This window comes from Citrobacter sp. Cf125 (genome assembly GCF_030333935.1).
Taxonomy (GTDB): Bacteria; Pseudomonadota; Gammaproteobacteria; order Enterobacterales; family Enterobacteriaceae; genus Citrobacter; species Citrobacter freundii.
The window spans coordinates 293,110-350,780 of the sequence record NZ_JAOWEY010000024.1; the positions used below are offsets into that span (position 1 = coordinate 293,110).

Consider the following 57,671-nt stretch of genomic DNA (forward strand, 5'->3'; position numbering starts at 1 on the left):
TGGCGGAATTGGTAGACGCGCTAGCTTCAGGTGTTAGTGTCCTTAGGATGTGGGGGTTCGAGTCCCCCCCCTCGCACCAATTATCTTATTTCCCTCTCGATTTCCTTCTCTAGTTTTGTTCATCCCTGATTCCAGTTCATTATTACCAGAACAATGCCACCAATCAGCGCCGCGCATGAAGGTAACAAAACAAAGTGCCGTAAACGCTTGTGGTACAACATGAGCGAAGTCAGTAGTAATCCTAATACAATCATCACCTTCCATACGTAGACCGACAGGTCGCTATATGCCATCCCGGCAATCAGCATTCCCGGCAGCAGAACACCCCATCCACTGCCCAGCGTACGTTGCAACATGATTCCACCTATGACACTGATAATGATAACCAATATCATATGATAAAATTTCTCATTTGTCAGCCGTGAAGCACTATCAATTATATGAGTTTTACTTAACGATTGATGACATGAATAACCCAAGGTGATAAATTGCTCACCGGTTAGCTCTTCAACTAAAAACAATAAAAACCTCTGCGAATGATACCCCGTTCGTTATTTGTTTTATTTACCAACACACCTTCGTACATTGCAGATAACTAACAATATTTACCTATGACAGTACAATCCTGGCGAACTCTGCGCACCAAAAAATACCAACTCTCTTTACGACTGTTTCTGCTGCTCAACGCAGTCTCCGCGCTGTTTACGCTTTTTTTCCCACTGTTTGCGGTCAAAGCCTTATCAGTATCGGCGTTGCTGATACTGGTGATGAGTACACTGCTGCTGGTATGGCATGGGAAATACGCAGATAAAAGAATTAATCTCCCTTTTATTTCAATCGTTTTTGGCTTGTTATGGGCGTTACACATATTATTGAAATATAATGCTTTAGGTCAGAATGATTATTATTTCCTGTTAATAGCGCTTCTCAGCGTACTGTTTATTGGCTCTATCGCTTTTGCCAATAATATCATCGCGTTTACGCTCCACTCACTCCCCTCCGTCGCCGTTTGTTTATGGCTTAACGGCAGCGAGCATGGTTTGCGGATTTTCTATTTTATGGCGCTGCCTATGGCCGGTATCGCCATCCAGCATGTGATACAAAAGCGCTACGATGGGTTCGCTCAGCAACTGATGTACAAACTGCTGGAAGAACGAGAAACCCTGAACGGGCTCAGCATGCTCGACCCGCTAACCGGTTTGTATAATCGTCGAGGGCTGCAACACCGGCTCGATACGCTGTTGGCCCTAAGTAATTCGAGACACTTCGTTCTGCTGCTGGATATCGACCATTTCAAATCCTATAACGATCATTACGGACATATGATGGGCGACCAGGCGTTGATCCGTGTTTCTGCCGCCATCCGAGACTCCGTCCGCTCCAGGGATGTGGTGGCGCGTTTTGGCGGTGAAGAGTTTATGATTTTGCTGACCGCAGTCGATCCACAGCAGGCCCAGGCTGCCGCCGAACGTATCCGCCAGAAAGTGTACGACCTTAAAATCCCTCACATGTTTAATGAGAGCGTGGCAACCAACGTAACCGTCAGTATCGGCATTGCACCTCTGGTCGAACAGGATATTGATGCTGCTATTGCCAAAGCGGATAAAGCCCTTTACGAGGCGAAGAATCTTGGGCGTAACAATACTCTGGTCAGCGATGAGCTACGGGTAAACTGCCCTTCTATCTGAGCTTTCTGTGCGGTGCCACCCGAGATGGCGACAAAGATCTTGCTATCGCTTAACACCAATTATAGGATTAGCAATCATTATCATTAAGATTAACATCCTTATATCGACATGGCTTATCGTTCCGCACCGATCGTTGAAGATGTCATCTGGCGTAGCCATCTCCCCTCAGAGATGCCCTCGCTGGCTGCTGCCGTACGCGCAACGATAGCCAAAACTCGCGAGCACTTGCTGGACTTCATTCGTCTTGACGAAACACCTGTGCCAGGTGCAATGACGCTGCATGAATGGACGCAACCGACGACGCTAAGTTCATTGCTCGCTGTTTATTCAGACCATATCTATCGCAACCAGCCCACGCTGCCCCGCGAAAATAAGCCCCTGATATCTCTTTGGGCGCAATGGTATATCGGCCTGATGATGCCTCCGTTAATGGTGGCCCTGCTGACGCAAAAAGAGGCTATAGACGTCTCTCCTGAACACATGCACGTAGAATTCCACGAAACGGGCCGAGCAGCCTGCTTCTGGATCGATGTCCATCAGGATCATCTGGCTACAGCCCTGTCTCCTCAACAACGCATGGAAACGCTGATTCTCTCAGCGCTAACGCCGGTTGTGCAGGCGCTGGAAGCAACGGGTGAGATCAACGCAAAGCTTATCTGGAGCAACACCGGATACTTAATTCACTGGTATTTAACGGAAATGAAGCCGTTGTTAGGTGAAGAACTGCTGACCACGCTGCGCCAGACCTGCTTTTTTGAGAAACAACTTTCCTGCGGTCAGGATAATCCTCTATGGCGTACCGTTGTTCCGCGTGAAGGGCTGTTAGTGCGCAGAACCTGCTGCCAACGCTATCGCCTGCCTGACGTTCAGCAATGCGGAGACTGCACGCTGAAGTAAGCGAGGAGCCGTAGCCCCTCGCCAGATATTTATGCAACCTGCTGGTTTTCCTCTTCCATACGCTGCGCTTCTTCTTTTTCCTGCGCTAATAACTGCTTTTCGTAGACCTTAAAGAACGGGAAGTAGATAACGGCCGATACCAGCGCCAACAGCACCACCAGGATAGCCGCACGATAATCCCAACCTAACGCCCATGCGGCGCCAACCGGTGCCGGGGCCGTCCATGGAACCACTGAAATTACCCGCCCAATTAAATCCAGTTTCATCGCCGCCCACGCCAGTACCGCATTCACCATCGGAGCCAGCAGGAAGGGGATAAAAAACACCGGGTTCATGACAATCGGCGTACCAAATATCACCGGTTCGTTAATATTAAAAATGCTGGGGACCACGCTCAGACGCCCAATCGAGCGTAGATGAGCTGAACGACTCCGCAGATAGCAAATCACCAACCCCATCGTCGCGCCGGAACCACCAACCACAATGAAGAACGTCCAGAACGCTTCCATAAAGATATGCGGTAACGGCGCACCCTGCGCCAGCGCCGACTGGTTCATCCCGAGATTGGTGAGCCAGAACATTTGCAGCATTCCCGACACAATAGCCGCGCCGTGAATACCGGCAAACCACAGCAGATGGCCGATCAATACCGCCAGCAGGATCGCCGGGAGAGAATCTGCAGCCGACACCAGTGGTTTGAAAATGGCCATAATGGCCTGCGGGATCAGCATGTCAAACTGCGACTGTATCACCAGGCTTAGCGGGTACAGCGTTAGCACCACCACCAGCACCGGGATCAGCAGATCGAAAGAGTTTTTGATCATCGGCGGCACCTGATCGGGTAAACGGATGCCAATGTTGTGCGCCTTCAGGAAGCGCATCATTTCAACGCAGTAAATGGCTACCAGGATGGCGGTGAAAATCCCCGTTCCTCCCAGACTATCAACCGGCATCGTGCCTTTGGTTTTTGGCGCGGCAATCAGCAAAAAAGCCATGATTGATAGCATCGCACACATAAACGGATCTAACTGATACGACTTCACATAGTGCTTGCCCAGGTTATAAGCAATAGCCGCACATATGTAGACCGACATGATCCCCATCGTCATATCAAACGGTGTGAGGATTTGGCCTTCAAACTGTTTTGCCAAATCCAGCCACGCACGGGCGAATCCCCAGGTGGTATCCGGAGAAAACGGCGGATAGGCAAAAACCAGCAGAAAAGAGCCTACAATCATAAAAGGCATCGCCGAAATAAAACCGTCACGAATAGCCATGACATGACGTTGTGAAGAGATGCGCCCGGCAACAGGGCTAACATAGTTTTCAACAAAGCGGAAAATCACGTTAAACACAGCATGGTTAGTAGACATAGCCGTTCTCCCGTTGTGCAAAATCCTGCAACCGTGTTGGCATCAACACCACCACGTAAAGCCCATTACCACTTTCCGCAACCGTGCCGGGGGGAACACCAGCACTACCGCTATTCGAGTTAAGTTTCATAGATGGCTCTTATTATGTGATACAGAGGAAGTGACAGCTTCAGTATTAATCGTCATTTCAGCATTCTGCAACCGGTTACTGTAACCGGTTTCTTTGATTGTGAAGACGATCGAAAAACTGCTAATGTTGCTATATTGTTACAATAAAATATTTACAGTGCGGTTGCCCCTATGACAAATTACATCCTGCATGTTTTCTGCTGTGCAGGGTTATCTGTAAGCGATAGGGAGAGAAGAATGAGTTTGCAATCAGTACGTCAATTCCTGGCGCAACATGCACCAGATATTGAGATTATCGAATTAGATCAGAGCACAGCAACCGTTGATCTGGCAGCAAAAGCCCATAACGTTGAACCTGGCCAGATAGCGAAAACACTTTCGCTAAAGGTGAAGAACGACATCATCCTGGTCGTGGCAAAAGGTGATGCCCGACTGGATAATAAAAAGCTAAAGAGTACGTTCGGTGCCAAAGCCCGTATGTTGAGTAGCGATGAGGTCGTGAGCGCGACGGGGCATCCCGTTGGCGGCGTTTGCCCCTTCGGATTAGAAACACCGATTTCAGTGTACTGTGATGTTTCTCTGAAGCACTACGCTGAAGTGTTGCCTGCCGCAGGTGCCATCCACAGCGCGGTTCGCATCACGCCTGAGAGGATGGCTGAACTGACTTCTGCCACCTGGGTTGACGTGTGTCAGTAATGCTTCACGCGCCAAATCGGCGACCAAACCCGGCACAAAGCACGTCAACGTTGCCTGTCACGAAGCCGCCTGCATAAAAGGCGCTGGCTCGCCAGCACGCAGGTACAGCAGGATATCGGCAGCATCCAGTAACCCGGCATCTGAGCTTACTCCCAGTTTGGACATCACATTAAATTTGTGTGCCCGAATGGTTTTAATGTTCCGTTCAAGCTGAGCGGCAATCTGCGGCATCGAATAGCCATTTGACATAAAGCGCAGTATTTCTCGTTCTGTCGGACTGAGCATGCGGCTTTGATTAATATACCAATGGTTTTTCGTGCTTTCGGTTCCTCGGCTTGGGCAGCTTAACGCCGTAAATAAAGCGTCCTGTAGCACCGTTAACGAAGAAGCTTTACTCACAACGCCATCCAGCGGCAAGGGGGACAAGGAGCCAATTAAACGCGCTTCAGCGTCATCATCGGCAATCACCACGCGGCGAATCCGTGGAAAATTTATCGCCAGTTCCGTTAAATAGGCCAACCCAGCTCTGCGATCGCTTCTGATTGCAGAGAGAGAAAAAATAACTGCCGAAAACGACATCTTTAACATTGCCTGACTAAAAGTGGGCTGGCTAGAAAAGAGATGAAGTTTATATTGGTCATCTGGCATGGTATTAAATAAACTATTAATACCTACACTGCTCATTGTACACTTTTCTACCAGTGCAACGTTTCTTTTGATGATTCTGCTTTCCATTCCGTGGTTTCTCCATAAACTGAAGGTAAATTAAGTTCTCGCGATCCTTGAGAACTATTTATCCAGGCATACATTTCTGCATTGCTATTTATCGACAAGCGACGCATAGCGCTATTCTTTTGGGCACTGATTGTTTTATTGCTTTTCTTCAGCAACATCGCAATCTGATTAATTCCCCAGCCTTTCCCAAGGAGGCGCAGCACTTTCCTTTCAGAGAGAGTGAGGACTATTGAGCGCGCGCTATGATCTAACAATTGCGGCATGGCAGGTGGAGAAAGTAGTGTCTTACTTATTCTTTCTGCTCGCGCATTTCCTGCGTGAATGACGCTCACTAAACTTTCTATCGGCTCTGCATCAGAGAGCAGCGAACTGACAGGACACATCAGTAGCTCAATAGCCAAAGGATAAAAAATACGAGAGACGAGAAAGACCCAGTGAATATCACGGTATTGAGATAATAAAGAATAATATTGTTCGCAGACTGAACGAGGATAATTGCAGTCTCCAGTTAAATCAGCAATCACCAAATCAGCGTACCGTAGTTGTAATAATGTTAGTTCTTCAACAGAACAACAGTATGTAAGTTCGTAATCGGCAAACTGCGCCTGTATTATACCTTTAAGCCCGGTCTGTATAATCGGTGATTTACTAATAATAATTGCGTTTTTGCAGCGTCCTTGCAACATATCCCCTCCACACTCACCAGTCCGTAATCGTACTTAATTCAGTTCTCCCGAATAAATTAATAGCCATTAATTCACGGGAAAATACTCCGAACAATAAACGGGGTGAATTGCTTATCCTTGGCGTTTATTAAAATAAAAGTATTGGCACTACAATCCAGATAAAGCCAAACTGTCAAGCTATTATTACATGATTACGCATAAATACGTTATTTGTAAAATTAAAATAACTACAATAGATCGTTAGCATGGCTTATGTATTTGCCATCCGGGTAAATAACGCTACATTACAGTCATGCGCCCTCTCATACCTCGGCGAGTGGGGAGTGTTAATATGCCATAACCGTATCGTCGGTGTCTTTTTTCGACACAAAGATTGATCTTAGCCAGAGCCAGCGGGCTCATGCTTCATGATAAAAGTAAACATTCGTCACTCAAAGAGATCCTTTTCAGTCAGAGCGAACCATGCAAACAGAGCAGTCGTCACAGCGAACGGTTACACGGTTATGTATTCAATGCGGTCTTTTTTTACTTCAGCATGGGGCAGAAAGCGCGCTGGTTGACGAGCTATCCACCCGCCTCGGGCTGGCACTTGGCATGGATAGTGTAGAAAGCGCTATCTCCTCTAACGCTATCGTCCTGACCACCATTAAAGACGGGCAATGCCTGACATCAACGCGAAAAAATCAGGATCGCGGCATTAATATGCACGTCGTGACGGAAGTGCAGCACATTGTCATTTTGGCGGAACATAAACTGCTGGATGTTAAAGGCGTAGAGAAACGCTTTAGCCAGATTAAACCACTGCGCTATCCAAGATGGCTGGTCGCCCTGATGGTCGGTTTATCCTGCGCCTGTTTTTGTAAACTCAATAACGGCGGATGGGATGGTGCGGTGATCACCTTTTTTGCCAGCATGGTGGCGATGTATATCCGCCAGATACTGGCATCCCGGCATTTGCATCCGCAAATCAATTTTTGCATCACCGCCTTTGTGGCGACCACCATTTCAGGTTTGCTACTGACGTTGCCGACCTTTAGCAATACTCCGACTATCGCTATGGCCGCCAGCGTGCTACTGCTGGTTCCGGGCTTTCCGTTGATCAACTCCGTCGCGGATATGTTTAAGGGACACATTAATACCGGACTCGCTCGCTGGGCTATTGCCAGTCTGCTTACATTGGCGACCTGTATTGGCGTGATCGTGTCGATGACCTTATGGGGGCTGCGCGGATGGGCGTGATCGATTTCATACTGGCGCTGATGCAGGATATGATCCTGTCGGCGATCCCGGCGCTTGGCTTTGCCATGGTATTCAATGTCCCCCATCGGGCGCTCCCATGGTGCGCATTACTCGGCGCACTCGGTCACGGCTCACGAATGGTGATGATGACCGCAGGGTTTAATATTGAATGGTCAACATTTATGGCGTCGCTGCTGGTCGGCTGCATTGGGATCCAGTGGTCGCGCTGGTATCTGGCGCATCCGAAAGTCTTCACCGTCGCGGCAGTGATCCCCATGTTTCCAGGGATCTCCGCCTACACCGCCATGATCTCAGCAGTAAAAATCGGCCATTTCGGTTACAGCGAAGTGCTGATGATTACCCTGCTGACCAACTTCCTGAAAGCCTCATCGATTGTCGGTGCGCTCTCCATCGGTCTGTCCGTGCCAGGATTATGGCTGTATCGCAAACGTCCACGCGTTTAACGGTGCACTTTCTTTAATACCGTGCAGAGAGGGGAATCTCCCCTCACCTGCTGCTCTCCTTCTTCTCTGTGTTACTATAAAGCAGTCCCCTTCTCGGTTGTTGTTCAGTATTGAGAAACATTATGCCCTGCAAAATTTTGACGCCAGACGTCACGAGCATTGACGCCTTATTACACGATCACCACGCTGTGCTGGCCAAGTCTGCGGGTGGCGCCGTAGCCGTATTCGCTAACAATGCACCAGCGTTTTACGCGGTGACGCCTGCGAGACTGGCTGAGCTGTTGGCGCTTGAGGAGAAACTGTCACGCCCGGGAAGCGATGTGACATTGGATGATCAATTTTATGAAGAGCCGCAAACCGCTCCCGTTGCCGTGCCAATGGGGAAATTTGCGATGTACGCTGCCTGGCAGCCTGATGCCGACTTTCAGCGTCAGGCCGCTTTATGGGGTGTAGCGTTGCGAGAGCCGGTTACTGCTGAAGAACTGGCCTCATTTGTTGCCTACTGGCAGGCTGAAGGCAAAGTCTTTCACCATATTCAGTGGCAGCAAAAACTGGCGCGCAGCATTCAGATTGGACGGGCCAGCAATGGCGGAATGCCAAAGCGCGATGTGAACAGCGTCAGTGAACCTGACAGCCACATTCCACCGGGTTTTAGAGGATAACGATGAAAAACGTTGGCGACCTGATGAAACGTCTGCAAAAAATGATGCCACCTAATGTCGAGCCCGCCTTTAAAACGGGCGAGGAGCTGCTGGCATGGCAAAAAGAGCAAGGTGAAATTCGTGCCGCAGCGCTGGCCCGCGAAAACCGGGCCATGAAAATGCAGCGCACATTCAACCGATCCGGTATCCGTCCGCTGCATCAGAACTGTTCGTTCGAAAACTATCGGGTAGAGTGCGAAGGTCAGATGAACGCCCTGAGCAAAGCCCGCCAATACGTTGAAGAGTTTGACGGCAACATCGCCAGCTTTATCTTCTCCGGCAAACCCGGCACCGGCAAAAACCATCTGGCCGCCGCTATCTGCAACGAACTGCTATTGCGCGGCAAGTCGGTACTGATCATTACCGTGGCCGATATCATGTCGGCGATGAAAGAAACGTTCAGCAATCGTGAAACCAGCGAAGAACAGCTGCTCAACGATCTGAGCAATGTGGATCTGCTGGTGATCGACGAGATCGGCATGCAGACCGAATCCCGCTATGAAAAAGTGATTATTAATCAAATTGTCGATCGCCGTTCATCCTCAAAACGTCCGACCGGCATGTTAACTAACAGCAATATGGATGAAATGAACAAGCTGCTGGGCGAGCGCGTGATGGATCGTATGCGCCTTGGCAACAGCCTGTGGGTCATTTTTAACTGGGAAAGCTACCGTAGTCGGGTCACCGGTAAAGAGTATTAACGTATTAGGACCACTCCTAAGACTGCCAGCGCTATACTGCGCTGAAAAGGCATAACACGAGTTGCATATAATGATGAAAACTACCAAACGTCTGCTGTGCTGTGCGCTTGCCGCCAGCACGCTCATCTCCACCAGCGTTTTTGCCGCCTCCTGGCAGGATTCGCTCTCCAGCGCGGCCAGTGAGCTAAGCAAACAAAGCTCCGGCTCGCAAAGCAGCTCGTCGCTCTCTTCCCTGACCAGCCTGCTGAATGGCAGCAATCAGTCGTTGACCTCCAGCAGCATGAATAACGCCGCCGGGATCCTGGAATATTGCGCGAAACAGAAGCTGGCCTCGGTCACCGACACGCAAAACGTCAAAAACCAGGTGCTGGATAAACTGGGGCTCAGTGCTCCTGAGCAGAAGCAAGACACCAACTATATGGACGGGATTCAGGGTCTGCTCAACGCCAAAGATGGTCAACAGCTGGACCTGAACACGATTGGCAACAGCTCGCTGGCGAAACAGGTTAAAACCAAGGCCTGCGATCTGGTGTTAAAACAGGGCATGAACTTCATTTCCTGACGCACGACACGCCGCGTATAACCTGCGCGGCATCTATTTATTTCCGCCAATGCATTCACATTTCAAATAAATAGTAATTCCCCACAAAAACGCGCATATCTAAACCAATTCTGAATAACAACGTAATTTAATGTCACTACAATTGCAGCAATGTAACAACGCTATTACATTGTGCTTTCCCCCTAATGATTAGCCTGCCAGGCATGTGCCCGGTTTACTGAGGATCGACCGTTGTCAGAATTAATCTCCATCACTCTGTTTCTCGCTTCAGTGCTGATTTACGCCTGGAAAGCGGGTCGCAACACCTGGTGGTTTGCCGCCACGTTATCGGTGCTGGGGATTTTTATTGTTCTGAATATCACGCTGTACGCCAGTGACTATTTCACCGGCGACGGGATCAATGACGCGGTACTCTACACGCTGACCAACAGTCTGACCGGCGCGGGGATTGGAAAATATATTTTGCCGGGGGTCGGCATCGCGCTGGCGCTGACGACCATTTTTGTCGCGCTCGGCTGGATCCTGCGCCGCCGTCGCCATCACCCGCATCATGTGGGTTACAGTCTGCTGGCCCTGCTGCTGGCGCTGGCCTCCGTTGACGCAAGCCCGGCGTTTCACCAGATAACCGAACTGGTGAAGTCGCAGTCGCGCGATGGCGATCCGGATTTCCCGACGTATTATAAAGAGCCATCGAAAACCATTCCCAACCCGAAGCTGAACCTGGTGTATATCTACGGCGAGAGCCTCGAGCGCACCTATTTTAATAATGACGCGTTCCCGGAGCTGACCCCGGAACTCGGCGCGTTAAAAAATGAAGGTCTGGATTTCAGCAATACCATGCAACTACCGGGTACTGATTACACCATCGCTGGCATGGTCGCCTCCCAGTGCGGTATTCCGCTGTTTGCGCCATTTGAAGGCAACGCCTCGGCGTCGGTCTCAAGTTTCTTCCCTAACAATATCTGTCTGGGCGATATCCTGAAAAACTCCGGCTATCAGAACTACTTTGTGCAGGGTGCCAACCTGCGCTTTGCCGGCAAAGACGTGTTCCTGAAATCTCACGGCTTTGACCATCTGTACGGTGCGGAAGAGTTAAAAAGCGTGGTGGCGGACCCGGCCTATCGTAACGACTGGGGCTTCTACGACGATACCGTGCTGGACGAAGCATGGAAAAAATTCGAAGAGCTTTCGCGCTCGGGCCAGCGTTTTTCACTGTTTACCCTGACCGTGGACACCCATCATCCGGATGGATTTATCTCACGTAGCTGCAACCGTAAACGTTATGACATCGACGGGAAGGCCAACCAGTCGTTCAGCGCGGTCAGCTGCAGCCAGGAAAACATTGCCGAATTTATCAATAAAATCAAAGCATCACCGTGGTTTAAAGATACCGTTATCGTGGTTTCTTCCGATCATCTGGCGATGAACAACACCGCATGGAAGTATCTGAACAAGCAGGATCGTAACAACCTGTTCTTCGTGCTGCGCGGCGACCAACCGCAACAGGACACGCTGGCGGTAAAACGTAATACGATGGATAACGGCGCAACGGTACTGGATATTCTCGGCGGCGATAACTTTATCGGTCTTGGCCGTAGCAGCTTGTCTAGCGAATCCGTGTCGGAAGTATTCCTGAACATTAAAGAAAAAATGCTGGCGTGGAAGCCCGATATCATTCGCCTGTGGAATTTCCCGAAAGAGATGAAAGAGTTCACCGTCGACCAGGACAAAAATATGATCTCCTTCTCCGGCAGCCATTTCCGCTTGCCGTTGCTTTTACGGGTATCGGACAAACGCGTCGAGCCGCTGCCGGAAAGCGAATACTCGGCCCCGCTGCGCTTCCAGCTGGCGGATTTCGCCCCGCGCGATAACTTTGTCTGGGTCGATCGCTGCTACAAAATGGCGCAACTGTGGGCGCCGGAGCTGGCGCTTTCTACCGACTGGTGCGTTTCACAGGGTCAGTTAGGCGGGCAGCAAATTGTGCAGCACGTCGACAAAGCCAAATGGAAAAGTAAAACCGTATTTAAAGATACGGTGATCGACATGGAGCGCTACAAAGGTAACGTCGATACGCTGAAAATTGTCGATAACGACATTCGCTACAAAGCAGATAGCTTCGTTTTCAACGTGGCGGGCGCGCCGGAAGAGGTGAAACAATTTAGCGGTATTTCACGCCCCGAATCCTGGGGACGCTGGTCCAATGCGCAGCTCAGCGAAGAAGTAACGATTGAGTACAAAGCCCCGCTACCGAAGAAATTCGATCTGGTCATTACCGCGAAAGCCTTCGGTGACAATGCCAATCGTCCGATCCCCGTGCGCGTTGGCAACGAGGAACAGACGCTGGTGTTAGGCCATGATGTCAGCACCACCACCTTGCATTTTGATAATCCGTCGGACGCCGATACGCTGGTGATTGTCCCGCCCGATCCGGTTGCCACCAACGAGGGCAATATTCTCGGTCACTCACCGCGTAAGCTGGGGATCGGGATGGTTGAAATCAAAATAGTGGCTGCTCAGGGATAAAAAAACAGCGCCCAACACCACACCGGGCGCTGCATGGCAACCTTATTCCAGACTGTTCACCGCCTGGCGCATACCCTGCACCAGAATCATCTCCAGGTTGGCCGTCACCTGCCCGGCAAGCCCAGGTAACAACGTCAAATCCTCTCCCCAGTGCGCCGCATCGCCAAGCACTGAATCCACCAGTTCACGCAGCGTTAAATCATTGCCAACTCGCGGCCACAGGCTGGCATAGAGGCTTACCCACTGCTCATCATCCTGTATCGGATAGCGTTCCCCGTTACGCTCTGCGCGATAAAACGACAGCAGCGCAGCGAGGGCAAACGTTAACCGCACTGGCCAGCGCCCATTTTGCTCACCCGCCAGCAGTTGCGGCAAAATTCGGGTGCGGAATTTAGTCATCCCGTTAAGCGCAATGGAAAGCAACTGGTGGCGAATGTAGGGGTTCTGAAAACGCCCGCTCACCGCGTCGGCAAATTCTCGCAGTTCGTCCGCCGGGAGATCCAACACCGGAATAATCTCCTCACTAATCGCCCGCTCGACAAAGCGGCGGATATCAGCATCCTGCATCGCCTCGCCAACGGTCTCCAACCCGCACAGCCACGCCACCGGCACCAGCGCCGTATGCGCGCCATTGAGAATAGCGACTTTGCGCTCTTTGTACGGTTTGATATCGCTCACTACACGGATATTCAGCGGACACTGCGCCAGCTTCAGCTCCTCTGCCAGCCACTGCGGCCCCTGGATCACAAACAGGTAAAAATGCTCCGCGGTATCGAGAAACGCATCGTGATAGCCAAGTGTAGCCTCCAGCGCAGCGGCTTCTTCGCGCGGGTAGCCGGTGACAATACGGTCAACCAGCGTGGAACAGAACGTGTTTGCCGTCTCCACCCAGTCGGCAAATGCCGGAGGAAGCTGCCACTCCTGCGCATACCGCAGCACCAGGGTTTTGAGCGCCTCACCGTTATAGTCGATAAGCTCGCACGGGATAATTACCCAGCCCTTATCCACCGCGCCCTCAAAGTGGTTAAAGCGCTCCAGCAGCAGGCGCGTCAGTTTGGCCGGAAAGCTCACCGGCGGCGCATCATCCACACAGTCTGCCGCGTGATAGCTAATTCCGGCTTCGGTAGTATTTGAAAACACAAAACGGATATCTGCATTGTGCGCCAGCGCCAGATACGCCGCGAAATCCTGGTACGGGTTGATTTCGTTATTCACCGACCGGATAAGCCGCGCCTCACTCACCGCCTCACCCTGCTCGTTTAGCCCGCGAATCAGCGTGGTATACAGCCCGTCCTGGGTATTCAGCGACGGCGGGAAATTGGTATTAATTGGCCGAACGATGGTCACGCCAGCGTTCAGATCGGTATGCTCGTTAAGGATATCCAGTTGCCAGTCGACAAACGCCCGCAGAAAGTTACCTTCTCCAAACTGGATCACACGCGTTGGGTAGCTGGCTCCCGGAAAATCACGTCGATTCAATGTTTTCATCCTGTTTTCCCTCTCAGAACGTGATCACGCCTTTAATCAGTTCACGGTTATTGATTACATCCCGCTCGTAGATTTCAGCCAGTGTGGCAAACGCGTAACGGTGCGTAAGCATCATGTCGGCGGTCAATTTGCCTTCCGACATCAGGCGGCCCACTTTGGCGAAATCTTCCGGCGTGGCGTTGCGACTGCCCATCATGGTGGTCTCTTTCTTGTGGAACTCAGGGTCAGAGAACTGCAAATCGCCTTTAAACAACCCAACGAAAACGATGCTGCCACCATGACGAATCAAATTCACCGTGTTATTCATCGCATGCTGATTCCCCGTGGCATCAATCACCTTTTGCGCCAGCGAACCGCCAAACTGAGCGCGCAGCTGCGCATCAAAATCTTCAGCGGATGGGTCGATAACCGGGAGTCCCAGGCGGGAAACCACATGGTCTCGGCGCGCCGGACTGGTATCGGCGACCACCACCTGTGCGCCATCGGCTTTGGCAATCGCTGCTGCCCCCAGGCCAATCGGACCAGCGCCGACCACCAACACCTGCTCACCCGACGCCACCGCCGCCCGGCGTACCGCATGCGCGCTGATGGCATAAGGCTCAATCAGCGCCGCCGCCTGCGGGTCAATCCCCTGCGCATCCAGCAGGTTGGTCACCGGAACGGACAAATATTCACTGAAACCGCCATCCTGGTGCACGCCAATTACTGAAATCTTCTCGCAGCAGTTGGTGCGCCCGCTCAGGCATGCCGGACACTGCTGGCAGGCCACGTAAGGAATAACCGCCACCTGCTGACCATTTTTCAGATTCTGTATATTCTTACCCAGCCCGACAATTTCCCCACATATTTCATGCCCTAATACACGTGGGTAGCTGAAAAAAGGTTGATTGCCACCCCAGGCATGAATATCGGTACCACAAATCCCTACCGATTTAATTTTTATTAATGCTTCGCTCTCACCCGGAATAGGTATTTCGCGTTCTTTCCAGACTAATTTTTTAGGTTCCTGGCAAATCAACGTATTCATCGTAGACATGATTCTGCTCTCCTGTTTTTTGTTGCCTCAGATATCAACGAAAATAAAAAAGACGGAGAAAGCAGAAACACAATCTGTGAATCCCAGCGCATAAAAATGTTTTAAATCGGGTTTTAATAGGTAAAAAGGAGAAGCCATGAGCCGTTCGCAGAACTTACGCCACAATGTGATTAACCAGATTATCGATGATATGGCGCGTGGTCATATCCCTTCCCCTCTCCCGTCGCAAAGCGCATTAGCGGAGATGTACAACATCAGCCGCACCACCGTGCGTCATATGCTGAGCCACTTAGGCAAGTGCGGCGTTCTGACCCAGGTCGGCAGCCACTATGTTATCGTGCGTAAACCCGACCATGACGACGGTTTTGCCTGCACCACCGCCTCCATGACCGAGCAAAACCGGATTTTTGAGCAGGCTTTTTTCACTATGATCAACCAGCGCCAGCTGCGTGCAGGCGAGAGCTTCTCCGAACTGCAGCTTGCCAGAGCCGCGGGCGTCAGTCCGGTAGTCGTACGGGAATATCTTTTAAAATTCGAACGTTACAACCTGATCAAAAACGAAAAACGCGGTCAGTGGAGCATGAAGCAGTTCGATCAGGCCTATGCGGAGCAGCTGTTTGAACTCAGAGAAATGCTGGAAACCCATTCCCTGCAGCATTTTCTCAATCTGCCCGACGATGACCCACGCTGGCTGCAAGCGAAAACGCTGCTGGAACGCCACCGGATCCTGCGCGACAGCATCGGCAGCAGCTTTCGTATGTTCTCGCAGTTAGACCGTGAGTTTCATGCCTTGCTGCTCTCTGCTGCCGATAATATATTTTTCAATCAATCACTTGAAATCATCTCCGTGATTTTCCACTTCCACTATCAGTGGGATGAGAGCGACCTCAAACAACGCAACATCATTGCCATCGATGAGCATATGACCATCCTCAGCGCGCTGATCTGCCGCAGCGACCTGGATGCCACCCTGGCGCTTTGTAACCATTTGAATTCAGCCAAACAATCAATGATTCGTTCCATCAACCAGAGTCATAGCGCCGCCCATTAAGTACCGATAAAAAACAGCAAATCATTACCGGGAGCACGATTTTATAAAAATAAAAACGCCTGAAAAATACCTCTTGCCTATGCTCACGCTAAGTCGACTGCATTAAAACTTTTGTGAGCGGTGATGAGCAAATTGATTCATCACCGGTATTTTTTCAATACTGCACAGTCCTGCTGTGTGAAAAATAAATTATTGAGGTTCAGGAGTCCGGCGTGGAAAAAAATAATATTACCCTCGACCCGAGTTCTTCGTTTGGCACGTCATCATCTGCGGATATTAATGTTCCGCCTGAGGGCATGGTGCAACGCAGTAGCCGAATAAAACGTATTCAGACCACGGCAATGATTTTATTATTTTTTGCTGCGGTTATTAATTACCTCGACCGCAGTTCTCTGTCGGTCGCCAACTTAACGATTCGTGAAGAACTGGGGCTAAGCGCCACGCAAATCGGCGTGCTACTGTCGGTATTCTCTCTCGCTTACGGTATTGCGCAATTGCCCTGCGGCCCGCTACTGGATCGCAAAGGTCCGCGCATTATGCTGGGGCTGGGGATGTTCTTCTGGTCGCTGTTTCAGGCAATGTCTGGCATGGTACACAGCTTCACCCAGTTTGTGTTGGTGCGTATCGGGATGGGGATCGGCGAAGCGCCAATGAACCCGTGCGGCGTAAAGGTCATCAACGACTGGTTTAACATCAAAGAGCGCGGCCGCCCGATGGGATTATTCAACGCCGCCTCCACCATCGGGGTTGCCATTAGCCCGCCGATTCTGGCTGCCATGATGCTGGTAATGGGCTGGCGCTGGATGTTCATCACCATTGGCGTGCTGGGTATTTTCCTCGCCATCGGCTGGTACATGCTGTATCGCAACCGCGAGCAAATTGAGCTGAGCGCCACGGAACAAGCGTACCTGAACGCTGGTAGCGTCAATGCCCGCCGCGATCCGCTGAGCTTTGCCGAATGGCGCAGTCTGTTTCGCAACCGCACTATGTGGGGCATGATGCTGGGCTTTAGCGGCATCAACTATACCGCATGGTTATACCTGGCCTGGCTGCCGGGCTACCTGCAAACCTCCTACAACCTGGATTTAAAAAGCACCGGATTAATGGCGGCGATCCCGTTCCTGTTTGGCGCAGCCGGCATGTTGATTAACGGTTTTGTCACCGACTGGCTGGTGAAGGGCGGTATGGCGCCGATTAAGAGCCGTAAGATTTGTATAATCGCCGGGATGTTCTGCTCTGCAGCCTTCACCTTCGTTGTGCCGCAGGCCACAACGTCAATGGCCGCCGTGTTACTGATCGGTATGGCGTTGTTCTGTATCCACTTCGCCGGTACCTCGTGCTGGGGCCTGATCCACGTCGCCGTCGCCTCACGCATGACCGCTTCCGTGGGCAGTATCCAGAACTTTGCCAGCTTTATCTGCGCGTCGTTTGCGCCGATCGTCACCGGATTTATTGTTGATACCACCAACTCTTTCCGCCTGGCGCTGATCATCTGCGGCTGTGTCACCATGGTGGGGGCACTTGCCTACATCTTCCTGGTTCGCCAGCCCATTAGCGATCCACGTAAAGATTAATCCTCCAGATGCCCGATAACACCGTGCTTATCGGGCATGTTATGCTCCTCGTATGAACATCACCTTACGCGCTACTACTCTGGCAGACGCAGCCGCTCTTCCCGCCATCGAACGATCTGCGGGGCAACGTTTTTTACAGATCCCAGAACTGGCGTGGATTGCTGATGAGCAGATTATATCGGCTGCTCAGCATCAGGCATTTGCCGCCACTGGCTTGAGCTGGCTGGCGCAGGCCGATGAGCATCCGGTCGGCTTTTTAGTCGCCGAAACGCTGGATTCATCGCTGTTTATTGCGGAACTGTCGCTGCATCAGGAGTGGCAGGGAAAGGGAATTGGCCGCCGATTAATTTGCTATGTTGCCGAACAGGCGGGCGAGAAAGGTTACACATCGCTCACGCTGACCACCTTCCGCGATGTGCCGTGGAATGCGCCATGGTACGCGCGACTGGGATTTGAAATGTTGGCTGAAGAGACGCTGCCTGCAAAGTTGCTCCAGAAAAGAGAAGAGGAAGCAGCGCATGGACTGGCATATGAATCGCGCTGCGCCATGCGCCTGATGTTGCGCTAATTGCCCGATGGCGGCTACGCCTTATCGGGCCTACGTAACATTCCCGTAGGCCGGATAAGCGATAGCGCCATCCGGCATCACAGTCTTAGAACGTTTCCCAGTTATCCCCGGCATCCGCTACCGCGGCTTTACGCGGCTGGACTGTTGAAACCGGTTTAGCGGCCGCAACGTCACGCGCGCGCTGTTGGTCATGCTGAATACGGAACACGGCAACGGCCTGAGTCAGGCGGCTGGCCTGCTCTTCCAGCGCGGCAGCGGCAGCGGCGGATTCTTCCACCAGCGAGGCGTTCTGCTGCGTCACACGATCCATCTCGGCAACGGCCAGACCAACCTGATCAATACCGCGGCTCTGTTCATCAGAAGCAGAGGCGATTTCACCCATGATATCGGTCACGCGGGTTACCGCATTGACGATCTCATCCATGGTTTCACCGGCGCTTTCAACCAGCGTTGAACCAACATCCACACGGCTGACCGAGTCTTCAATCAGGCTCTTAATCTCGCGTGCGGCCTGCGCACTACGCTGGGCCAGGTTACGCACTTCACCCGCAACCACCGCAAATCCACGGCCCTGCTCGCCCGCACGTGCGGCTTCTACCGCGGCGTTGAGTGCCAGAATATTGGTCTGGAAGGCAATGCCGTCGATGACGCTAATAATGTCGGCGATCTTCTGCGAACTGGAAGCGATATCACGCATGGTTTGCACCACGTTGTCCACCACTTTGCCGCCTTTCTGCGCGGTTTCCGACGCACTCAGCGCCAGATGGCTGGCCTGACGCGCGTTTTCGGCGTTCTGCTTCACGGTTGCCGTCAGCTGTTCCATGCTGGCTGCGGTTTCTTCCAGAGAGGCCGCCTGCTGTTCGGTACGGGAGGAGAGATCGTTATTGCCCATCGCAATCTCGCTGGCCCCGCTGTAAATTGCGTTGGCGCCGTTACGCACGTCACCCACGGTATTCATCAGCTCACCCTGCATGTGACGCAGGCTTTCCGCCAGTTGCCCAATCTCGTTGGAACCTTCCACCTCAATACGCTTCACCAAATCGCCGCTGGCGATATGACGAATGCTGTCAATCAGACGGTTCATTGGGGAGATAAGGGTCAGTTTGATACCAAACCACACCGCAATAATCGCCGCCAGTACGGTAATCAGCACGCAGATCAGCACCCACATCGCCTGGCTGTAAGAACTGTTGTTATCTTCCACCGCGATGTCATACAGGCGATCGTTCTGCTGCATGTAACTCATATACTGCTTCTCAAAACCATCCTGATAGCTCTGCGTCGGTTGATCAAAGAACGCGTTGATCTTCCCGTCACCCAGTAACTGGATCAGCTCCGCCAGCGCACCGTGATAGATGTCATAGGTGCGGTTGATCTCCTGGAAAGCGGCTTCGCTTTGGCGCGGATCGCGCGGGAGCGACTCGTAAATCGCCCAGTTTTTTTCCGTCAGCTTCAGCGCCGTACTCGCCACCTGCATCAGCTCGGCAACGGTCGCGCCGCTGCCGATATTGCTCTGATCCATCATGTAGCGAATGCCCGCCCGGTTCAGGGTGTTACGCGTTTGCAGCAGCTCAACCCAGGTAGCGTTCAGCGCAGACTGTTGCTGGCGAATGGTTTGCAGAACGGTAAAGTTCTCTTTGTCATTCTTAAGTGAGTTAAAAAACAAGCCGCCCGAGGCGAGCTGTAAAAGGCCAAACAGCGCCAATACCAGCAGTAAGCTGGTAACAATCTTCATACGTTTTAACATGTTTTCTCTTTCCGCTAGACAGATGTCAGAATTTTCGGCCTGGAAAGGGAAAACTTTATGGATATCGTTCGAAAAGCCGGTGTTCTGGCAATATCTCTCGCTGAAAAAAGCAGCAAACACACTCGGCACATACCACGCAAAAGTTGCCGTAGTGGCTTCCCCACCTTTTCAGAGGGCTTTTCATTTATACGAACTTCGATTACCAATGGAAGTCCTGTCACCCGCCTCTAAAACAAGGAAGTCCCTTTGTGAAAAAGAAATTTTTCGATTTATTATCTAATGCTGCTCCCTTCTTACTGCTGGGAGGCATTTTAGGATTAATGACCCCCATAGTGCCAAAGCTCCTTATCCCGGAGATTTCAGGCATCTTAATGGAGAGCATCGCACCTAAAAGCATCATGTTTCTGCTCATTATAGATGCGTTATTTACTGTAATTTTACTCAGGCTATGTGGTGTATTCGATTCAAAAAAAGAAAAATCTGCTTTTATCTATGAAAGATTTTTATTTAAATTCAATGAATTGGGAAAATCCATTACCGCAGCCACGTTTGGTACACTTTTCGGGCTTACGCTGGCAATGCTTCCCTATAGCGAATTTCGCATGGCGGGAGTCGGCCTATATTTTTCTGCGATGTTGATCGTGATATGGGCCCTATTTGACTTCCTGAGCCACATGAGTAAAAACGCGGTTGGCAAAACTGAACGATGTACCTTTTATACCGTGGTTATCGCCATTTTCGCCTACTACCTCTACCTTATAGCCACTCAAATACAGGCGTCCACTCCAGTCGCGTGAACCTCATACCGGTAATTATGTGATTTTAATCACATAATTACCGGTCTACCCCCCATATTAAAACCGCTCGCTGACACTTGGGACCGCTTAAGCTGACATACAACCGCTCACTTATTTACCTTACTTTACGCGCGTAATTCTCTGGCAAGATCCCCCCAACATAGCAGTCAAATAACCTCCTCAAACACAAGATCAAACCCACGCGGCTTCGGCCAATTATTAATTAGATACCAGGTTTTACTATGGATACGAAAAAGATATTCAAGCACATACCCTGGGTGATTCTCGGAATCATCGGTGCATTCTGCCTCTCGGTAGTGGCATTACGTCGGGGTGAGCACATCAGTGCCCTGTGGATCGTGGTCGCCTCAGTTTCTGTTTATCTGGTGGCTTATCGTTACTACAGTTTGTACATCGCCCAAAAGGTGATGAAACTTGACCCGACGCGCGCCACGCCGGCGGTCATCAATAATGATGGTCTGAACTACGTTCCAACCAACCGTAACGTGTTGTTTGGTCACCACTTTGCTGCTATCGCAGGTGCAGGTCCGCTGGTTGGGCCGGTACTGGCCGCGCAGATGGGCTACCTGCCTGGTACGCTGTGGCTGCTGGCGGGCGTAGTGTTGGCCGGTGCGGTACAGGACTTCATGGTGCTGTTTATCTCTTCTCGCCGTAACGGCGCATCTCTGGGTGAGATGATCAAAGAAGAGATGGGCCCGGTGCCGGGAACCATTGCGCTGTTCGGCTGCTTCTTAATCATGATCATCATCCTCGCGGTACTGGCGTTGATCGTGGTGAAAGCACTGGCTGAAAGCCCGTGGGGTGTGTTCACCGTCTGCTCAACCGTACCTATCGCGCTGTTCATGGGGATCTACATGCGATTCCTGCGCCCAGGACGCGTGGGCGAAGTGTCGGTGATTGGTATTGTGTTGCTGGTTGCCTCCATCTACTTCGGCGGCGTGATTGCGCACGACCCGTACTGGGGCCCGGCGCTGACCTTTAAAGACACCACCATTACCTTCACCCTGATCGGTTACGCGTTTATCTCTGCGCTGCTGCCGGTATGGCTGATCCTTGCCCCGCGCGACTATCTGGCTACCTTCCTGAAAATCGGCGTTATCGTCGGTCTGGCGGTGGGGATTGTTATTCTCAACCCGGAACTGAAAATGCCGGCGATGACCCAGTACGTTGATGGTACTGGCCCGCTGTGGAAAGGCGCTCTGTTCCCGTTCCTGTTCATCACCATCGCGTGTGGTGCGGTATCTGGCTTCCACGCGCTGATCGCTTCCGGTACTACACCGAAGCTGCTGGCCTGTGAAACCGACGCGCGTTTCATTGGTTACGGCGCGATGCTGATGGAATCCTTCGTGGCGATTATGGCGCTGGTTGCTGCGTCCATCATCGAACCGGGTCTGTACTTCGCAATGAACACCCCGCCTGCGGGCCTTGGCATCACCATGCCGAACCTGCATGAAATGAGCGGTGAGAACGCCCCGCTGATTATGGCGCAGTTGAAAGACGTTACCGCACACGCAGCGGCAACCGTCAGCTCCTGGGGTTTTGTGATTTCGCCTGAGCAGATCCTGCAAACCGCGAAAGACATCGGCGAGCCGTCTGTTCTGAACCGCGCAGGTGGCGCACCGACGCTGGCCGTTGGTATCGCCCACGTGTTCCATAAAGTGCTGCCGATGGCTGACATGGGCTTCTGGTACCACTTCGGTATCCTGTTCGAAGCGCTGTTCATCCTGACCGCACTGGACGCCGGTACCCGTTCTGGCCGCTTTATGCTGCAAGATTTACTGGGTAACTTCGTTCCGTTCCTGAAGAAAACCGACTCTCTGGTTGCGGGTATCATTGGTACTGCGGGCTGCGTAGGCCTGTGGGGTTACCTGCTGTATCAAGGTGTTGTTGACCCGCTGGGCGGCGTTAAGAGCCTGTGGCCGCTGTTCGGTATCTCTAACCAGATGCTGGCTGCCGTGGCGCTGGTTCTCGGCACCGTGGTGCTGGTTAAAATGCAACGCACCAAATACATCTGGGTTACCGTGGTTCCGGCAGTATGGCTGCTTATCTGCACCACCTGGGCGCTGGGTCTGAAACTGTTCAGCACCAACCCGCAGATGGAAGGCTTCTTCTTCATGGCGAATCAGTACAAAGAGAAGATTGCTAACGGCGGCGAACTGACCGCTCAGCAGATTGCCAACATGAATCATATCGTCATCAACAACTACACCAACGCAGGCCTGAGTATTCTGTTCCTGGTGGTGGTGTACAGCATCATTTTCTACGGGTTCCGTACCTGGCAGAAAGCCCGTACCATCAACGGTCGCTCTGATAAAGAGACACCGTATGTACCGGTGCCGGAAGGCGGTGTGAAAACCTCTTCACATCATTAAGCCGTAATTGCCGGATGGCGCTGCGCTTATCCGGCCTACAAAATGTGCAGTATGTAGGCCGGATAAGGCGCAAGCCGCCATCCGGCTTTATTCATTAACAGGACGGCAGAATGTTTGGTACTTTAGGTCAGGCAAAAAAATATCTCGGTCAGGCGGCAAAGATGCTGATTGGCATTCCGGACTACGACAACTACGTCGAGCACATGAAGACCAACCATCCCGATAAGCCGTACATGACCTACGAAGAATTCTTCCGCGAGCGCCAGGAAGCCCGCTACGGTAGCGGCGGAAGCAGTTGCTGTTAGAAGGAGAAGTGAATGACCCCGATTGCAGTTACCCTACTCACCGGTTTTCTTGGCGCGGGTAAAACCACCCTGCTGCGCCATATTCTCAACGAGCAGCACGGTTACAAGATTGCCGTTATCGAAAACGAATTCGGCGAAGTCTCGGTGGACGATCAGCTGATTGGCGATCGCGCAACACAGATCAAAACCCTGACCAACGGCTGCATCTGCTGCACCCGTTCGAGCGAACTGGAAGACGCGTTGCTCGATCTGCTCGACAACCTCGACAAAGGCACCATAAATTTCGACCGTCTGGTGATCGAATGCACCGGCATGGCCGATCCCGGCCCGATTATTCAGACCTTTTTCTCCCATGAAGTAATTTGCGAACGCTACCTGCTGGACGGCGTGATTGCGCTGGTTGACGCGGTGCATGCCGACGAGCAGATGAACCAGTTCACCATTGCCCAGTCTCAGGTGGGCTACGCCGACCGCATCCTGCTGACCAAAACCGACGTAGCAGGTGAAAGCGAAAAACTGCGTGAGCGCCTGGCGCGCATCAACGCCCGCGCCCCGGTGTATACCGTCACGCATGGCGATATCGACCTCTCTCTGCTGTTCGACACCAACGGTTTCATGCTGGAAGAAAACGTGGTCAGCGCCAAACCGCGCTTCCACTTTATCGCCGACAAGCAAAACGATATCTCCTCGATCGTCGTCGAGCTGGATTACCCGGTGAACATCAGCGACGTGTCCCGAGTGATGGAAAATCTGCTGCTGGAATCCGCTGAGAAGCTGCTGCGCTACAAAGGTATGCTGTGGATTGAAGGCGAGCCAAATCGCCTACTGTTCCAGGGCGTCCAGCGCCTGTACAGCGCCGACTGGGACCGCCCGTGGGGCGACGAACAACCGTACAGCCAACTGGTGTTTATCGGTATTAATCTGCCGGAAGACGAGATCAGAGCCGCGTTTGCGGGGTTGAAGAAGTAGATTTTTCGTAGGCCGGATAAGGCGCAGCCGCCATCCGGCACTCACTGCCCCAGTATATTCTGACTATTTCTTATTTTGCTCGCGCAGCATCGCTTCGCGCAAAATGGCATTAAGGCGCGTCTGATATCCTTTTCCTGGACGTTTCAGCCACTCCATCACATCGGCATCAATACGCACCGAGGCCTGTGTTTTTAAGGGACGGAAAAACTTACCGCGTGTGGCCTCTGACCACTGCTTATCTTCGGTCACGAGAATGTCACTGTAATCGATATCATCATCCAATTTATTTGCCAGCGCTTTCAGTTCAGCCTCATGCTGAGCACTCAGCGCGGATACACTGCCGCGTTTATGCTTAACCATGTTCATAATGATTCCTCAGGTTACTTTGTGCCTTGTTTGCATCCCATTCAAACTCTATTGGCATGTATTTCATCCCTAATTGTATATACAAAAATGTATCTACAATTATCTTATGATTATAGCGAAATTGTTAGAAATAACATCACATTTGCTGTTGATAGGATGAACTTTAGTAGGCCGGATAAGGCGCAGCCGCCATCCGGCAGAGGATGGTTAACCGTAAAGGCATGAGCTATCGCATCACCGATGCCGGACAAACCAGGCCAGGAAAAGCGCCACCGGCACGAAAAAGCGATCCGTGTTAAGCGTTGCAGAATGTGGATTTACCGCTGTTTGATGAGCTGGAGATTGAGTGAGGGGGGCGAATTTCGCCGCTTTTATCGCTACAATAGCCCCCAAATTTTTCCTGATTGAGTTCATCATGGCCAAAGCACCAACGAAAAAAGCCAAAGCAAAGAAAGGCTTTGAAGACACATTATGGGATACCGCGAACCAGCTTCGCGGCAGCGTTGAATCCTCCGAGTACAAACACGTGGTGTTGAGCCTCGTGTTCCTCAAATTTATCAGCGATAAGTTTGAAGCCCGCCGTCAGAAGATGAAAGACGAGGGCCAGGGTGATTTCCTCGAAATGGAAGTCTTCTATCAGCAGGACAACATCTTCTATCTGCCGGAAGAGGCGCGCTGGTCGTTCATCAAGCAGCACGCCAAGCAGGATGATATTGCCGTGCGCATTGATACCGCCCTCTCGACCATTGAGAAGCGCAACCCGACGCTGAAAGGCGCGCTGCCGGACAACTATTTCAGCCGTCAGAATCTGGAAACCAAAAAGCTGGCGTCGCTGATCGATACCATCGACAACATCGAAACGCTGGCCCATGAAACCGACGTGGAAGCGCTGTCGAAAGAAGACCTGGTCGGTCGCGTATACGAATACTTCCTCGGCAAGTTTGCGGCTACCGAAGGCAAAGGCGGCGGTGAATTCTATACGCCAAAATGCGTGGTCACGCTGCTGACCGAAATGCTCGAACCGTTCCAGGGAAAAATTTATGACCCCTGCTGCGGCTCGGCGGGGATGTTTGTCCAGTCGGTGAAGTTTGTTGAAAGCCATCAGGGGAAAAGCCGCGATATCGCGCTGTACGGCCAGGAGCTGACGGCCACCACCTACAAGCTGGCGAAGATGAACCTCGCCATTCGCGGCCTCTCCGCCAACCTCGGCGAGCGCCCGGCGGATACCTTCTTCAGCGACCAGCATCCGGATCTGAAAGCCGACTATATTCTGGCCAACCCGCCGTTTAACCTGAAAGACTGGCGTAACGACGCCGAGCTGACCAAAGACCCGCGCTTTGCTGGCTACCGCACGCCGCCGACCGGTAACGCCAACTACGGCTGGATTTTGCATATGCTCTCCAAGCTGTCGGCCAGCGGCACCGCCGGTTTTGTGCTGGCGAACGGCTCGATGAGTTCCAACACCAGCGGCGAAGGCGAGATCCGCGCGCAGATGATCGAAAACGATCTGATCGACTGCATGATCGCCCTGCCCGGCCAGCTGTTCTACACCACCCAGATCCCGGTGTGTCTGTGGTTTATGACCAAATCGAAGGCAGCCGATCCGGCCAAAGGCTACCGCAACCGTCAGGGCGAAACGCTGTTTATCGACGCACGTAACCTCGGCACCATGATGAACCGCACCACCAAAGAGCTGACGGCTGACGATATCGCCACCATCGCCGATACCTACCATGCATGGCGCAGCACGCCGAAAGAGCTGGCCGAGCGCGTGAAGCGCGGTGACAGCAAGCTGGCGCAATACGAAGATCAGGCCGGGTTCTGCAAAGTCGCGACCATTGAAGAGATGAAGGCTAACGACTACGTGCTGACCCCGGGCCGCTACGTGGAGGCCGCTGATGCGGAGGATGATGGTATCGCCTTTGAAACCAAGATGTATGCATTGACTCAAACCCTTTATAAACAACTGGATGAAGCGACTGCACTGGATCAAGCGATTCGTTCCAATATGGAGGTATTGGGATATGGTGAGTAATTGGACACTGACGCGACTGGCCGACGTAATTGAGCAAGTAATTGATAATCGTGGTCGAAATCCGGAAAACTATACTGAAGTTGGAATACCTGTAATAGATAATGTATTAATCAAAAGCCAAGGAGTAATTGACTTATCCATGGCTAGACGTTTTATTAACCAAAACACCTACGACAATTTTTTGAGAAAGTACCTAGAACCTGATGATGTACTGCTAACCCTTGTTGGAAACGGCTACGGGCAAGTAGCAATTACGCCAAATGATACTTGTGCCATTATTCAAAATACGATTGGACTTCGTTGTAAAGAAGGCTTTTCTAATAAATATCTTTATTATTTACTGAAGTTTAATCTTGGCACTTTACGTAACCTCGATCGTGGTGCAGCCCAACCCAGCATTAAAGTTGGTGATATTTTAGATCTTGAATTTTATTTCCCAGATTTTTCTAACCAAACTTCTATTAGTAAAATACTTTATATTTTAGATAAAAAAATAAACCTCAATAACCAAATCAATCAGACCCTGGAAAAAATATCCCAAGCCCTGTTCAAATCCTGGTTTGTGGATTTCGACCCGGTGATTGATAACGCGCTGGATGCGGGAAGCCCAATCCCGGAAGCGCTGCAATCTCGCGCCGAACTGCGTCAAAAAGTACGCAATAGTGCAGATTTCACACCACTTCCGGCGGATATTCGTGCACTGTTCCCGGCTGAATTTGAAGAAACAGAGCTGGGCTGGGTACCGAAAGGCTGGCAAACTAAGTCAATGCATGATCTCGTCGAAAGTGTCTCAATTACATTCCCATTGAGCAAAACAGATAAGGTCATATTCCTTAATACTGGTGACATTGAAAAAGGATCTTTCCTACACCAAAACTACTCCAAGACAGAAGGATTACCAGGTCAAGCTAAAAAATCGATAAAAAAAGGTGATATACTCTTTAGTGAAATTAGGCCAGAAAATAAAAGATACGCCTTTATTCATTTTGAATCAGATGATTATGTCGTATCAACAAAGCTAATGGTATTACGTGCAAAAAATGAAATAAATCCTTTGCTTCCATATTTTATTATAACACTTGAAGATAATACTAAAAAATTACAACGAATTGCTGAGTTAAGATCTGGTACTTTCCCACAAATAACTTTTAAAGAACTAGAATTTATTAGTTTCATAATGCCAAATAACGATAAGATCATGGATTTATTTATTAATAGTTATCTAGCACCAGCTTATAATAAAATAATTGAAACGAAAAAAGCGAATATAAACTTAATTAACCTCCGAGACACCCTGCTCCCCAAACTCATCTCCGGCGAGCTGTCCCTGGAGGATCTACCAAACTTAGCCAACCAAACCGAACCCGCATAACGCATTTTGCCCCTGAAAAATCAGGGGCTTTCTGTTAAGGTTTTCTCTGTTACAGGAACCCTTACCAGAAAACCAGCCAGGGCCGGAGCGGGATATGCATCTCTCATTCAGTGAAGCGAAGTTAGAACAGGCGATAATTGAACTGTTACAGGATCAGGGCTATCAGCACCTGATCGGCGACAATATGCCGCGTTCCAGCCTCGATCAGGTGATTATCGAAGACGATCTTCGCCACTACCTCGCCGCACGTTATCAGGCCGACGGTATCACCGAAGAGGAGATCCAGCGGCTGATCAAACAGTTCACCACCCTGCCCGCTTCCGATCTCTATGAAAGTAATAAAACCTTCTGCGCCTGGCTGGCCAACGGTTTCCTGTTTAAACGCGACGATCGCCAGCAAAAAGATCTCTATATCGAATTGCTCGACACCCGGCACCTGCCCGCCGCGCTGCGTGAACTGTTCGATACCGAAGAGTTTCCGCTGCAACAGGCCGCGGAAACACCGGCAAGTTATCATCTTACCCAGTCGCTGAACCGGGTGAAAATCGTCAATCAGCTGACCATCACCGGCAAAGAAAACCAGTCGCGCATACCGGACGCGATCCTGTATATCAACGGCCTGCCGTTAGTGGTGTTTGAATTTAAAAGCGCGGTGCGCGAGCAGGAAGCCAATATTGGCGATGCGTATAAACAGCTCTGCACCCGCTATCGTCGCGATATTCCACAGCTGTTTGTTTATAACGCGCTGTGCATTATCAGCGACGGCGTCAATAACCGCATGGGTAACCTGTTTGCGCCGTATGAGTATTTCTACTCCTGGCGCAAAGTCACCGGCAATGAAAACCGCGAGCAGGACGGCATCCCGTCCCTGCACTCGATGATTCAGGGGTTGTTTCATCCGGTCCGCCTGCTGGACGTGATCAAAAACTTTATCTGCTTCCCGGATAAAGCCAAACATGAAGTGAAAATTTGCTGCCGCTACCCGCAGTATTACGCGGCGCGCAAGCTGTACTACAGCATTGAACGGGCGCGTAAACCTTTCGGCGACGGCAAGGGCGGCACCTACTTTGGCGCAACCGGCTGCGGCAAGAGCTACACCATGCAGTTCTTAACCCGTCTGCTGATGAAAAGCGTCGAGTTCGCCAGCCCGACGATCGTGCTGATCACCGACCGCACCGATCTGGACGATCAGCTCTCGGCGCAGATGTGCAATGCCAAAAACTATATTGGCGACGACACCGTAGTGCCCGTCACCAGCCGCGAGGATCTGCGGGAGAAACTGGCCGGTCGCAACAGCGGCGGCGTCTTCCTGACCACCATCCATAAGTTTACCGAAGACACCGAACTGCTCTCCGGGCGCAGCAATATCATCTGTATTTCCGACGAAGCGCACCGCAGCCAGGTCAACCTCGATCAGAAAGTGATCGTCGATAAAGAGAGCGGCAAGGTGCGCAAAACCTACGGTTTCGCCAAATATCTGCACGATTCGCTGCCGCAGGCCACCTACGTTGGTTTTACCGGCACCCCTATCGACGCCACGATGGAGGTCTTTGGCCACATCGTCGACAGCTACACCATGACCGAATCCGTGCAGGATGAGATCACGGTACGCATCGTCTACGAAGGCCGGGCGGCAAAGGTCATCCTCGATGCCCGCAAGCTGGAAGAGGTGGAAAAGTACTACGCAGAGTGCGCTGACGCGGGCACCAACGAGTGGCAAATCGACGAGAGCAAAAAAGCCAGCGCCACCATGAACGCCATCCTCGGCGATGAAGACCGCCTGAAAGCGCTGGCGGAAGACTTCGCGAAACACTATGAAAAACGTGTCACCGAAGGCTCAACGGTGAAAGGCAAGGCGATGTTTGTCTGTGCCAGCCGCGAAATTGCCTGGGATTTCTATCGTCAGTTGAAAGACTTTCGTCCGGCGTGGTTTGAGGTTAAGCAGGCCCCGGATGGGGTTGAGCTGACGGAGCAAGAGGAAAAAGAGCTGCCGCCTTCTGAGATGGTGAAGATGGTGATGACGCGCGGCAAAGATGACGACGGCAAACTGTACGATCTGCTGGGCAGTAAAGAGTACCGTAAAGAGCTGGATAAACAGTTCAAAAACGCGAAGTCGAATTTCAAAATCGCCATCGTGGTGGACATGTGGCTGACCGGGTTCGACGTACCGGAGCTGGACACCATTTATATCGATAAGCCGCTGCAAAAGCATAACCTGATCCAGACCATCTCCCGCGTTAACCGCAAGCTGGAAGGCAAAAGCAAAGGGCTGGTCGTCGACTATATCGGCATTAAGCGCCAGATGAACCAGGCGCTGGCGATGTATTCCCGCATCGATGCCACTAACTTTGAAGATATCCAACAGTCAGTGATTGAGGTGAAAAATCATCTCGATCTGCTCACACAGGTGTTCCACGATTTCGACAGCCGGGCTTACTTCACAGGAGAACCGCAGGCGCAGTTAGCCTGCCTGAACAACGCAGCAGAATTTGTGATGCGTACCCAGAAGCTTGAACGCCGCTTTATGGGGCTGGTGAAGCGTCTGAAAGCGGCCTATGACGTTTGCTGCGGCAGCGAGGCGCTGTCGCAGGCCGAGCGCGACCATATCCATTTCTATATTGCCGTGCGCTCCATTGTCTTCAAACTGACCAAAGGCGATGCGCCGGACGTCACGCAAATGAATGCCCGCGTACGCGAGATGATCGCCGAGGCGCTGAAAGCCGACGGCGTGGAAGAGCTGTTTTTCCTTGGCGACAAGAAAGCGGAATCGATCGATATTTTCGACGACGATTATCTGGCGCGCATTAATAAGATCAAACTGCCGGCCACCAAAATCCAGCTGCTGCAAAAGCTGCTGGAAAAAGCCATCAGCGACTTTAAAAAGGTTAACCAGTTACAGGGGATCAATTTCACTCGTCGTTTCCAGTCCATCATGGATAAATATAACGAGCGCCGGGAAGATGACGTCCTCAACGGTGAAGAGTTCGATCATTTCAGCCAGGAGATGACCGATATTATCTACGATATTAAAACCGAAATGGGCACTTACGCCGAGATGGGGATTGATATCGAAGAGAAAGCCTTTTACGACATTCTGGCGCATATGCGCGATAAGTATCAGTTCACCTACGAAGAAGACAAGATGCTGGCGCTGGCGAAAGAGATGAAGGCAGTAGTCGATAACACGTCAAAGTACCCCGACTGGAGCAAGCGTGATGATATTAAAGCGAAACTGAAGGTGGAGCTGATCCTGCTGCTGCATAAACACAAGTTCCCGCCAGTGGCGAATGACGATGTGTATATGGGCGTGCTGTCGCAGGCGGAGAATTTTAAGCAGCACCACATTAATACAGTGTATTAATTTTTATGGCCGGATGGCGCTCTATTTATCCGGCCTGTTTTATATTTCCCATCAAATTAATTACCCCATCAATATTTCCAGTAACGTTTTTATTTTTGTCTATTTTCAGCTGGCTTTATTTTTATTTACTGGGTAAATTTACAGGTGTTATTTAACGCAAGACGCCCGTGCTGCAACACGAGCGCCTCGCTCATCACAATCCCTATTGAAAAGGAATAGAGACCATGACTACCCCGCATTCTATTGCAGAATTCACCGATCCAGAAGTCTCCCCGGCAAATAATCGTCTGGGTACCGTCAGCTATGCGAGTCGTTATCCGGATTACACGCATGTTCCGGCAATTATTATGAAAGGCCAGTGGCTGGAAGCCGCCGGTTTTACCACCGGAACCCCATTCGATGTCAGAGTAATGCCAGGCTGCATCGTGCTGACGGCAAAACTGCCGGAGCCGGAAGAACCGGCGTTATTGCAGTCGCTGCGTCGGGTGTGCAAGCTGTCCGCGCGTAAGCAACAGCAGGTACAGGAGTTTATCGACGTGATTTCGGCGAAGTCGCTCAGGCAGAAATAACCGCCCTGATGCCCGGTGGCGCTGCGCTTACCGGGCCTGGAAATTCCGCTTCCCGTAGGCCGGATAAGGCGCAGCCGCCATCCGGCATTCCAGCCACTCACTCGGTGATCACAAATCGTGTCGCCGCAAAGCAGTTCAAAACGCGGTGCACCAGAAATACCATCGTTAACGTGGCCAGCAGCGCGACGGTAACGGAAGTGATGCGATAGAGATCGCTGAACACCAGATCGCTGTCCGGATGCAGGTTCTGGCCGAACATAATGCCGATGGTGGTGATACTGGCAAAACCCACGCCCGCACCGACTTTTTCCATCACGTGCAGGCGGGCGCTGAACGCCAGTCCAAGGCCAATCAGCGGCATCATCAGCACCATGTGGTTGCTGAAATCATACACCAGCAGTTGCACCAGCAGAATGTACAGACAAGCCAGAACCACGCCGACCACGCGCCAGAGAGAGCTCAACACCGCGCCGCGATAATGCATCGGAAACAGGATCAAAATGCCCGCCATCAGCGCCGACAGCGAATCACTCAAATCGCAGATCTGGAAGACCACAAAAGTCATTGTCGCCACCGAACCGGAAAGCAGCGACTCGTGGCGCACCCGGGCGTCATCTTTCTCAATGCGCGGCGGCGGCTGGCGGGGTTCCACGTCCGGGATCAGATAATGCAGCAACGCGCTTAGCGCCACCGCCATGACGCAGGCTTCCATATTGGAGAACATCAGCGTATGCCAGTTGGTGGTGGGATAGCTCATAAAGTTGAGCATCGTGCTCTGGCACACCACGCCCATTGAGCCGAACAGAAACAGCGGTCCTTTGCTCATCAAACGAAAACGCATCACGTACAGGCCAAATACCACCAGCGTCATAATCAGCGGCCATTGTGAGAGATAGCCGACAATCAGTACCATTTCAACGCAGTTCACCGCCGCACTGAACACAAATTGCTTGGCCACATGGCGGTTGAACACCGGCACCAGCGACAACAGCATCAGCGGATAAACCACAAAAAACACGCCGTACTGCACGTTATAAAAGGTCGAGATACTCAGCGCGATTGTCCCGGCAACCGAGATACGCAGGGTCTGGCGAAAATCATTGGCGGTGTAGACAATATTCCCGTGCGGCGTAAAGACGTGAGCCAGGGTGTTAATAGACATAATGCAGCCAGCTAACGAGATGGATCTGCGCTCCGGCAAAGGTGCGGGCGAACATCCCCTCGCTGTTGTACAGCTGTACCGTGGCGCGTGCCCCGGTCGGCAACGGCGTGTCGAGCGGTTCGTTCAGCGCGACGTGAATACGCATACGCTGGGCGTCGCGCACCCAGCGGGTAGACTGTTCTGGTTGCGACAGTTGGCCGTTAACCTGCTCCTGACCCGCCAGAATACCGGCATCGCTGCTGGTGACGCGGGCAGAGAAAACCTTGCCCGGCATGGCGTCGAACACTACGGCGGCATCGGTATCCACCCGGGTGTGGCGCAGGCTTTTCTCGCGAAAGTCGGCCACGATATCGGTCTGGTGGCTGACCAGCGCCAGTAGCGGCGTGGCGGCAGTGGCGTAAAGTCCGGGGCTAAGCTGGAGGTTGCTCACCGTGCCGTCGGTCTGTGCATATACTTTGCTCCAGCCGAGGTTCAGTTGCGCCTCTTCCAGCGCGTTACGGTATTTTTGCAGCGTCACGTTGCGGTTTTCATCGCGCTCGCCACGTTGGATCAGCAGGTTCTGAATACTGGCATTGAGCGCCGACACCGACTGCTCGCTGGTTTGCCAGGCGGTGCGCACCTTGTCGAGATCGGCTTGCGACACGTTCTGCATGGCGCTCAGGCGCTGATAGCGGTCAAAGGTGGTCTTGTCGTTCCGGGCGTTGAATTGCGCGGTGCGCAGGTTGGCACGCACAGAGGCGATCTGCGCATCCAGCTGTTGGTTGCTCAGCTTTGCCTGCTCAAGGGCGATTTGCGCAGCCTCGACCTTATTGATAAATGGCGTCGGATCCAGTTCGTACAGCAAATCGCCCTTTTTCACCTGGCTATTGTTATGTACATGCACCTGCGAGACGTAGCCGGATACGCGTGAGGAAACAGGCGTTACCACACGCATCACCGTGGAGTCCGGTGTTAGCGGGATCCAGATATCGGCAACGATAAACCAGGCGAATATAACCAGGAAAGCGGCAATACTCACCCTTACCCAACGGGCAAATTTTTGTTCTGGGGTCATCATAGTTTTTTAGTGTTGATTGTCTTCTTCGCGGATTGTCCGCAAATTGCAGGCGAGTTGATTTAAGGTCGAGCTGAAGGCGGCAAGCTCCGCTTCGGGGATGGTACACGTGACGCGATGTTGGTAGTTCTCAATCACCCGGTTTAGTTCTTCCAGCCTTGCGCGGCCTTGCTCGGTCAGCGTGAGCAGGCGAATGCGTTTGTCATAAGGCGATGTGGAACGCAACAGATAGCCGTGCTTTTCCAGCTGTGAGAGAGTGCGCATAAGCGGCGGCAGTTCAATACCCTGCACCTCCGCCAGTTCACTGACCGAGACGTTGTCTCCCAGTTGATACAGCTGCATCAGTACCGTCCAGCTTGACTGCGTCAGGCCAGTGTCGGTGATGGCTGCATCAATAATGGCCCGCCACTGGCGCACCACCATTGCCATGCGCATCCCCATCGGGCGGCGGGCAAACAGTTCATCTTCAGTCATGTATCCTTCCCCTCATCGCTGAGAAGAAAATAATACTTATCAGGGTAAGTATCAAGAAACACATCATTCAGAAGCATGAATTGATAAATACCATGAATACAAAAGAGGCCGGGCGATAACCCCAGCCTCTGTCGATGAAAGAAAATCACTCCACCTGATCGCGTCGCAGCCCGACGTCCCGCAGCCGCTCGTCGCTCATCTGTTGCAACAGGCGCCGCGTTTGCGCTCGCAGTCGCCACGCCTTGTATGCCCGCCAGATCTGCACAAATCCAATAAACGGCTGCTTTGCTTTATTTTCGTGAAATTCCATACCTTGCCTCCCCGTCTTGCCAGAGGCTTTATCTTCACGGATTTGGCCAGGCACAATACAGACTCACAAAGTACTTTTCTTTAACATACAGATTGGTTAAAAAGGATTCTGCATCGCATTAACTACGCCAATCTGTACTGGTTTTTTAATCTGTATGGTACCCATGAGGGATACAGCATGACCCGTTACCAACATCTGGCCAATCTGCTGGCCGAACGCATTGAGCAAGGGCTGTATCGCCATGGCGAAAAACTGCCTTCGGTACGCAGCCTGAGCCAGGAGCACGGGGTCAGCATCAGCACCGTTCAGCAGGCGTATCAGACGCTGGAACAGCGTCAGTTGATCACCCCCCAGCCACGTTCCGGCTACTTTGTCGCGCCGCAAAAAGCGCAGCCTCCGGTGCCGCTGATGTCGCGACCGGTCCAGCGTCCAGTGGAGATAACCCAGTGGGATCAGGTGCTGGACATGCTTGCAGGTCATGCAGACAAATCGATAATCCCTTTTAGCAGTGGCGTGCCCGATATCAATCAACCCAGCCTGAAGCCGCTCTGGCGCGAGCTAAGTCGCGTGGCGCAGCATAATCTCAAGGCGGTTCTGGGCTACGATGAATTACCAGGCTGTCGCGAATTGCGTCAACAAATTGCCCGGCTCATGCTGGACGGAGGTTCGGTCATCAATGCGGATGATATTGTGATCACCAGCGGGAGTCAGAGCGGGATGTCACTGGCGCTGCTGGCAGTCTGCCAGCCAGGAGATATCGTCGCCGTAGAATCGCCCGCCTATTACGGCACGATGCAGCTGCTACGCGGATTAGGGATCAAAGTTATAGAGATCCCAACCGATCCGGATACAGGGATCAGCATTGAAGCGCTGGAACTGGCGCTGGATCAGTGGCCGATTAAAGGGGTGATTCTGGTTCCTAACTGCAATAATCCCCTCGGATTTATTATGCCGGATGCGCGTAAACGGGCGGTGCTCGCCCTCGCCCAGCAGCACGATATTGTTATTTTTGAAGATGATGTGTACGGAGAGCTTGCCACGGAATATCCCCGTCCGCGCACAATACACTCCTGGGACAGCGATGGTCGGGTGCTACTGTGCAGTTCATTTACCAAATCCGTGGCGCCGGGGTTGCGCGTCGGTTGGGTTATTCCCGGTCGTTATCACGATAAATTTCTGCATATGAAATATGCCGTCATCGGCACTAACGTTCCTGCTACGCAGCTGGCGGCCGCCGCTTTCGTGCGTGAGGGGCATTATCATCGGCATGTTCGCCGTATGCGTCAGATCTACCAGCGCAATATGGAGATCTACACCTGTTGGGTACGGGAATACTTCCCCTGCGGGATCTGCGTCACCCGACCAAAAGGCGGCTTTATGCTGTGGGTTGAGCTGCCGCACCAGGTCGATATGGTCTGTGTCGCTAAGCAGCTCTGTCGCCTCAAAATCCAGGTTGCACCGGGTTCGCTGTTCTCCGCATCAGGAAAGTATCGCAACTGCGTACGCATCAACTGCGCGTTGCCGCCAAACGAGAAGCATCGGGAAGTGATGCAGAAGCTCGGCGAGGCGGTAAAGGTGGCGATAGAGTAAATCAGACCGCCCGGTGCTACCGGGCTGGCGATAGCACGGATTAAGTCATTTCTAATGGCTTACGCCCTGAATATCTTCAACGGAAAGTCGGGTAATTTTTTGCACCGTGCTGAGATCAGTACCGTCGGCCAGCATGGTGCGGGCAATGCGCACCGCCTCAGTACGTCGCCCCTCAATTAAACCTTCTTGTTTACCTTCCTGCTTACCTTTTTGCTGGCCCTCTTGCAGACCCTCAAGTCACCCTTTTTGAAATCCAGCCTCATGCAATCTGTCTGCGATCGTCATTAAATGCTCCTTATGCTGCGGTGAACGTTCAGCAACCCCACGAATAAACTCACTGAAGCGAGGTGCATCGCCAGTTTGCAAAATATAATTAAACAGCGTCTTTATCTGGCTGTCATTAGTCACTCCAGTAAGTAGCAGGGAAACAATTTGCTCAACAAGCCCCATAAGGAAGCTACACCCTCACCTGCAACTTTCTCTGTTTGCGAGACGATTTCCGGGATAAAAACGTCCCTATGTAACTTCTGCATTTGTCTGGAACCCGTCACGCAGAATCGCTATCTCAATGCACATTCCCACTTTTTCACCACTCGGCCTGTGCTATAACGAATCATTACTTTCAGGGAGGACGCGATGTGACGCACACCCGGGATATTCCACAATCGTTCTGGCGTGATGAACAGCTCCCGTGGCTGGAACTGCGCAGCACCTGGCAAAGCCAGCAGGCCTATAAGCGGCATCACCACTCTCAGCTCTCGATTGGGGCAATTCTCGAGGGGGAAACGTGCTGCCTGTGCGATGGCAAGGAATACCATCTGCAGGTGGGCGATCTGATTGTGATCCCACCGCTGGCACCTCACAGCTGTAATCCTGTTAACGGACAGTTTCGCAGCTATCACATGCTTTATCTTGATGCCCGGTGGTGCCTTGCCCATCTGCCTGCGCAGAACAACAATCAGCGGCTTTGCACGCGCGATCGTGTTATCCGCGATCGGCAATTGTTCCAGCACTATGTAAACCTCGTGGCACTTATGCAGCAACGGCAAACGACGCGGGTAACGGATGCCGCGCAAGCATTGCTGCGTTCGCTGCCATTGCAATCGGTAGCACCGGAAAACCTAAGCGCCGCCAGCCAGTATCTGCGCGAACGGTTGCAGACCAACCTGCAGGCTCCGCCCTCACTCGATGAGCTGGCACATGAGTGTCACATGCGTAAAGAGACGCTGATCCGCGCTTTTAAGCAGGACACCGGGCTGACGCCAGGAAGTTATCTGAACATCATACGGATTGACTATGCCCGCCAGCTGCTGCGGGCCGGGGACGAAATTGCCGATGTCGGCTATCAGAGCGGGTTTGCCGACCAGAGCCATTTCCATCGCACCTTTGTTCGCTACACCGCCGCCACACCGCGCCAGTACGCGTTGGGGCGATCAATAACAGACAATAATTAGCGCTGCGTCAGGCGTACGGTGATCTCAGATTCATTGTCTGAGGTCGCTATGTCGCTGCTTTCTGTACTTTTTCCGTCTGCTTTTCCCGCGCTGGCGCTGGCACATTTTGTCGCACTACTCAGCCCCGGTCCGGACTTCTTTTTACTGGTCGGTTATGCCGTACGATACCGGATGCGCGGCAGCACCGGGCTGTGCGTGGGTATCGCCGTCGGCAATGGGCTATATATCCTGCTGGCAATTATCGGTTGGGGGATCCTGCGCCAGCTTCCCCTGCTGTTTACCATTATTGAGCTGCTGGGCGCGCTCTATTTATTGTGGATAGGCAGCCTGCTGATACGCAGCCGCCCGCAAACTCTGACCGGAGCAGATGCCCGGTCTACCTGCCCAGGATTTGGTAAACAGCTGCTGCTGGGATTGGGTTCGTCACTGCTTAACCCAAAAAATGCACTGTTCTATCTGGCGCTAATGACCGCCCTGCTCGGCCCGTCGGTGACGCTGCTACAACAAACCATGAGCGGGATCTGGATGACCAGCGTGGTGCTGTGCTGGGATCTGCTGATCGTGATGTTCATCGGTTTACCGCAGATCCAGCGGCGGTTAACCAGAGGGATCTTGTGGGTAGAGCGTATCGCTGGCGGTGTATTGATTATCTTCGGCTGTGCTATCGCGCTGCGGTTTTTGCAGAGCATCGTAGTCTGATTTGCGGTGCGATTTTCTACACATAAACAGGATAAACTCGTTTAATTAATATCCAATCCGCATTACACTGCGGATGGTTATTACCCGTTCAACTTACTCTTCCTGAGGTGCGATGTGCTGATTGTTACCTGTAATCGTTACGTTTTCTGACCCCGCGTTAGTGAGCGTTTCTCCTGTTTGCGCTTCACGCAGGCAGCGTTTTTGATTACATGAAATTCAGTACATTTGCAGTCTGCTTTTATTCTGTCATCGGCCTGACGTCTCAAAGACGGTATTGAATTTCGCTATTCCCGTTGAGGGTTTTCTCCCGACAAGGAGCTGTTTTATGCAACGGATTCTCGCGTTTTTCTCCCAACGCGCCACGACGCTATTTTTTCCTATTGCGTTGATTTTGTATGATTTCGCCGCCTATCTGTCGACGGACTTGATTCAGCCCGGCATCATTAATGTCGTACGCGATTTCAACGCCGACGTCAGCCTGGCGCCCGCTGCGGTGAGCCTCTATCTGGCAGGCGGCATGGCGCTGCAATGGCTGCTGGGGCCGCTTTCCGACCGGATTGGCCGCCGACCGGTGCTGATTGCGGGGGCGTTAATCTTTACCCTCGCCTGCGCTGCCACGCTATTTACTACTTCAATGACGCAATTTCTGATCGCCCGATTTGTGCAGGGCACCAGCATTTGCTTTATCGCGACCGTTGGCTATGTCACGGTGCAGGAGGCGTTTGGGCAAACGAAGGCCATTAAGTTAATGGCGATAATCACTTCCATTGTGTTGGTTGCACCGGTTATCGGCCCGCTCTCCGGAGCGGCGCTAATGCACTTTGTACACTGGAAGATCCTGTTTGCCATCATTGCCGTCATGGGGCTTATCGCCCTGATTGGGTTAATGCTAGCCATGCCGGAAACCGTCCAGCGCGGCGCGGTACCGTTCTGTGCACGCGGCGTACTGCGTGATTTCCGCGACGTTTTCCGCAACCGGGTATTCCTGTTTGGCGCAGCCACGCTATCGCTAAGCTATATCCCGATGATGAGCTGGGTGGCGGTCTCACCGGTGATACTGATTGATGCGGGCGGCATGACTACATCGCAGTTTGCCTGGGCACAGGCCCCGGTGTTTGGCGCAGTGATCGTCGCCAATATGGTGGTGGTTCGTTTCGTGAAAGATCCGACCCGACCACGCTTTATCTGGCGGGCCGCACCTATACAGCTGAGCGGGCTGGCAGTGCTGATTGTCGGCAATTTACTGTGGCCGCACGTCTGGCTGTGGTCAGTGCTGGGAACCAGCCTGTATGCGTTTGGTATTGGGATGATCTTCCCGACGCTGTTCCGCTTTACACTTTTTTCCAACAACTTACCTAAAGGAACGGTCTCGGCATCGCTGAATATGGTGATCCTGACGGTGATGGCGGTTTCTGTCGAAATTGGGCGTTGGTTATGGTTTAACGGCGGCAGGATTTCGTTTCATCTGCTGGCGGTTGCGGCGGGGATCGCTGTCGTGTTCACGCTGGCAGGCTTACTCAAACGGGTACGCCAACATGAGGCAACGACGTTAGTCACTGAAAACTAACCTGCCCGCTTATCCGGCCTACGACAACTATGTAGGCCGGATAAGGCGCTTGCGCCGCATCCGGCTACGCTCACATCACCTTACGCAATGCGTGCAAATCCCGCTTCGAGATCGGCAATCAAGTCGCCAATATCCTCCAGGCCAATATGCACCCTGACCAGCGTGCCGCTGAAATCCACCTCTCCAGCCGGGCGGATGCTGTTCAGCTCTTCCGGCTGGTTCGCCAGAATGAGAGACTCAAATCCACCCCACGAATAGGCCATATGGAACAGCGAGAAATTATCGAGGAAATTCGCCATCTGTTCGTCGGTCAGTCTCTTTTTCAGCACAAATGAGAACAGGCCTGAGCTTCCGGTAAAATCACGCTGAAAATACTCATGGCCCGGACATTCCGGTAACGCCGGATGGTTCACCCGCGCCACTTCCGGTCTTGCCGACAGCCAGCGAGCAATATGGATACTGCTTTCCTGATGCTGCTTAAGGCGTACCGCCAGGGTACGCAATCCGCGGCTGCCGTTGTAGGCGGTATCGGCATCCAGCGTTTGCCCCATCAGATAGGAGTTCTCGCGCAGACGATCCCAACAACGAGCGTTAGACACCGCCGTGCCCAGCATGCCGTCCGAATGACCGATGGTGTACTTCGTTCCCGCCTGAATGGAAATATCCACGCCATAATCCAGCGCTTTGAACAGCACGCCCGCCGCCCAGGTGTTGTCGATCATAATGACAATCTCCGGATTCACCGCGCGGATAGCCTTCACCATCCCCGGCACGTCCTGGACTTCCATAGTGATAGAACTTGGTGACTCAAGGAATACAACCTTCGTTTCCGGACGCAGAAGATCGACGATACCTGCACCAATCAGCGGATCGTAATACGTTGTTTCCACATTGAATTTACTCAGGATCTTATTGCAAAAATCCTGGGTTGGCTCGTAGGCCGCGCCGGTCATCAGGATATGATCGCCCCCCTGAACAAACGCCAGAATCGCGTTGGTCACCGCCGCAGCACCACATGGGTACAGCGCGCAGCCAACGCCACCTTCCAGTTCGCTCATTGCCTTCTGGAAGGCAAAGTGGGTATAGGTTCCGCGACGACCGTAAAACAGCTCGCCGTTCGCGCGATTGGCGGTAGCAAATTTCTTGTCCTTCACGGTATCAAATACCAGTGAAGAGGCACGTTGGATAACCGGATTCACCGCTCCCTGGGTGTAGCGTTTGTCACGACCAGCAACAACCAGTTGCGTCTCAAGCTTCATTGCGTCTTTCATAACATCTCCTGTTCTTAATCCGTGTGAAACCTATACCACCGCAGCAGTAGAGTTTATTTCAGTGTTGGTCTGCTTTTTTCCAGCGAACCGTTCAACAATCTGCGCCGCATTCAAATCATGGATAACGTTAATCAGTGTGGCCGGCGCATCGGTAATGGTGCCCAGCACCACCAGCATCGGGATTGCTTCCATCGGCAGGCCCAGCGTGGTAACGATAAAGATTTCACCGAGGAACGCCCCGCCCGGCACGCCTCCAACGATAATGGCGGAGAGCACCGCAATCAGCATCGTCAGGAAGAAGGTTTCGGTGGTGAATTCCATGCCCAGCACGGAATAGATAAAGACGATTTTCAGCGCGGCAATCATCGCCACACCGCCTTTGTTCAGGTTAACCAGCAGCGGAATGGAAACATCAACGATTTCCGGGTTAATCCCCATCGCCTTACCGGCACGCAGCGTCACCGGGAGCGTCCCCAGCGAAGAGCAGGTCCCCAGCGCAGTTGCAGACGGTTCAATCGCGTTACGCCAGAAGGCTTTGACCGCCGGAATACCGCCGCCAATATACGAATAGAGAATCGAGCCAAAAACAAAATAGACCAGCGTGGCAACCATAAACAGGCCGATGGCACGGGCAAAGGTTAACAGTAGTGCAGAGTCCTGACTGGCCATGGTGGCGGCGAAGTAGCAGCCCAGACCAATCGGCGCGACCTTCATAATGATCGAAACGATCTTCATAATCACGGTATTGGCGTCTTCCAGCAGCGACGCAATACGTTTACCGGCCTGATCCGACTGGCCAATCGCCACACCGGCGATGATCGCCATCACGATCAGTGCCAGAATATTGGACTTAGAGAACAGCCCAATAAAGTCGCTGGTGGTGATCATGCTGACAAAATCCATCTTGCCGCTGCCCGCCTGCACCGACTGCGAGAGATCGATAGTGACGCCCTGCGCCGGGTTATACCAGAGCGCCAGCGCGACGATCCCGGCCGCCGGAATAAAGGCCATCGCGATCGAAACAATAAAGATAATCGCCATAATACGCCCCAGCCTTTTCAGGTCGGTCATACTGGCGATCGAAGACATGACGCTGATCCCCACCAGCGGCACAATAATCATAAATAACAGGTTTAAGAATATCTGACCTATTGGCTGGAGTTTACTTGCAAACGATGGGGCATAAATACCTAATAAGCCGCCAATCACCAGAGCAACTAATAAAATAATCGACGATCTGTAGGGTTCTAGTCGTGACCACATAATCGGTACCTTTAGAATAATAATTAATGAGATTAAATTCACAATGTGATGAGTTTCCGTTTCGCCTCCTTTTAATTTGTGACGTAACTCACCTAAGTTGTTATTTTTTCATTTTGCCAGCAAGTTGTTTCCTGTGATTCAATAGTTGCATGTTTAAAAGGCGAATGTAACGGCCTATTCGTACCGTTTTTGCAAATCACTTGTGAATTAAAGGAAACTATGAGTACGCCGATTTCACTCAAGCATCTGGAGTTTTTTACTAAAATCGTCGACTGCGGAGGATTGTCAGAAGCCGCGGCGCAGCTCAACGTCTCGCCGTCTGCGGTCAGCAAAAGCCTGGCAGCGATGGAAGATACGTTAGGCACGACATTAATTAAACGCACCACCCGCAGTATTACCCTGACCGACGCCGGGCAATATCTCTTTAATCGCGCTAACAAGCTGTTGAAAGAATTCGATGAAACGCTGAACACTACTTCCGGTTATTACCATAACCCGCAGGGTGAATTACGTATAACCTGCTCAATTGCGTTTGGTTATTCCCGGCTGGTGAACCTGGTGGATAAATACCGCTCCCAGTTCCCGGATGTGAATCTGTATATCGATCTCAACGATAACTTCGTCAATCTGAACGAAACGGATTTCGACATTGCCCTGCGAATTTCCACCGCGCCGCCGCAAAACTATGCGATGCGCAAGCTGGTGCCCGTTCGCTGGGCGTACTGTGCCTCACCCGGCTACCTCGCCAAAAAAGGCATGCCCCAGCGTCGCAGCGATCTGGTAGATCATGATTGCCTGGTTTACCCGGGCCTCACGCCGGTACTGAAGGTGGCAGATGAACAGGATCGACTGCATCAGTTGAAACTACATATGCCGATCCAGGCCAACAGCAGTCTGGTGCTGTTGAAGTCGGTGTTAGAAGATCAGGGGGTGGCATATTTGCCCACTTATTTGATTGGCGATCATATTCAAAAAGAGGAGATCACGCCGCTGATGCTCGACGGCACCATCACCTGTGAAACTCATGCCCTGTATGCGCTGTACTTTCCCAGCAAGTACAGCAATCCGAAGGTGCGATCGTTTATCGATTTTCTGGTCGCAGAACTTGGTCCCTTACCGGCGTGGGATAACTGGATCCCGGAGTAAACCCAGCCCACCTGAAAATGGGAGGCGCACCACATTTTTTGCGCGATCCCCCCGTCTGGCTCTATCCTTAAGCCTATGAATAAAATTGCTGAACTCAAACGTGCCAAGCGACTGGCGCTCTCATTGCTGCTGATCGCTGCCGCGACCTTCGTCATCACGCTATTTCTGCCACCCAACTTCTGGGTGCTCGGGATCAAAGCAATCGCCGAAGCGGCGATGGTCGGCGCGCTGGCGGACTGGTTTGCCGTGGTGGCGCTTTTTCGCCGGGTGCCGATCCCGTTTATCTCGCAACACACGGCTATTATCCCGCGCAATAAGGATCGGATCGGCGAAAATCTTGGTCAGTTTGTACAAGAGAAATTCCTCGATACCCAGTCGCTGATAGCCCTGATCCGCCGCCATGAACCGGCGTTGTTGATCGGCAACTGGTTCAGCCAGCCGGAAAACGCCCAGCGCATCGGCCAGCATCTGTTGCAGATCATGAGCGGTTTTCTCGAACTGACCGACGACTCGCGCATTCAGCGGCTGATCAAGCGGGCGGTGCACAAGGCCATCGACAAGGTCGATCTCTCCGGAACCAGCGCACTGATGCTGGAAAGCATGACCAAAAACAATCGCCATCAGGTGCTGCTCGATACGCTGATCGCCCAACTGATCGCCCTGCTACAGCGCGACAGCTCACGAGCGTTTATCGCCAGACAAATAGTGCACTGGCTGGAAACCGAACATCCGCTGAAAGCGAAGATCCTGCCAACCGAATGGCTGGGCGAGCACAGCGCCGAGCTGGTGTCTGATGCCGTTAACTCCTTGCTGGATGACATCAGCCACGATCGCGCGCATCAGATCCGCCATGCCTTCGATCGCGCTACATTTAAGCTCATCGATAAGCTCAAACACGATCCGGAAATGGCCGCGCGTGCCGAAAGCCTGAAAAGCTATCTGAAGGAAGATGAAGCCTTCAACCGTTATCTTGGCGAGCTGTGGGCAGACCTGCGTCAGTGGGTGAAAACCGACATTAACGCAGATGATTCCCGCGTGAAGCAGCGCATCGCCAGCGCCGGACAGTGGTTCGGCGAAACGCTGGTAGCCGACAGCGCCCTGCGTGCCTCACTAAATGGGCATCTGGAGCAGGCCGCGCATAAGGTAGCGCCAGAGTTCGCCACCTTCCTGACGCGCCATATTAGCGACACGGTGAAAAGTTGGGATGCACGCGATATGTCGCAGCAAATTGAGTTAAACATCGGTAAAGATTTGCAGTTTATTCGCGTCAACGGCACGTTGGTTGGCGGTTCAATCGGGCTGGTGTTATATCTGTTGTCGCAAATTCCGTCCCTGCTGACGCTGGCGAATTTTTAAGGAGAAAGATTCAATGACGATGAGCATCCGCATTTTTTCCCTGCGCGAGACGCCAGAAAAGCTGCACGAGATCACCGCTTACTTTCAGCAGCAATGGGCCTCAGAAGACTCCATGGCGGTATACGAGGATGCATTGCGCCGTTGTATTGGCGCAAAGAATCCGCTACCGCAGTGGTACTGGCTACAGGATGGTGGTAGCATTGTTGGCTGTGCTGGATTGATCACCAATGATTTTATTAGTCGCGGCGAACTGTGGCCGTGGCTATGCGCGCTCTATATCGATCCTCGCTATCGTGGTCACGGTCTGGCGTTTCGCCTGATCGAACATATTGCACAGCAGGCCAGACAGCTGGGTTTTACGCAGCTCCATCTGTGTACTGACCTGGAAGGTTTATACGAGAAAGCAGGGTTTTACTTTAACGGGCCGGGCTATCATCCGTGGGGGGAAGTCTCGCGGGTCTACAGCCGTAACCTTTGATGGCATTCAGCGTTACGCGGTTTTGTTTTTACTTTTCATTATCATTTACGCATGTAATATAACAATTACCAGCTAACAGCGCGAAATGAGAGTCCGTATGTCCCAGGGAAGCCCAGATTCAAATCGCCATGCCATCAGTGTCGCGCTCTTTGGCATGCTGGTCTTAACGCTGGGTATGGGAATTGGGCGCTTTCTGTATACGCCAATGCTGCCGGTGCTGCTGTCGGAAGGTCAATTTACGTTTGACCAACTCTCGTGGATTGCCAGCGCCAACTACGCCGGGTATCTGGCGGGAAGCCTGCTCTTCTCCTTTGGGCTCTTTCATCTCCCCTCACGCTTACGTCCGATGTTGCTAACGTCCGCGCTCGCTACCGCAGGGCTGATTCTGGCGATGGCTAGCTTTACGCAGCCCGCGCTGGTGATGCTGATCCGCTTTCTGGCGGGCGTCGCCAGTGCCGGTATGATGATCTTTGGCTCGATGATCGTTCTGCATCATACCCGGCATCCCTTCGTGATCGCGGCGTTGTTCTCCGGCGTTGGCGCAGGCATTTTGCTGGGCAATGAATATGTCATTAGCGGGCTGCATTTTGCGCTGTCCTCGCACACGCTCTGGCTGGGCGCGGCGGCAGCCTCGGCTCTGTTCTTTGTGCTACTGGTTATACTCCTGCCATCTCGCGACCACGTGCTCCCCGCCGCGGCCCCGGTAAAAACAGAGCATCAGCCTATGTCCTGGTGGCTGTTGGCGCTGCTGTACGGGCTGGCCGGATTTGGCTACATCATTGTCGCCACCTACCTGCCGCTAATGGCGAAAAGCGCCGGCTCGCCGCTGTTGACTGCCCATCTCTGGTCGCTGGTCGGCATATCAATAATTCCGGGGTGTTTCGCCTGGCTGTGGGCCGCCCGACGCTGGGGAGTATTGCAATGCCTGACGGCGAATTTGTTGATTCAAAGCGCCTGCGTGCTCATGACGCTCGCCAGCGGCTCTTTGCCGCTGCTGGTGATAAGCAGCATGGGTTTTGGCGCAACGTTTATGGGAACCACTTCACTGGTGATGCCGCTTGCGCGACAACTTAGCGTACCGCGCAATATTAATCTGCTGGGCCTGGTCACTCTGACTTACGGCATTGGGCAAATACTTGGTCCGCTATTAACCAGCCTGCTGGGAAGCGGCGCACTGGCGATCGTTAACGCCACGGTGTGCGGCGCCGTCGCGTTGTTTATTGCGGCACTTATCAGCCTCACGCAATTATACAAACAGCGTTTCGCCTCGCCAAAAAGGGTATAACCGGCAACCTTCTAAAGAAGGTATATTCGGATTAGTCCGCAATTAAATGTCAACATTTAATAAACCGCAAATAATCGGTAATTACCCACCAGACAATTTATAATTCCCGTCCATTCATTTATAAGCTCAATTTAAAATGCGTAAAAATGGACATATTAATTCAACATCAACACTATCTTCGGGAAAACACATGTCGTGGTTTAAAAGAATGTTACTGGGGTTGATTATTTTGGCGGGTTTAATTGGCACGCTAAAGGATTATAAAGACTTTGGCCTGTTTGGCGCACTGGGATTGTTTATTATCTTCCTGTTATCAACAACATTTTTATGGCAATGGGCATCTGGCAATGGCTGTTTAGCGGTGTACAGCAGGAAGAGAGTCAGCCGGTTTAAACGCCGGCAGATATAAAAAAAGGCGTCTGAACCAGGACGCCTTTTTCATACCAGAACAAAAAGTTAGAACTGATAGGTCAGACCCGCAGCAACCTGGTTATCGCTGTCTTTACCATCGAGCAGGTTAATTTTGTAACCTACATCAGCCACGATGTTTTTGTTGAAGTAGTAGTCTGTACCCAGCGCGACGTATTCGGTCAGGTCATTATTGTTGTTATCACGCGCGTGGACGTAAGCCACGTTCGGACGCAGACCAAAATCAAACACATACGCAGCCATCGCTTCAAAGTGCTCAGCTTTGTCCGCATCCTGAATCAGGTTGTGGGACTCTCCGTACATAGTCGCTACATAGATAGCATTAGCATCATATTTCAGACCCGCGCCCCAGAACTCTGCGTTTTCGCCATTCCAACCTTTTTGTTTCTGCTGAGCAGTCACAGAACTGTTGGTATAGGCCGCAATTGCAGATATGCCAGAATCCGCAATGTTGTCATAACCCAGGGAGAAGCCGTAGCCATTGCCGTGTTGTTTCGACGGATCAGAATTGGTATCGTCCTGACCCTGATATTGCGCCCCGACGTTCAGACCATCAACGGCACCAAACAGATTTTTGGTGCGAAGTGTTGCAACGCCAGAAGTGCGTGTAGTAAGGAAGCGGTCAGTATTTTCAAAGGAGTCACCGCCGAACTCTGAGAGAGTATCAGTATAAGCTCCCACATCGTAAGCGATACCATAGTTGCGACCATAGTCAAAACTGACGTCATGACCATAATCCAGGCCAGCAAACGCCAGACGTGTATTAACGCCATTCTGAGAACCTTCTGCTTTAGCGGCATCAAACTGACTTTCAAATTGCCCGTAACCGGTCAGTTGATCGTTGATTTGCGTCTCACCGCGAAAACCCAGACGTGCGTAGGTTTCATCAGCATTAGTACCATCAGTCCAGGAATGGGCTGCTTTTACTTTGCCGTAGAGATCCAGCTTGTTGCCATCTTTATTATAAATTTCCGCTGCATGAACGGAGGTTACCCCTAATGCCATTACAGCTAATGCCACTACTGACTTTTTCATGTTATTACTCACTTTTAATTGTGAATTTGGCTATCAACTTTGTTATGCAGGCAGAATACCTGCATAAAAAAGTCCCCTATGGATTAAGGGGCAATACCAATAACACACCAAAAAAAATACCAATGAAGGTAATAATGAAGTGGCAAGACATAATTAATTTTTGGATTTTCAATCAAAACCGGACAGCGATAATTACTCGAGACTTTCACTCTCATTAACTGAGCGATGCAACATTAATGCTTCAGCAATAATATCTTGTTTACTTTTACGGGTTTCAAATGCCAGCGTTCGCACATATTCCCACAAAGAGGTATCGACACGGGCACTTAAAAGAACCATATCTTTTGATCGGGTCCCTCTGGGTTTTCGAATATCGGGATAGTCTCGAGATGGCATTTTCAACTCCTGAACGTAATAACACGCTTATGGCGATGAAATATGCAGTTAGTGTAAAAACATGTCAACGGTAAAATACAGTCATAATAGTAATGAAAGTGTTAATAAACCAATGAAGAATGGAACGATATTTCAAATGAAAGATAACTTGTTTATGGAATAATGTGTAATGCTAGCTTTACGAATATTGGATTTTATTCATTTGATTAAAAAAGCATGAAACATTTACATCAACTATATCACCAATCAAAACATCATTACGACCAATAAGTTACGCACCGTTATTAATGTCTACATTTACGCGAACCGCTTGTTTCTATGTGTAGTTATGCCGGTAAACCTTATCCTGATTACTGCAGAGATCGCGTTGATTCTCACTTAACCCAGACCCATTTTGTCTAAAAATAAGCACGGAAAGGTAAAAATAAGGTAAATGACACATTTTTTCGCATGCGAAAATAAGTTGTTTTTAATTGATTTAAATCAATTTGCACCGCACAAAGGGGACGAAAAAATGTTCATCCGAGGCGATGGAAACAATTTTTTACGTGACTTTCAGAACGTGAAAAGCGGCCCTGCCGGGCAATGAATGAGGATGCGGAAAACGCGGTGCGGGCCGCAATAGCCCGCGTATGAGAGGAAGGAAAATCAGGCGTTAACTTTATCCAGCGGCCAGGAATCAAACAGATAACCATCAAAATCAATGTCATCGACATTTGAAAACTCCAGCAGACGCTGTTTGACATTTTCCAGATGCTGCCACATGGCCAGCTTGGCCGCGCGGGCATCTTTTTTGATTAATGCAGCCAGGATCTGTTTATGGTCGCCCATCCACTCTTTCCGGTAGTGGGTATCGTCGAGGTGGCTATGGAGCTGGATCCACATCGGGTTGTTCTCACGCCACTGCCATGACTGGCGAAACAGCTCCACCAGCATGCTGTTATGCGTGGCCTCAGCTATGGCGAGATGGAACTGCATGTCGCCGCTTTCAGAACCGTTCGGCTCGCTGGAAGCCAGTTCCCGCTCTTCCAGTTGCAACGCCTGGCGCATTTTGACGATATCTTCGCGGGTAGCCTGCAGCGCGGCAAATTCGGCAATGTTGCTTTCCAGCAGCTGTCGCGCCTGCAACAGTTCAAACGGGCCCGCATCATTGCAATGATTTGCATCCGTACTGTCGATAGTCTGCGCATCCGCATTGTCGAGCACGTAGATCCCTGCCCCGCGGCGCACGTCCACCAGGCCTTTAATTTCCAGCATGATTAACGCTTCGCGAACCACCGTGCGAGTGACATTGAGCATCTCGGCAATTTCACGCTCTGGCGGCAAGCGTTCACCGGGCTGGTACGGCGTCTGGACAATCAGATCGCGGATCATGGCACCCACTTCCTGGTAGGGTCTTTGCTGAGAAGTGTTCGATTTCATCGTGTTATGTCCGTCAGATGCGTGTAATCAGATACGGGGAATAGGTATCGAACTATAGCATTTGCGGGAAGGCAAAAACAGAAAACGGGTCAACCAAACCAATATTTTGATTGACCCGTCATAGTTCGGAAGTTATGCGTCAGCGCTTAATGCCGCAACGCACTCACGTGCGCCGTGTTCACATAGCTGTTGATACGTCGCGATAATGGTCTCCACAAAGCCAGCGTTTTCCGCCAGGTCATGACCAAAAATGCCAGACAGCCCCAGCAGCGCCGTCACGCGCTCGGCGCCCTGGTACTGTTGGTTAATGTGCTGGAATTCAGCCAGCATAGGGTCGACAACATCAATGGCCTGCCCTTGCTCATCCACACCGTGGGTGTAGCGCATCCAGCCCGCCACGCCCAGCGCCAGGTGACGCCAGCCGCTGGCATTTTGCAGGTGCAGACGCACCGGATCCAGCAGGCGCTGCGGCAGTTTCTGGCTGCCGTCCATCGCAATCTGCCAGGTACGGTGGCGCAGAGACGGGTTGCTGAAACGCTCGATCAGCAGCGTCGCGTAGGCGTTGAGATCGGTGCCTTCCGGCATCGAGAGCGTCGGCGCTTGCTCCTGCATCATCAGCGCAAACGCCGCTTTGCGGTACGCCGGATTGGTCATGGTATCGGCGATGGTTTCATAGCCGCCGAGATAGCCCAGATATGCGAGGAAAGAGTGGCTGCCGTTGAGCATGCGCAGTTTCATCATTTCAAACGGCACCACGTCGGCCACGAACTGTGCGCCAACCTTGTCCCAGTCAGGACGACCGTTGACAAAATTGTCTTCAATTACCCACTGACGGAACGGCTCACAGGCGATAGCACACGGATCGTAAACGCCCAACTGGTCGGCAATCTCCTGCAACGTTTCCGGCGTCGCCGCCGGAACAATGCGGTCGACCATAGTGCACGGGAAAGTCGCATTAGCTTCAATCCACTGCGCCAGCTGCGGGTCGCGCGCCTGCGCCAGCCCCAGTACTGCGACTTTCGCCACATGCCCATTTTCACGCACGTTATCGCAGGACATCACGGTAAAAGCCGCCAGCCCCTGCTCACGGCGCAGGTACAGCGCTTGTACGATGTAACCAATCGCCGATTTCGGCGCGGTCGGATTCGCCAGATCGTGTTTAATCAGCGGGTTATTGAGATCTAACTGACCGCTGGCCGCATCGGTGCAGTAGCCTTTTTCGGTGACCGTCAGCGAAACAATTGCCGTCTGCGGGCGCGCCATCGCCTGTAAAATACCGTCACAGCCGTCAAGATCCGGGTGCAGCGCTTCTTTCATTGACCCGATCACTTTCAGCACGGTGTTGTCCGCGCCTTTTTCCGCCACGGTATACAGCAGTTGCTGCTTGCGCAGATTTTCAATCAGTACGCAGTCGTTACCCGGCATCAGGTTAACTTCACAGATCCCCCAGTCGCTGTCAGTGGTTTCCAGCAAATGATGGGTGTACAGCGCCTGATGTGCGCGGTGAAAAGCGCCACATCCCAGGTGAACAATGCGGGATTGCAGGCGCGAGCGGTCCCATGCAGGGCGCGCAACCGGCAGGTCGCTATTGGCAATTGTCGTTGTCATCGTGAACTCCAGAACCCGTTGAAAGGCCAACGGATGAGAAAAGAAAAAGCCGGCCAGACAGGTGGCCGGCAACTCGCTTTAGCGGCTAAAGAAAGCGCGCTGGATAGCCATCTCAACGCCGCGCACTTCCGCCAGCCCTTTCAGGCGACCAATCGCGGAGTAGCCTGGGTTGGTTTTCTTTTTCAGATCGTCCAGCATCTGGTGGCCATGGTCCGGACGCATCGGGATCAGATCCTCTTTACCCTCGGCTTTACGGCGTTGTTCTTCTTCAACGATCGCTTTCACCACCTCGTACATGTCGACATCGCCATTAAGATGCGCCGCCTCATGGAAGGTTTTCGGGTTATCTTCACGCAGCGTGGAGCGCAGATGGGTGAAGTAAATGCGTGGACCAAACTGTTTGATCATGTCGACCAGATCGTTGTCCGCCCGCACGCCGTAGGAGCCGGTGCACATGGTGAAACCGTTCGCCATACTGTTGACCGTATCGACCATCCACTGCATATCTTCCACGGTGGAAACAATGCGCGGCAGGCCAAGGATCGGGCGCGGCGGATCGTCCGGGTGTACCGCCATGCGTACGCCTGCTTCTTCCGCCACCGGAATAATCGCCTTCAGGAAGACGGCAAAATTCTCACGCAGCGCGGCTTTGTCGATATCTTTATAGCGCGCCAGATGCTGGCGAAACTGGTCAAGCGTGTAGCCCTCTTCCGCACCCGGCAGACCGGCGATGATGTTGCGGGTCAGACGCGCTTTGTCTTCATCGCTCATGTTGGCGAAGCGTTCATTTGCCTGAGCAATCTCTTCGGCGGTGTAGTCCGCTTCCGCGCCCGGACGCTGGAGGATATGCAGCTCAAAGGCGGCAAACTCAATCTGGTCAAAACGCAGCGCTTTGGAGCCGTCCGGCAGAACGTATTCCAGGTCGGTACGGGTCCAGTCGAGAACCGGCATGAAGTTGTAGCACACGGTACGAATACCGCACTGAGCCAGGTTACGCAGGCTTTGCTGGTAGTTGGCGATCCACTGCAGATAGTTGCCGGAACGGGTTTTAATGTCTTCGTGGATCGGCACGCTTTCGACGACCGACCAGACCAGGCCCGCCTGCTCAATAATGGCTTTGCGTTTTAGGATCTCATCAACCGTCCACACTTCCCCGTTCGGGATATGGTGCAAGGCGGTGACAACGCCTGTGGCACCCGCCTGACGTACATCCGCTAAGGTGACCGGATCGTTAGGACCATACCAGCGCCATGTCTGTTCCATGTTTTATTCCTCGTTACGTTATGGACTCGACGATATGGCACATAAATTCCTCCTTTTGGTATGACATGTCAACCTGAAGCTTAAAATTGGTTAACCAAATCACGATTTATTCTATTGAGATCGCCATTTTACGGCCCTGTTGCTCAGTAATAATGTAAACATGTAACGCAATGTGACATTCATCGCATCAATGGTTAACCAATATATGTAACATCTCAACCAAAATCATAATAGTTCAACCAATAAAGGTAGACGTTATATGCACGTTCTCAATATTCTGTGGGTCGTATTCGGCATCGGTCTGATGCTGGTGCTCAATCTAAGATTCAAAATAAACTCGATGGTCGCCCTGCTGCTGGCGGCGCTCTCGGTCGGTATGCTGGCGGGTATGGATTTAATGGAGCTGCTGCACACCATGAAATCCGGCTTTGGCAGCACGCTGGGTGAACTGGCGATTATCGTGGTATTCGGGGCGGTCATCGGTAAGCTGATGGTTGATTCCGGGGCGGCGCATCAGATTGCCCATACGCTGCTGGCGCGCCTCGGCCTGCGCTATGTGCAGCTGTCGGTAATCATTATTGGTCTGATCTTCGGCCTGGCGATGTTCTATGAAGTGGCATTCATTATGCTGGCGCCGCTGGTGATCGTCATTGCTGCAGAAGCGAAGATCCCGTTCCTCAAGCTGGCGATTCCTGCCGTTGCCGCCGCCACCACCGCCCACTCGCTGTTCCCACCGCAGCCGGGTCCGGTGGCGCTGGTTAACGCCTACGGTGCGGACATGGGCATGGTTTACATCTACGGTATTCTGGTGACCATTCCGAGCGTGATCTGCGCCGGGCTTATCCTGCCGAAATTCCTCGGCAACCTCGATCGCCCAACGCCGTCATTCATGAAGGCCGACGTACCGGTTGACCAGAATAACCTGCCATCCTTCGGTGTTTCTATCCTGGTGCCGCTGATCCCGGCAATCATCATGATCTCCACCACCATCGCCAACATCTGGCTGGTGAAAGGGACGCAGGCGTGGGAAGTGGTCAACTTCTTAGGCTCTTCACCGATTGCAATGTTTATCGCTATGGTTGTCGCCTTCGTGCTGTTTGGTACCGCGCGTGGTCACGACATGCAATGGGTGATGAATGCCTTTGAAAACGCGGTGAAAAGCATCGCCATGGTGATCCTGATCATCGGCGCGGGCGGTGTACTGAAGCAGACCATTATTGATACCGGCATTGGCGATACCATCGGTATGCTGATGTCGCACGGCAATATTTCTCCGTACATCATGGCGTGGTTGATAACCGTGCTGATTCGTCTGGCAACGGGTCAGGGCGTAGTCTCAGCCATGACGGCAGCAGGGATTATTAGCGCCGCCATTCTCGACCCGGCAACCGGTCAACTGGTGGGCGTCGATCCGGCGTTACTGGTACTGGCAACGGCGGCGGGCTCCAACACCCTGACCCATATCAACGATGCCTCGTTCTGGCTGTTCAAAGGCTACTTTGACCTGTCGGTGAAGGATACGCTGAAAACCTGGGGTCTGCTGGAGCTGGTGAACTCCGTGGTTGGCCTGATTATCGTATTGACCATCAGCATGATTGCATAACGTCGATACCGCTCTGGCCCGCAGCGCCAGAGCGGTTATCCATCCTGCCTCAACAATCCTCAATAATCAGATACACCGCCTTCACCGGGCCATGCACCCCAACCACCTTGATAAGCTCAATATCCGCCGTCGAGCTGGGTCCACTAATGATGTTAATGCACGATGGCATACGCTCACCGGCCTGCGCCTTCTGATGCAGTTTTTCTGCCAGTTGCGCCACGCGCGGCAGGATAGTGCTTTTACGCAGCACGAAAATTGAGGATTCCGGCAACAGGCTCAGGGAACGCCCGCGCTCCGGCGCGGAAAACAGCACCACGCCGCCGGACTCGGTCAGACCATACTCGGCATACACCACGCCCACTTTCGCCTTTTCGGCCTGGGTAATATTTTCGCTGCCACGCGCCGGATCCCAGACTACGGCGTTGCATTCCTGTTGCAAGCGTTCGGTAATGCCCAGCGCCGCCAGCCGGCTGTCGCCGCTCAGCACCACCGGCTGCTGGCCCAATTCTTCGCACAGACGGAGCGCCGCATCTGCGGCCTGGTCTTCGCGAGTCAGCTCACAGCGAGCCAGCATCACTTCACTGGCAAACTGGACAAACGCATCGCAGCGCTGCTGCGGGCTAAGTTCGGTCAGGCGCTCGTTAGCATAGTTGTTAACCGGTGCGACATCCGCTTGCGGTTCGAAGCGCAGCGGGCGACCCAGCGCCTGGGCGATGGTATTTAAAAACGCGGTACGGTTATCCATTCTTTTTCTCCTGCGCCTGATGTTTCTTAAACCAGCTACGGAAGCTCTCGCCGTCGGCATCAGGCAGATCGCGCGCCTCCATCCAGTCACCAATCGCGCCAACCTTGAGCGGCGTTTTGCCGCCATTGATAAACCAGCTCGCCGCATGTGCGCCCGCCATCATCCCGACTTTCCACAGCCCCGGATGGCTATTGGCGTAGGCGAACATTTTGATCGCCCGTCGCTCGGCTTTCGGCGTAATGCCCTCCTCGGCCATCACCCGGCGATGACGCAGGATCAGTTTTGACAGCGGAATCTTAACCGGACAAACGCTGTCACAGGCCGTGCATAATGAACAGGCGTATGGCAGATCTTTAAAATCTTTATAGCCGCCGAGCAGCGGAGAGATCACCGCGCCGATAGGGCCGGGATAGATAGAACCATAACCGTGTCCGCCAATGTGGCGGTACGCCGGGCAGGTGTTCATACAAGCCCCGCAGCGGATGCAGCGCAGCACATCGCGAAACTCAGAGCCCAGCACCTGTGAGCGGCCGTTATCGACAATCACCAGATGGAACTCTTCCGGGCCGTCGACGTTATCCGCCTCGCGTGGGCCGGTCAGCCAGGTGTTGTAGCCCGTCAGACGTGCGCCCACAGCGCTGCGCGCCAGCATGGTGATCAGCACATCCACCTCGGCAAAGGTCGGCGCGATACGCTCCATGCCCATCACCGCAATGTGCGTTTTCGGCAGCGTGGTACACATGCGCGCGTTGCCTTCGTTGGTCACCAGGCAAACAGAGCCGGTTTCCGCCACGGCAAAGTTACAGCCGGTAATACCGATTTCGGCACTGAGGAAATCCTCGCGGATCTTTTGGCGAATGAACAAGGTCATGGCTTCCGGGGTTTCCGGGCCGTCGTAGCCCAGACGTTCGTTCAGCACGCGGCGGATCTGGTAGCGATCTTTATGAATAGCCGGGACCACGACATGCGAAGGCGGATCCTGATCCAACTGCAGGATATATTCGCCGAGATCGGTTTCGATCACCTGAATTCCGGCATCCTGCAGCACATGGTTGACACCGATCTCTTCGGTCACCATCGACTTGGACTTCACCACCTTCTTCGCATTTTTACTCTGCGCAACCTGCAAAATGTAGCGGGTGGCGTCTTCTTTGGTTTTGGCGAAATAGACGTGCCCGCCGTTTTCCGTCACTTTCTCGGAGAGTTGGTACAGGTAAGCATCGAGGTTGCTCAGAACGTGATCGCGGATCTGGCTGGCACGATCGCGCCAGTCTTCCCAGTGGCCTAGCTCATCAACCATTTTCTGCCGATTCGCACCAATACGCTCCTGCGCGTTGGCCACGGCTTTGCGCATGATCGGATCTTCGATCTGCTGACGAATGCGCAGTTTAAATTCTACATCGCTGGTTTTTATCGACATCTCTTTCCCCTCAGCGGCTCATCAGCACTTCAGCAATATGCATCACTTTGACCGGCTGGCCTTCGCGTTGCAGTCGGCCGCCAATATTCAGCAGGCAGCTGACGTCAGCGCCGATCAAAAACTCCGGCTTCGCATCCATCAGATGTAAAACTTTCTCTTTCACCATCTCGCCGGAGATCTCGGCCATCTTGACCGAGAACGTCCCGCCAAAGCCGCAGCAGGTGTCCTGATCGGCAAACGTCAACAACTCCAGTCCGCGCACGTTTTTCAGCAGCGTGAGCGGCTCTTCCTTCACCCCCAGTTTGCGGGTCAGGCTACAGGAAGGGTGATACACAGCGCGGCCCTGCAGGCTGGCACCCACGTCCACCACGCCCAGTTTGTTGACGATAAAAGAGGTGAGATCCTGCATACGTCCGGCAACCTTCTCGGCGCGCAGCGCCCATTCAGGCTCATCCGCCAGATACGTCGGGTAGCTTTTTACCGCGTAGGTGCAGGAGCCTGCCGGGGAGATAATCGGATCGTCGTTGTCCTCCAGGGCGGCGATCAGGTTTTTCATCCCGGGGATCGCCTCTTTGATGTAACCGCTGTTGATGGCTGGCTGACCGCAACACCCTTG

The 57,671-nt window shown here is 52.4% G+C and carries 53 protein-coding genes and 1 pseudogene (1 of these 54 running past the window's edge); 30 read left to right on the plus strand and 24 right to left on the minus strand.

Annotation, left to right across the window (positions count from 1 at the left end):
* Nucleotides 1-119 precede the first annotated feature (119 nt).
* On the minus strand, nt 120-356 hold the full coding sequence (locus OGV89_RS15670; RefSeq protein ID WP_003845617.1) for a DUF1435 domain-containing protein: 237 nt from the start codon (nt 354-356) through the stop codon (nt 120-122).
* Between the two features lie 255 nt (nt 357-611).
* On the opposite strand from OGV89_RS15670, the gene OGV89_RS15675 reads away from it, so the two are divergent.
* Together OGV89_RS15675 and fhuF are read left to right on the plus strand one after the other, a co-directional pair.
* Nucleotides 612-1,688, plus strand: coding sequence for a GGDEF domain-containing protein (locus OGV89_RS15675; RefSeq protein WP_003837249.1), 1,077 nt, complete (start codon nt 612-614; stop codon nt 1,686-1,688).
* 108 nt (nt 1,689-1,796) lie between these two features.
* Nucleotides 1,797-2,585 carry a siderophore-iron reductase FhuF gene (fhuF, locus tag OGV89_RS15680; RefSeq protein ID WP_003837247.1) on the plus strand — a complete coding sequence of 263 codons (789 nt, stop codon included), beginning with the start codon at nt 1,797-1,799 and terminating at the stop codon, nt 2,583-2,585.
* Between the two features lie 29 nt (nt 2,586-2,614).
* Here fhuF and OGV89_RS15685 read toward each other — a convergent pair whose 3' ends face one another.
* Entirely contained in the window at nt 2,615-3,958 is a 1,344-nt protein-coding gene (locus OGV89_RS15685; RefSeq protein WP_003845615.1) for a PTS sugar transporter subunit IIC, read from the minus strand.
* On the minus strand, nt 3,948-4,088 hold the full coding sequence (locus OGV89_RS15690; RefSeq protein ID WP_286558902.1) for a hypothetical protein: 141 nt from the start codon (nt 4,086-4,088) through the stop codon (nt 3,948-3,950). The genes OGV89_RS15685 and OGV89_RS15690 overlap by 11 nt, the downstream gene beginning before the upstream one ends.
* Before the next feature lie 236 nt (nt 4,089-4,324).
* Here OGV89_RS15690 and OGV89_RS15695 point away from each other — a divergent pair, with 236 nt between their 5' ends.
* Nucleotides 4,325-4,783 (plus strand): YbaK/EbsC family protein, encoded by a 459-nt coding sequence (locus OGV89_RS15695; RefSeq protein WP_003019114.1) that lies wholly within the window; start codon nt 4,325-4,327, stop codon nt 4,781-4,783.
* A 57-nt stretch (nt 4,784-4,840) separates the two neighbouring features.
* Here OGV89_RS15695 and bglJ read toward each other — a convergent pair whose 3' ends face one another.
* Together bglJ and OGV89_RS15705 are read right to left on the minus strand one after the other, a co-directional pair.
* Complete coding sequence (gene bglJ, locus OGV89_RS15700) at nt 4,841-5,518, minus strand: DNA-binding transcriptional activator BglJ (protein ID WP_048216856.1); 678 nt, start codon at nt 5,516-5,518, stop codon at nt 4,841-4,843.
* A complete protein-coding gene (locus OGV89_RS15705) occupies nt 5,479-6,204 on the minus strand; it encodes a helix-turn-helix transcriptional regulator (protein WP_003837239.1) in 726 nt (241 codons plus the stop codon). The genes bglJ and OGV89_RS15705 overlap by 40 nt, the downstream gene beginning before the upstream one ends.
* A gap of 462 nt (nt 6,205-6,666) precedes the next feature.
* Here OGV89_RS15705 and OGV89_RS15710 point away from each other — a divergent pair, with 462 nt between their 5' ends.
* The 6 genes from OGV89_RS15710 (at nt 6,667) to opgB (ending at nt 12,394) form a co-directional block, all read left to right on the plus strand.
* Nucleotides 6,667-7,443 (plus strand): threonine/serine exporter family protein, encoded by a 777-nt coding sequence (locus OGV89_RS15710; RefSeq protein WP_003019122.1) that lies wholly within the window; start codon nt 6,667-6,669, stop codon nt 7,441-7,443.
* Nucleotides 7,434-7,907 carry a threonine/serine exporter gene (locus OGV89_RS15715; protein ID WP_003019127.1) on the plus strand — a complete coding sequence of 158 codons (474 nt, stop codon included), beginning with the start codon at nt 7,434-7,436 and terminating at the stop codon, nt 7,905-7,907. The genes OGV89_RS15710 and OGV89_RS15715 overlap by 10 nt, the downstream gene beginning before the upstream one ends.
* Before the next feature lie 122 nt (nt 7,908-8,029).
* On the plus strand, nt 8,030-8,569 hold the full coding sequence (gene dnaT / locus OGV89_RS15720; RefSeq protein ID WP_003019130.1) for a primosomal protein DnaT: 540 nt from the start codon (nt 8,030-8,032) through the stop codon (nt 8,567-8,569).
* 2 nt (nt 8,570-8,571) lie between these two features.
* Nucleotides 8,572-9,309 carry a replicative helicase loader DnaC gene (gene dnaC, locus OGV89_RS15725; protein ID WP_003019133.1) on the plus strand — a complete coding sequence of 246 codons (738 nt, stop codon included), beginning with the start codon at nt 8,572-8,574 and terminating at the stop codon, nt 9,307-9,309.
* 70 nt (nt 9,310-9,379) lie between these two features.
* Nucleotides 9,380-9,871, plus strand: coding sequence for a YjjA family protein (locus OGV89_RS15730; protein WP_003830016.1), 492 nt, complete (start codon nt 9,380-9,382; stop codon nt 9,869-9,871).
* Between the two features lie 231 nt (nt 9,872-10,102).
* Nucleotides 10,103-12,394, plus strand: a complete 2,292-nt coding sequence (gene opgB, locus OGV89_RS15735; protein ID WP_286558904.1) for a phosphatidylglycerol--membrane-oligosaccharide glycerophosphotransferase — start codon at nt 10,103-10,105, stop codon at nt 12,392-12,394.
* 42 nt (nt 12,395-12,436) lie between these two features.
* Here the strand turns inward: opgB and OGV89_RS15740 are convergent, their stop codons facing one another.
* Both OGV89_RS15740 and OGV89_RS15745 read right to left on the minus strand, forming a co-directional pair.
* The gene (locus OGV89_RS15740; protein WP_071696552.1) at nt 12,437-13,882 is read right to left on the minus strand and encodes a tagaturonate reductase; all 1,446 of its coding nucleotides are present in this window, start codon (nt 13,880-13,882) and stop codon (nt 12,437-12,439) included.
* A gap of 13 nt (nt 13,883-13,895) precedes the next feature.
* Nucleotides 13,896-14,918, minus strand: a complete 1,023-nt coding sequence (locus tag OGV89_RS15745; protein WP_032948468.1) for a zinc-binding alcohol dehydrogenase family protein — start codon at nt 14,916-14,918, stop codon at nt 13,896-13,898.
* A 136-nt stretch (nt 14,919-15,054) separates the two neighbouring features.
* Between OGV89_RS15745 and OGV89_RS15750 the strand changes: the two genes are divergently transcribed.
* From OGV89_RS15750 to OGV89_RS15760, 3 genes are all read left to right on the plus strand, one after another.
* The gene (locus OGV89_RS15750) at nt 15,055-15,969 is read left to right on the plus strand and encodes a GntR family transcriptional regulator (RefSeq protein ID WP_016149506.1); all 915 of its coding nucleotides are present in this window, start codon (nt 15,055-15,057) and stop codon (nt 15,967-15,969) included.
* A gap of 212 nt (nt 15,970-16,181) precedes the next feature.
* Entirely contained in the window at nt 16,182-17,543 is a 1,362-nt protein-coding gene (locus OGV89_RS15755) for an MFS transporter (RefSeq protein WP_003845612.1), read from the plus strand.
* Between the two features lie 52 nt (nt 17,544-17,595).
* Nucleotides 17,596-18,111 (plus strand): GNAT family N-acetyltransferase, encoded by a 516-nt coding sequence (locus OGV89_RS15760; protein ID WP_032948467.1) that lies wholly within the window; start codon nt 17,596-17,598, stop codon nt 18,109-18,111.
* Nucleotides 18,112-18,196: 85 nt separating this feature from the next.
* Here the strand turns inward: OGV89_RS15760 and tsr are convergent, their stop codons facing one another.
* Entirely contained in the window at nt 18,197-19,858 is a 1,662-nt protein-coding gene (gene tsr / locus OGV89_RS15765) for a methyl-accepting chemotaxis protein (protein WP_003837223.1), read from the minus strand.
* A gap of 248 nt (nt 19,859-20,106) precedes the next feature.
* Here tsr and OGV89_RS15770 point away from each other — a divergent pair, with 248 nt between their 5' ends.
* From OGV89_RS15770 to yjiA, 4 genes are all read left to right on the plus strand, one after another.
* Complete coding sequence (locus OGV89_RS15770; RefSeq protein WP_003845610.1) at nt 20,107-20,655, plus strand: hypothetical protein; 549 nt, start codon at nt 20,107-20,109, stop codon at nt 20,653-20,655.
* A gap of 242 nt (nt 20,656-20,897) precedes the next feature.
* Nucleotides 20,898-23,048: a pyruvate/proton symporter BtsT gene (gene btsT, locus OGV89_RS15775; RefSeq protein WP_003845609.1), complete on the plus strand. Its 2,151-nt coding sequence runs from the start codon at nt 20,898-20,900 to the stop codon at nt 23,046-23,048.
* A gap of 110 nt (nt 23,049-23,158) precedes the next feature.
* Entirely contained in the window at nt 23,159-23,353 is a 195-nt protein-coding gene (locus tag OGV89_RS15780) for a YbdD/YjiX family protein (RefSeq protein ID WP_003830038.1), read from the plus strand.
* A gap of 12 nt (nt 23,354-23,365) precedes the next feature.
* The gene (gene yjiA, locus OGV89_RS15785; RefSeq protein ID WP_003837219.1) at nt 23,366-24,322 is read left to right on the plus strand and encodes a GTPase; all 957 of its coding nucleotides are present in this window, start codon (nt 23,366-23,368) and stop codon (nt 24,320-24,322) included.
* A 63-nt stretch (nt 24,323-24,385) separates the two neighbouring features.
* On the opposite strand, the gene OGV89_RS15790 is transcribed toward yjiA, so the two are convergent.
* Complete coding sequence (locus OGV89_RS15790; RefSeq protein ID WP_003845608.1) at nt 24,386-24,688, minus strand: BrnA antitoxin family protein; 303 nt, start codon at nt 24,686-24,688, stop codon at nt 24,386-24,388.
* A gap of 415 nt (nt 24,689-25,103) precedes the next feature.
* Between OGV89_RS15790 and OGV89_RS15795 the strand changes: the two genes are divergently transcribed.
* The 4 genes from OGV89_RS15795 to symE all read left to right on the plus strand — a co-directional run bounded on the left by OGV89_RS15795 (nt 25,104) and on the right by symE (nt 32,025).
* Nucleotides 25,104-26,723, plus strand: coding sequence for a type I restriction-modification system subunit M (locus OGV89_RS15795; RefSeq protein ID WP_003845607.1), 1,620 nt, complete (start codon nt 25,104-25,106; stop codon nt 26,721-26,723).
* Nucleotides 26,713-28,095 (plus strand): restriction endonuclease subunit S, encoded by a 1,383-nt coding sequence (locus tag OGV89_RS15800; protein ID WP_003845606.1) that lies wholly within the window; start codon nt 26,713-26,715, stop codon nt 28,093-28,095. Before OGV89_RS15795 ends, OGV89_RS15800 begins: the two co-directional genes overlap by 11 nt.
* Before the next feature lie 94 nt (nt 28,096-28,189).
* Nucleotides 28,190-31,456 carry a type I restriction endonuclease subunit R gene (locus OGV89_RS15805; protein WP_286558907.1) on the plus strand — a complete coding sequence of 1,089 codons (3,267 nt, stop codon included), beginning with the start codon at nt 28,190-28,192 and terminating at the stop codon, nt 31,454-31,456.
* 224 nt (nt 31,457-31,680) lie between these two features.
* A complete protein-coding gene (gene symE / locus OGV89_RS15810; protein WP_106107551.1) occupies nt 31,681-32,025 on the plus strand; it encodes an endoribonuclease SymE in 345 nt (114 codons plus the stop codon).
* Between the two features lie 97 nt (nt 32,026-32,122).
* Here the strand turns inward: symE and OGV89_RS15815 are convergent, their stop codons facing one another.
* The 4 genes from OGV89_RS15815 to OGV89_RS15830 form a co-directional block, all read right to left on the minus strand.
* Nucleotides 32,123-33,187, minus strand: a complete 1,065-nt coding sequence (locus OGV89_RS15815) for a DUF2955 domain-containing protein (protein ID WP_106107552.1) — start codon at nt 33,185-33,187, stop codon at nt 32,123-32,125.
* Nucleotides 33,177-34,244: an HlyD family secretion protein gene (locus tag OGV89_RS15820; RefSeq protein WP_003837201.1), complete on the minus strand. Its 1,068-nt coding sequence runs from the start codon at nt 34,242-34,244 to the stop codon at nt 33,177-33,179. The genes OGV89_RS15815 and OGV89_RS15820 overlap by 11 nt, the downstream gene beginning before the upstream one ends.
* Before the next feature lie 6 nt (nt 34,245-34,250).
* Entirely contained in the window at nt 34,251-34,715 is a 465-nt protein-coding gene (locus tag OGV89_RS15825) for a MarR family winged helix-turn-helix transcriptional regulator (protein ID WP_003019178.1), read from the minus strand.
* A gap of 145 nt (nt 34,716-34,860) precedes the next feature.
* Nucleotides 34,861-35,025: a DUF1127 domain-containing protein gene (locus OGV89_RS15830; protein ID WP_286558910.1), complete on the minus strand. Its 165-nt coding sequence runs from the start codon at nt 35,023-35,025 to the stop codon at nt 34,861-34,863.
* A gap of 177 nt (nt 35,026-35,202) precedes the next feature.
* Between OGV89_RS15830 and OGV89_RS15835 the strand changes: the two genes are divergently transcribed.
* Nucleotides 35,203-36,615: an aminotransferase-like domain-containing protein gene (locus OGV89_RS15835; RefSeq protein WP_286558912.1), complete on the plus strand. Its 1,413-nt coding sequence runs from the start codon at nt 35,203-35,205 to the stop codon at nt 36,613-36,615.
* A 51-nt stretch (nt 36,616-36,666) separates the two neighbouring features.
* On the opposite strand, the pseudogene OGV89_RS15840 reads toward OGV89_RS15835, so the two are convergent.
* Nucleotides 36,667-37,068 (minus strand): annotated as a pseudogene (locus tag OGV89_RS15840) (Rpn/YhgA-type helix-turn-helix domain-containing protein); the annotation flags it as partial.
* 185 nt (nt 37,069-37,253) lie between these two features.
* Between OGV89_RS15840 and OGV89_RS15845 the strand changes: the two are divergent.
* From OGV89_RS15845 to mdtM, 3 genes are all read left to right on the plus strand, one after another.
* Nucleotides 37,254-38,069 (plus strand): AraC family transcriptional regulator, encoded by an 816-nt coding sequence (locus OGV89_RS15845; protein WP_286558913.1) that lies wholly within the window; start codon nt 37,254-37,256, stop codon nt 38,067-38,069.
* 48 nt (nt 38,070-38,117) lie between these two features.
* Nucleotides 38,118-38,768: a LysE family translocator gene (locus tag OGV89_RS15850; RefSeq protein WP_003845599.1), complete on the plus strand. Its 651-nt coding sequence runs from the start codon at nt 38,118-38,120 to the stop codon at nt 38,766-38,768.
* A 325-nt stretch (nt 38,769-39,093) separates the two neighbouring features.
* Nucleotides 39,094-40,335, plus strand: coding sequence for a multidrug efflux MFS transporter MdtM (mdtM, locus tag OGV89_RS15855; protein WP_286558914.1), 1,242 nt, complete (start codon nt 39,094-39,096; stop codon nt 40,333-40,335).
* Between the two features lie 80 nt (nt 40,336-40,415).
* Here mdtM and metC read toward each other — a convergent pair whose 3' ends face one another.
* Complete coding sequence (metC, locus tag OGV89_RS15860; RefSeq protein WP_003019195.1) at nt 40,416-41,606, minus strand: cystathionine beta-lyase; 1,191 nt, start codon at nt 41,604-41,606, stop codon at nt 40,416-40,418.
* A 30-nt stretch (nt 41,607-41,636) separates the two neighbouring features.
* On the minus strand, nt 41,637-42,869 hold the full coding sequence (locus tag OGV89_RS15865) for a dicarboxylate/amino acid:cation symporter (RefSeq protein WP_003019196.1): 1,233 nt from the start codon (nt 42,867-42,869) through the stop codon (nt 41,637-41,639).
* Between the two features lie 219 nt (nt 42,870-43,088).
* Between OGV89_RS15865 and OGV89_RS15870 the strand changes: the two genes are divergently transcribed.
* From OGV89_RS15870 to OGV89_RS15890, 5 genes are all read left to right on the plus strand, one after another.
* Nucleotides 43,089-44,015: a LysR family transcriptional regulator gene (locus OGV89_RS15870; protein WP_005134122.1), complete on the plus strand. Its 927-nt coding sequence runs from the start codon at nt 43,089-43,091 to the stop codon at nt 44,013-44,015.
* Between the two features lie 75 nt (nt 44,016-44,090).
* The gene (locus tag OGV89_RS15875) at nt 44,091-45,371 is read left to right on the plus strand and encodes a DUF445 domain-containing protein (RefSeq protein ID WP_049000926.1); all 1,281 of its coding nucleotides are present in this window, start codon (nt 44,091-44,093) and stop codon (nt 45,369-45,371) included.
* Nucleotides 45,372-45,384: 13 nt separating this feature from the next.
* Complete coding sequence (locus OGV89_RS15880) at nt 45,385-45,849, plus strand: GNAT family N-acetyltransferase (protein WP_044713033.1); 465 nt, start codon at nt 45,385-45,387, stop codon at nt 45,847-45,849.
* Nucleotides 45,850-45,946: 97 nt separating this feature from the next.
* A complete protein-coding gene (locus tag OGV89_RS15885) occupies nt 45,947-47,134 on the plus strand; it encodes an MFS transporter (protein ID WP_119173906.1) in 1,188 nt (395 codons plus the stop codon).
* Nucleotides 47,135-47,324: 190 nt separating this feature from the next.
* Nucleotides 47,325-47,543, plus strand: coding sequence for a hypothetical protein (locus tag OGV89_RS15890; RefSeq protein WP_046670864.1), 219 nt, complete (start codon nt 47,325-47,327; stop codon nt 47,541-47,543).
* Nucleotides 47,544-47,590: 47 nt separating this feature from the next.
* Here the strand turns inward: OGV89_RS15890 and OGV89_RS15895 are convergent, their stop codons facing one another.
* The 5 genes from OGV89_RS15895 to uxuA form a co-directional block, all read right to left on the minus strand.
* Nucleotides 47,591-48,598: a porin gene (locus tag OGV89_RS15895; protein ID WP_134216254.1), complete on the minus strand. Its 1,008-nt coding sequence runs from the start codon at nt 48,596-48,598 to the stop codon at nt 47,591-47,593.
* A 192-nt stretch (nt 48,599-48,790) separates the two neighbouring features.
* Nucleotides 48,791-48,994, minus strand: coding sequence for a hypothetical protein (locus OGV89_RS15900; RefSeq protein WP_008322159.1), 204 nt, complete (start codon nt 48,992-48,994; stop codon nt 48,791-48,793).
* Nucleotides 48,995-49,642: 648 nt separating this feature from the next.
* The gene (uxuR, locus tag OGV89_RS15905; RefSeq protein WP_003033268.1) at nt 49,643-50,416 is read right to left on the minus strand and encodes a Uxu operon transcriptional regulator; all 774 of its coding nucleotides are present in this window, start codon (nt 50,414-50,416) and stop codon (nt 49,643-49,645) included.
* Nucleotides 50,417-50,548: 132 nt separating this feature from the next.
* Nucleotides 50,549-52,024: a fructuronate reductase gene (locus OGV89_RS15910; RefSeq protein ID WP_003837172.1), complete on the minus strand. Its 1,476-nt coding sequence runs from the start codon at nt 52,022-52,024 to the stop codon at nt 50,549-50,551.
* A 78-nt stretch (nt 52,025-52,102) separates the two neighbouring features.
* Complete coding sequence (gene uxuA / locus OGV89_RS15915; protein ID WP_003033263.1) at nt 52,103-53,287, minus strand: mannonate dehydratase; 1,185 nt, start codon at nt 53,285-53,287, stop codon at nt 52,103-52,105.
* A gap of 259 nt (nt 53,288-53,546) precedes the next feature.
* Between uxuA and gntP the strand changes: the two genes are divergently transcribed.
* A complete protein-coding gene (gntP, locus tag OGV89_RS15920; protein ID WP_162648345.1) occupies nt 53,547-54,890 on the plus strand; it encodes a gluconate permease GntP in 1,344 nt (447 codons plus the stop codon).
* 49 nt (nt 54,891-54,939) lie between these two features.
* Here gntP and OGV89_RS15925 read toward each other — a convergent pair whose 3' ends face one another.
* The 3 genes in view from OGV89_RS15925 to OGV89_RS15935 are tightly spaced (at most 10 nt apart) and all read right to left on the minus strand, a layout consistent with a single transcriptional unit that may run on beyond the window.
* Nucleotides 54,940-55,635, minus strand: coding sequence for a LutC/YkgG family protein (locus OGV89_RS15925; RefSeq protein ID WP_003837166.1), 696 nt, complete (start codon nt 55,633-55,635; stop codon nt 54,940-54,942).
* Nucleotides 55,628-57,055 (minus strand): LutB/LldF family L-lactate oxidation iron-sulfur protein, encoded by a 1,428-nt coding sequence (locus OGV89_RS15930; RefSeq protein WP_003033254.1) that lies wholly within the window; start codon nt 57,053-57,055, stop codon nt 55,628-55,630. Before OGV89_RS15930 ends, OGV89_RS15925 begins: the two co-directional genes overlap by 8 nt.
* Before the next feature lie 10 nt (nt 57,056-57,065).
* A protein-coding gene (locus OGV89_RS15935; protein ID WP_003845579.1) for a (Fe-S)-binding protein crosses the window boundary here: on the minus strand, nt 57,066-57,671 show its 3' portion. The gene runs 114 nt beyond the window's last position; only the last 606 of its 720 coding nucleotides appear in the window; its start codon lies off the right edge, out of view; it ends in the stop codon at nt 57,066-57,068.

Coding starts and splice junctions, on each gene's coding strand:
- dnaT (WP_003019130.1), top strand. CDS start 8,030: ATGCCCTGCAAAATTTTGACGCCAGACGTCACGAGCATTGACGCCTTA.
- uxuA (WP_003033263.1), bottom strand. CDS start 53,287: ATGGAACAGACATGGCGCTGGTATGGTCCTAACGATCCGGTCACCTTA.
- OGV89_RS15930 (WP_003033254.1), bottom strand. CDS start 57,055: ATGTCGATAAAAACCAGCGATGTAGAATTTAAACTGCGCATTCGTCAG.
- bglJ (WP_048216856.1), bottom strand. CDS start 5,518: ATGGAAAGCAGAATCATCAAAAGAAACGTTGCACTGGTAGAAAAGTGT.
- fhuF (WP_003837247.1), top strand. CDS start 1,797: ATGGCTTATCGTTCCGCACCGATCGTTGAAGATGTCATCTGGCGTAGC.
- OGV89_RS15875 (WP_049000926.1), top strand. CDS start 44,091: ATGAATAAAATTGCTGAACTCAAACGTGCCAAGCGACTGGCGCTCTCA.
- mdtM (WP_286558914.1), top strand. CDS start 39,094: ATGCAACGGATTCTCGCGTTTTTCTCCCAACGCGCCACGACGCTATTT.
- OGV89_RS15850 (WP_003845599.1), top strand. CDS start 38,118: ATGTCGCTGCTTTCTGTACTTTTTCCGTCTGCTTTTCCCGCGCTGGCG.
- OGV89_RS15925 (WP_003837166.1), bottom strand. CDS start 55,635: ATGGATAACCGTACCGCGTTTTTAAATACCATCGCCCAGGCGCTGGGT.
- OGV89_RS15835 (WP_286558912.1), top strand. CDS start 35,203: ATGACCCGTTACCAACATCTGGCCAATCTGCTGGCCGAACGCATTGAG.
- OGV89_RS15900 (WP_008322159.1), bottom strand. CDS start 48,994: ATGCCATCTCGAGACTATCCCGATATTCGAAAACCCAGAGGGACCCGA.
- OGV89_RS15830 (WP_286558910.1), bottom strand. CDS start 35,025: ATGGAATTTCACGAAAATAAAGCAAAGCAGCCGTTTATTGGATTTGTG.
- OGV89_RS15870 (WP_005134122.1), top strand. CDS start 43,089: ATGAGTACGCCGATTTCACTCAAGCATCTGGAGTTTTTTACTAAAATC.
- OGV89_RS15910 (WP_003837172.1), bottom strand. CDS start 52,024: ATGACAACGACAATTGCCAATAGCGACCTGCCGGTTGCGCGCCCTGCA.
- OGV89_RS15675 (WP_003837249.1), top strand. CDS start 612: ATGACAGTACAATCCTGGCGAACTCTGCGCACCAAAAAATACCAACTC.
- OGV89_RS15670 (WP_003845617.1), bottom strand. CDS start 356: ATGTTGCAACGTACGCTGGGCAGTGGATGGGGTGTTCTGCTGCCGGGA.
- OGV89_RS15800 (WP_003845606.1), top strand. CDS start 26,713: ATGGTGAGTAATTGGACACTGACGCGACTGGCCGACGTAATTGAGCAA.
- OGV89_RS15815 (WP_106107552.1), bottom strand. CDS start 33,187: ATGTCTATTAACACCCTGGCTCACGTCTTTACGCCGCACGGGAATATT.
- OGV89_RS15760 (WP_032948467.1), top strand. CDS start 17,596: ATGAACATCACCTTACGCGCTACTACTCTGGCAGACGCAGCCGCTCTT.
- uxuR (WP_003033268.1), bottom strand. CDS start 50,416: ATGAAATCGAACACTTCTCAGCAAAGACCCTACCAGGAAGTGGGTGCC.
- tsr (WP_003837223.1), bottom strand. CDS start 19,858: ATGTTAAAACGTATGAAGATTGTTACCAGCTTACTGCTGGTATTGGCG.
- btsT (WP_003845609.1), top strand. CDS start 20,898: ATGGATACGAAAAAGATATTCAAGCACATACCCTGGGTGATTCTCGGA.
- OGV89_RS15820 (WP_003837201.1), bottom strand. CDS start 34,244: ATGATGACCCCAGAACAAAAATTTGCCCGTTGGGTAAGGGTGAGTATT.
- OGV89_RS15730 (WP_003830016.1), top strand. CDS start 9,380: ATGATGAAAACTACCAAACGTCTGCTGTGCTGTGCGCTTGCCGCCAGC.
- OGV89_RS15745 (WP_032948468.1), bottom strand. CDS start 14,918: ATGTCTACGATGAATACGTTGATTTGCCAGGAACCTAAAAAATTAGTC.
- gntP (WP_162648345.1), top strand. CDS start 53,547: ATGCACGTTCTCAATATTCTGTGGGTCGTATTCGGCATCGGTCTGATG.
- OGV89_RS15895 (WP_134216254.1), bottom strand. CDS start 48,598: ATGAAAAAGTCAGTAGTGGCATTAGCTGTAATGGCATTAGGGGTAACC.
- OGV89_RS15780 (WP_003830038.1), top strand. CDS start 23,159: ATGTTTGGTACTTTAGGTCAGGCAAAAAAATATCTCGGTCAGGCGGCA.
- OGV89_RS15740 (WP_071696552.1), bottom strand. CDS start 13,882: ATGAAAACATTGAATCGACGTGATTTTCCGGGAGCCAGCTACCCAACG.
- OGV89_RS15885 (WP_119173906.1), top strand. CDS start 45,947: ATGTCCCAGGGAAGCCCAGATTCAAATCGCCATGCCATCAGTGTCGCG.
- metC (WP_003019195.1), bottom strand. CDS start 41,606: ATGAAAGACGCAATGAAGCTTGAGACGCAACTGGTTGTTGCTGGTCGT.
- OGV89_RS15715 (WP_003019127.1), top strand. CDS start 7,434: ATGGGCGTGATCGATTTCATACTGGCGCTGATGCAGGATATGATCCTG.
- symE (WP_106107551.1), top strand. CDS start 31,681: ATGACTACCCCGCATTCTATTGCAGAATTCACCGATCCAGAAGTCTCC.
- OGV89_RS15865 (WP_003019196.1), bottom strand. CDS start 42,869: ATGTGGTCACGACTAGAACCCTACAGATCGTCGATTATTTTATTAGTT.
- OGV89_RS15795 (WP_003845607.1), top strand. CDS start 25,104: ATGGCCAAAGCACCAACGAAAAAAGCCAAAGCAAAGAAAGGCTTTGAA.
- OGV89_RS15685 (WP_003845615.1), bottom strand. CDS start 3,958: ATGTCTACTAACCATGCTGTGTTTAACGTGATTTTCCGCTTTGTTGAA.
- yjiA (WP_003837219.1), top strand. CDS start 23,366: ATGACCCCGATTGCAGTTACCCTACTCACCGGTTTTCTTGGCGCGGGT.
- OGV89_RS15880 (WP_044713033.1), top strand. CDS start 45,385: ATGACGATGAGCATCCGCATTTTTTCCCTGCGCGAGACGCCAGAAAAG.
- OGV89_RS15790 (WP_003845608.1), bottom strand. CDS start 24,688: ATGAACATGGTTAAGCATAAACGCGGCAGTGTATCCGCGCTGAGTGCT.
- OGV89_RS15750 (WP_016149506.1), top strand. CDS start 15,055: ATGAGCCGTTCGCAGAACTTACGCCACAATGTGATTAACCAGATTATC.
- OGV89_RS15710 (WP_003019122.1), top strand. CDS start 6,667: ATGCAAACAGAGCAGTCGTCACAGCGAACGGTTACACGGTTATGTATT.
- OGV89_RS15825 (WP_003019178.1), bottom strand. CDS start 34,715: ATGACTGAAGATGAACTGTTTGCCCGCCGCCCGATGGGGATGCGCATG.
- OGV89_RS15695 (WP_003019114.1), top strand. CDS start 4,325: ATGAGTTTGCAATCAGTACGTCAATTCCTGGCGCAACATGCACCAGAT.
- OGV89_RS15690 (WP_286558902.1), bottom strand. CDS start 4,088: ATGAAACTTAACTCGAATAGCGGTAGTGCTGGTGTTCCCCCCGGCACG.
- dnaC (WP_003019133.1), top strand. CDS start 8,572: ATGAAAAACGTTGGCGACCTGATGAAACGTCTGCAAAAAATGATGCCA.
- OGV89_RS15705 (WP_003837239.1), bottom strand. CDS start 6,204: ATGTTGCAAGGACGCTGCAAAAACGCAATTATTATTAGTAAATCACCG.
- OGV89_RS15890 (WP_046670864.1), top strand. CDS start 47,325: ATGTCGTGGTTTAAAAGAATGTTACTGGGGTTGATTATTTTGGCGGGT.
- OGV89_RS15805 (WP_286558907.1), top strand. CDS start 28,190: ATGCATCTCTCATTCAGTGAAGCGAAGTTAGAACAGGCGATAATTGAA.